53 protein-coding genes (2 of these 53 only partly in view) are annotated in these 57,671 nt (G+C 54.9%); 32 read left to right on the top strand and 21 right to left on the bottom strand.

Features of this window, described 5'->3' with window-relative positions:
- The 4 genes from HUF19_RS17325 to argE form a co-directional block, all read right to left on the bottom strand.
- Positions 1 to 628, bottom strand: the 5' portion of a protein-coding gene (locus tag HUF19_RS17325) for a bile acid:sodium symporter family protein (protein ID WP_260997760.1). It extends 248 nt beyond the left edge of the window; 628 of the gene's 876 nt are visible here — the first part of the coding sequence; the start codon lies at positions 626 to 628; its stop codon lies beyond the left edge, outside the window.
- Between the two features lie 205 nt (positions 629 to 833).
- Positions 834 to 1,601 carry a spermidine synthase gene (locus HUF19_RS17320; protein WP_260997759.1) on the bottom strand — a complete coding sequence of 256 codons (768 nt, stop codon included), beginning with the start codon at positions 1,599 to 1,601 and terminating at the stop codon, positions 834 to 836.
- A gap of 13 nt (positions 1,602 to 1,614) precedes the next feature.
- Entirely contained in the window at positions 1,615 to 2,919 is a 1,305-nt protein-coding gene (gene argA / locus HUF19_RS17315; RefSeq protein WP_260997758.1) for an amino-acid N-acetyltransferase, read from the bottom strand.
- A gap of 62 nt (positions 2,920 to 2,981) precedes the next feature.
- Positions 2,982 to 4,130: an acetylornithine deacetylase gene (gene argE, locus HUF19_RS17310; RefSeq protein WP_260997757.1), complete on the bottom strand. Its 1,149-nt coding sequence runs from the start codon at positions 4,128 to 4,130 to the stop codon at positions 2,982 to 2,984.
- Between the two features lie 74 nt (positions 4,131 to 4,204).
- Between argE and HUF19_RS17305 the strand changes: the two genes are divergently transcribed.
- The 3 genes from HUF19_RS17305 (at position 4,205) to HUF19_RS17295 (ending at position 8,003) form a co-directional block, all read left to right on the top strand.
- Positions 4,205 to 5,611, top strand: a complete 1,407-nt coding sequence (locus tag HUF19_RS17305) for a CYTH domain-containing protein (protein WP_260997756.1) — start codon at positions 4,205 to 4,207, stop codon at positions 5,609 to 5,611.
- A gap of 41 nt (positions 5,612 to 5,652) precedes the next feature.
- Positions 5,653 to 7,425, top strand: a complete 1,773-nt coding sequence (tfpB, locus tag HUF19_RS17300; protein ID WP_260997755.1) for a type IV pilus assembly ATPase TfpB — start codon at positions 5,653 to 5,655, stop codon at positions 7,423 to 7,425.
- 80 nt (positions 7,426 to 7,505) lie between these two features.
- On the top strand, positions 7,506 to 8,003 hold the full coding sequence (locus HUF19_RS17295; protein WP_260997754.1) for a 3'-5' exonuclease: 498 nt from the start codon (positions 7,506 to 7,508) through the stop codon (positions 8,001 to 8,003).
- Between the two features lie 83 nt (positions 8,004 to 8,086).
- Here HUF19_RS17295 and lpxL read toward each other — a convergent pair whose 3' ends face one another.
- The 3 genes from lpxL to hldE are packed head-to-tail and all read right to left on the bottom strand — an operon-like array spanning position 8,087 to position 11,404.
- Positions 8,087 to 9,016 (bottom strand): LpxL/LpxP family Kdo(2)-lipid IV(A) lauroyl/palmitoleoyl acyltransferase, encoded by a 930-nt coding sequence (gene lpxL / locus HUF19_RS17290; protein WP_260997753.1) that lies wholly within the window; start codon positions 9,014 to 9,016, stop codon positions 8,087 to 8,089.
- Positions 9,009 to 9,977, bottom strand: a complete 969-nt coding sequence (gene rfaD, locus HUF19_RS17285; RefSeq protein ID WP_145467729.1) for an ADP-glyceromanno-heptose 6-epimerase — start codon at positions 9,975 to 9,977, stop codon at positions 9,009 to 9,011. Before rfaD ends, lpxL begins: the two co-directional genes overlap by 8 nt.
- Complete coding sequence (gene hldE, locus HUF19_RS17280) at positions 9,974 to 11,404, bottom strand: bifunctional D-glycero-beta-D-manno-heptose-7-phosphate kinase/D-glycero-beta-D-manno-heptose 1-phosphate adenylyltransferase HldE (protein WP_230331032.1); 1,431 nt, start codon at positions 11,402 to 11,404, stop codon at positions 9,974 to 9,976. The genes rfaD and hldE overlap by 4 nt, the downstream gene beginning before the upstream one ends.
- Before the next feature lie 189 nt (positions 11,405 to 11,593).
- Here hldE and waaA point away from each other — a divergent pair, with 189 nt between their 5' ends.
- Positions 11,594 to 12,862 (top strand): lipid IV(A) 3-deoxy-D-manno-octulosonic acid transferase, encoded by a 1,269-nt coding sequence (gene waaA / locus HUF19_RS17275; protein WP_260997752.1) that lies wholly within the window; start codon positions 11,594 to 11,596, stop codon positions 12,860 to 12,862.
- Positions 12,863 to 12,930: 68 nt separating this feature from the next.
- On the opposite strand, the gene HUF19_RS17270 is transcribed toward waaA, so the two are convergent.
- Complete coding sequence (locus HUF19_RS17270) at positions 12,931 to 14,262, bottom strand: TolC family outer membrane protein (protein ID WP_260997751.1); 1,332 nt, start codon at positions 14,260 to 14,262, stop codon at positions 12,931 to 12,933.
- Positions 14,263 to 14,438: 176 nt separating this feature from the next.
- Here HUF19_RS17270 and nudF point away from each other — a divergent pair, with 176 nt between their 5' ends.
- The 9 genes from nudF (at position 14,439) to HUF19_RS17225 (ending at position 23,149) form a co-directional block, all read left to right on the top strand.
- Complete coding sequence (gene nudF / locus HUF19_RS17265) at positions 14,439 to 15,056, top strand: ADP-ribose diphosphatase (RefSeq protein WP_230331035.1); 618 nt, start codon at positions 14,439 to 14,441, stop codon at positions 15,054 to 15,056.
- Positions 15,057 to 15,175: 119 nt separating this feature from the next.
- The gene (locus HUF19_RS17260) at positions 15,176 to 15,646 is read left to right on the top strand and encodes a DUF1249 domain-containing protein (RefSeq protein ID WP_260997750.1); all 471 of its coding nucleotides are present in this window, start codon (positions 15,176 to 15,178) and stop codon (positions 15,644 to 15,646) included.
- Positions 15,647 to 15,735: 89 nt separating this feature from the next.
- A complete protein-coding gene (gene cpdA / locus HUF19_RS17255) occupies positions 15,736 to 16,542 on the top strand; it encodes a 3',5'-cyclic-AMP phosphodiesterase (RefSeq protein ID WP_260997749.1) in 807 nt (268 codons plus the stop codon).
- Entirely contained in the window at positions 16,543 to 17,142 is a 600-nt protein-coding gene (locus HUF19_RS17250; protein ID WP_260997748.1) for a YqiA/YcfP family alpha/beta fold hydrolase, read from the top strand.
- 89 nt (positions 17,143 to 17,231) lie between these two features.
- Complete coding sequence (gene parE / locus HUF19_RS17245; protein ID WP_260997747.1) at positions 17,232 to 19,121, top strand: DNA topoisomerase IV subunit B; 1,890 nt, start codon at positions 17,232 to 17,234, stop codon at positions 19,119 to 19,121.
- A gap of 63 nt (positions 19,122 to 19,184) precedes the next feature.
- On the top strand, positions 19,185 to 21,995 hold the full coding sequence (locus tag HUF19_RS17240; protein WP_260997746.1) for an EAL domain-containing protein: 2,811 nt from the start codon (positions 19,185 to 19,187) through the stop codon (positions 21,993 to 21,995).
- Between the two features lie 102 nt (positions 21,996 to 22,097).
- Positions 22,098 to 22,508: a hypothetical protein gene (locus tag HUF19_RS17235; RefSeq protein WP_230331040.1), complete on the top strand. Its 411-nt coding sequence runs from the start codon at positions 22,098 to 22,100 to the stop codon at positions 22,506 to 22,508.
- Positions 22,509 to 22,528: 20 nt separating this feature from the next.
- Positions 22,529 to 22,834 (top strand): hypothetical protein, encoded by a 306-nt coding sequence (locus HUF19_RS17230; RefSeq protein WP_145467749.1) that lies wholly within the window; start codon positions 22,529 to 22,531, stop codon positions 22,832 to 22,834.
- 6 nt (positions 22,835 to 22,840) lie between these two features.
- Complete coding sequence (locus tag HUF19_RS17225) at positions 22,841 to 23,149, top strand: hypothetical protein (protein ID WP_260997745.1); 309 nt, start codon at positions 22,841 to 22,843, stop codon at positions 23,147 to 23,149.
- 63 nt (positions 23,150 to 23,212) lie between these two features.
- Here the strand turns inward: HUF19_RS17225 and HUF19_RS17220 are convergent, their stop codons facing one another.
- Positions 23,213 to 24,076 (bottom strand): pirin family protein, encoded by an 864-nt coding sequence (locus HUF19_RS17220; RefSeq protein WP_260997744.1) that lies wholly within the window; start codon positions 24,074 to 24,076, stop codon positions 23,213 to 23,215.
- Positions 24,077 to 24,279: 203 nt separating this feature from the next.
- Here HUF19_RS17220 and parC point away from each other — a divergent pair, with 203 nt between their 5' ends.
- From parC to HUF19_RS17180, 8 genes are all read left to right on the top strand, one after another.
- Positions 24,280 to 26,541 carry a DNA topoisomerase IV subunit A gene (parC, locus tag HUF19_RS17215; RefSeq protein WP_260997743.1) on the top strand — a complete coding sequence of 754 codons (2,262 nt, stop codon included), beginning with the start codon at positions 24,280 to 24,282 and terminating at the stop codon, positions 26,539 to 26,541.
- A gap of 167 nt (positions 26,542 to 26,708) precedes the next feature.
- Positions 26,709 to 27,563 (top strand): polyamine aminopropyltransferase, encoded by an 855-nt coding sequence (gene speE / locus HUF19_RS17210; RefSeq protein WP_260997742.1) that lies wholly within the window; start codon positions 26,709 to 26,711, stop codon positions 27,561 to 27,563.
- Between the two features lie 137 nt (positions 27,564 to 27,700).
- Positions 27,701 to 30,484 carry a class I adenylate cyclase gene (locus tag HUF19_RS17205; RefSeq protein WP_260997741.1) on the top strand — a complete coding sequence of 928 codons (2,784 nt, stop codon included), beginning with the start codon at positions 27,701 to 27,703 and terminating at the stop codon, positions 30,482 to 30,484.
- Positions 30,485 to 30,562: 78 nt separating this feature from the next.
- Positions 30,563 to 30,694 carry an LPS translocon maturation chaperone LptM gene (lptM, locus tag HUF19_RS17200; RefSeq protein WP_260999518.1) on the top strand — a complete coding sequence of 44 codons (132 nt, stop codon included), beginning with the start codon at positions 30,563 to 30,565 and terminating at the stop codon, positions 30,692 to 30,694.
- A gap of 8 nt (positions 30,695 to 30,702) precedes the next feature.
- Positions 30,703 to 31,956 carry a diaminopimelate decarboxylase gene (gene lysA / locus HUF19_RS17195; RefSeq protein WP_145467762.1) on the top strand — a complete coding sequence of 418 codons (1,254 nt, stop codon included), beginning with the start codon at positions 30,703 to 30,705 and terminating at the stop codon, positions 31,954 to 31,956.
- 12 nt (positions 31,957 to 31,968) lie between these two features.
- Positions 31,969 to 32,799, top strand: coding sequence for a diaminopimelate epimerase (gene dapF, locus HUF19_RS17190; RefSeq protein WP_225691132.1), 831 nt, complete (start codon positions 31,969 to 31,971; stop codon positions 32,797 to 32,799).
- Positions 32,800 to 32,810: 11 nt separating this feature from the next.
- A complete protein-coding gene (locus HUF19_RS17185; protein ID WP_260997740.1) occupies positions 32,811 to 33,482 on the top strand; it encodes a DUF484 family protein in 672 nt (223 codons plus the stop codon).
- A 2-nt stretch (positions 33,483 to 33,484) separates the two neighbouring features.
- On the top strand, positions 33,485 to 34,201 hold the full coding sequence (locus HUF19_RS17180; RefSeq protein WP_260997739.1) for an HAD family hydrolase: 717 nt from the start codon (positions 33,485 to 33,487) through the stop codon (positions 34,199 to 34,201).
- Here the strand turns inward: HUF19_RS17180 and HUF19_RS17175 are convergent.
- The 3 genes from HUF19_RS17175 to HUF19_RS17165 all read right to left on the bottom strand — a co-directional run bounded on the left by HUF19_RS17175 (position 34,140) and on the right by HUF19_RS17165 (position 35,994).
- A complete protein-coding gene (locus HUF19_RS17175; protein ID WP_260997738.1) occupies positions 34,140 to 34,820 on the bottom strand; it encodes a DUF3047 domain-containing protein in 681 nt (226 codons plus the stop codon). The two genes, HUF19_RS17180 and HUF19_RS17175, sit on opposite strands and share 62 nt — an antisense overlap.
- A gap of 173 nt (positions 34,821 to 34,993) precedes the next feature.
- On the bottom strand, positions 34,994 to 35,302 hold the full coding sequence (locus HUF19_RS17170) for a hypothetical protein (protein WP_260997737.1): 309 nt from the start codon (positions 35,300 to 35,302) through the stop codon (positions 34,994 to 34,996).
- A 290-nt stretch (positions 35,303 to 35,592) separates the two neighbouring features.
- Positions 35,593 to 35,994 (bottom strand): c-type cytochrome, encoded by a 402-nt coding sequence (locus HUF19_RS17165; RefSeq protein WP_260997736.1) that lies wholly within the window; start codon positions 35,992 to 35,994, stop codon positions 35,593 to 35,595.
- 278 nt (positions 35,995 to 36,272) lie between these two features.
- Here HUF19_RS17165 and HUF19_RS17160 point away from each other — a divergent pair, with 278 nt between their 5' ends.
- The gene (locus HUF19_RS17160) at positions 36,273 to 37,382 is read left to right on the top strand and encodes a transglycosylase SLT domain-containing protein (protein WP_260997735.1); all 1,110 of its coding nucleotides are present in this window, start codon (positions 36,273 to 36,275) and stop codon (positions 37,380 to 37,382) included.
- On the opposite strand, the gene HUF19_RS17155 is transcribed toward HUF19_RS17160, so the two are convergent.
- Complete coding sequence (locus HUF19_RS17155) at positions 37,351 to 38,151, bottom strand: substrate-binding periplasmic protein (RefSeq protein ID WP_260997734.1); 801 nt, start codon at positions 38,149 to 38,151, stop codon at positions 37,351 to 37,353. The two genes, HUF19_RS17160 and HUF19_RS17155, sit on opposite strands and share 32 nt — an antisense overlap.
- Before the next feature lie 104 nt (positions 38,152 to 38,255).
- On the opposite strand from HUF19_RS17155, the gene HUF19_RS17150 reads away from it, so the two are divergent.
- From HUF19_RS17150 to HUF19_RS17120, 7 genes are all read left to right on the top strand, one after another.
- Positions 38,256 to 39,491: a DEAD/DEAH box helicase gene (locus HUF19_RS17150; protein ID WP_260997733.1), complete on the top strand. Its 1,236-nt coding sequence runs from the start codon at positions 38,256 to 38,258 to the stop codon at positions 39,489 to 39,491.
- A 91-nt stretch (positions 39,492 to 39,582) separates the two neighbouring features.
- Positions 39,583 to 39,780, top strand: coding sequence for a YnbE family lipoprotein (locus HUF19_RS17145; protein WP_260997732.1), 198 nt, complete (start codon positions 39,583 to 39,585; stop codon positions 39,778 to 39,780).
- A 28-nt stretch (positions 39,781 to 39,808) separates the two neighbouring features.
- Positions 39,809 to 40,129: a YdbL family probable chaperone protein gene (locus HUF19_RS17140; protein ID WP_260997731.1), complete on the top strand. Its 321-nt coding sequence runs from the start codon at positions 39,809 to 39,811 to the stop codon at positions 40,127 to 40,129.
- Positions 40,130 to 40,174: 45 nt separating this feature from the next.
- Positions 40,175 to 40,771: a LemA family protein gene (locus HUF19_RS17135; protein ID WP_260997730.1), complete on the top strand. Its 597-nt coding sequence runs from the start codon at positions 40,175 to 40,177 to the stop codon at positions 40,769 to 40,771.
- Positions 40,772 to 40,828: 57 nt separating this feature from the next.
- Positions 40,829 to 42,817: a M48 family metallopeptidase gene (locus HUF19_RS17130; protein ID WP_260997729.1), complete on the top strand. Its 1,989-nt coding sequence runs from the start codon at positions 40,829 to 40,831 to the stop codon at positions 42,815 to 42,817.
- Positions 42,818 to 43,335: 518 nt separating this feature from the next.
- Positions 43,336 to 43,965 carry a TetR/AcrR family transcriptional regulator gene (locus HUF19_RS17125; RefSeq protein ID WP_260997728.1) on the top strand — a complete coding sequence of 210 codons (630 nt, stop codon included), beginning with the start codon at positions 43,336 to 43,338 and terminating at the stop codon, positions 43,963 to 43,965.
- 130 nt (positions 43,966 to 44,095) lie between these two features.
- Positions 44,096 to 45,862, top strand: a complete 1,767-nt coding sequence (locus HUF19_RS17120; protein WP_260997727.1) for an SLC13 family permease — start codon at positions 44,096 to 44,098, stop codon at positions 45,860 to 45,862.
- Between the two features lie 69 nt (positions 45,863 to 45,931).
- Here HUF19_RS17120 and HUF19_RS17115 read toward each other — a convergent pair whose 3' ends face one another.
- Complete coding sequence (locus tag HUF19_RS17115; protein WP_260997726.1) at positions 45,932 to 47,749, bottom strand: hemopexin repeat-containing protein; 1,818 nt, start codon at positions 47,747 to 47,749, stop codon at positions 45,932 to 45,934.
- A gap of 210 nt (positions 47,750 to 47,959) precedes the next feature.
- Between HUF19_RS17115 and HUF19_RS17110 the strand changes: the two genes are divergently transcribed.
- Positions 47,960 to 48,673, top strand: a complete 714-nt coding sequence (locus HUF19_RS17110) for a TetR/AcrR family transcriptional regulator (protein ID WP_260997725.1) — start codon at positions 47,960 to 47,962, stop codon at positions 48,671 to 48,673.
- The gene (locus HUF19_RS17105; protein ID WP_260997724.1) at positions 48,657 to 50,381 is read left to right on the top strand and encodes an acyl-CoA dehydrogenase family protein; all 1,725 of its coding nucleotides are present in this window, start codon (positions 48,657 to 48,659) and stop codon (positions 50,379 to 50,381) included. Before HUF19_RS17110 ends, HUF19_RS17105 begins: the two co-directional genes overlap by 17 nt.
- Before the next feature lie 19 nt (positions 50,382 to 50,400).
- Here the strand turns inward: HUF19_RS17105 and HUF19_RS17100 are convergent, their stop codons facing one another.
- From HUF19_RS17100 to HUF19_RS17085, 4 genes are all read right to left on the bottom strand, one after another.
- Positions 50,401 to 51,138, bottom strand: a complete 738-nt coding sequence (locus HUF19_RS17100; RefSeq protein ID WP_260997723.1) for a lipase secretion chaperone — start codon at positions 51,136 to 51,138, stop codon at positions 50,401 to 50,403.
- Between the two features lie 235 nt (positions 51,139 to 51,373).
- Positions 51,374 to 52,342, bottom strand: a complete 969-nt coding sequence (locus HUF19_RS17095; protein ID WP_260997722.1) for a lipase family alpha/beta hydrolase — start codon at positions 52,340 to 52,342, stop codon at positions 51,374 to 51,376.
- Positions 52,343 to 52,557: 215 nt separating this feature from the next.
- Complete coding sequence (locus tag HUF19_RS17090; RefSeq protein WP_260997721.1) at positions 52,558 to 53,016, bottom strand: hypothetical protein; 459 nt, start codon at positions 53,014 to 53,016, stop codon at positions 52,558 to 52,560.
- A gap of 78 nt (positions 53,017 to 53,094) precedes the next feature.
- Entirely contained in the window at positions 53,095 to 53,952 is an 858-nt protein-coding gene (locus HUF19_RS17085) for a S1/P1 nuclease (RefSeq protein ID WP_260997720.1), read from the bottom strand.
- 157 nt (positions 53,953 to 54,109) lie between these two features.
- Here HUF19_RS17085 and HUF19_RS17080 point away from each other — a divergent pair, with 157 nt between their 5' ends.
- Entirely contained in the window at positions 54,110 to 54,514 is a 405-nt protein-coding gene (locus HUF19_RS17080) for an MAPEG family protein (RefSeq protein WP_260997719.1), read from the top strand.
- A 92-nt stretch (positions 54,515 to 54,606) separates the two neighbouring features.
- Here the strand turns inward: HUF19_RS17080 and HUF19_RS17075 are convergent, their stop codons facing one another.
- From HUF19_RS17075 to ubiB, 3 genes are all read right to left on the bottom strand, one after another.
- On the bottom strand, positions 54,607 to 55,464 hold the full coding sequence (locus HUF19_RS17075; RefSeq protein WP_260997718.1) for a YDG/SRA domain-containing protein: 858 nt from the start codon (positions 55,462 to 55,464) through the stop codon (positions 54,607 to 54,609).
- Positions 55,465 to 55,488: 24 nt separating this feature from the next.
- On the bottom strand, positions 55,489 to 55,980 hold the full coding sequence (locus tag HUF19_RS17070; protein ID WP_260997717.1) for a DUF4145 domain-containing protein: 492 nt from the start codon (positions 55,978 to 55,980) through the stop codon (positions 55,489 to 55,491).
- Between the two features lie 1,518 nt (positions 55,981 to 57,498).
- Positions 57,499 to 57,671, bottom strand: the end of a protein-coding gene (gene ubiB / locus HUF19_RS17065; RefSeq protein ID WP_260997716.1) for a ubiquinone biosynthesis regulatory protein kinase UbiB. The gene runs 1,480 nt beyond the window's last position; only the last 173 of its 1,653 coding nucleotides appear in the window; the start codon falls outside the window, past its right edge; it ends in the stop codon at positions 57,499 to 57,501.

Below are 57,671 nucleotides of genomic sequence, written 5' to 3'. Positions count from 1 at the left end.
TGTTCAGCAGCAATGCAGCCGGTCCGGCCTGCAGGGTAAAGCCAATCAGCTTATCGCCGAGGTTAATACAGATAGAGACGATCACCGCAATCAGCACAATCACAGAGAAGCGAGTGATCAGTGGCTCCATACGGCGCGCGAAGTGCTGCCATTTTGCGCGGATCGCCATACCAATCACCACCGGAATCACGGTGATAATCATCAGCTTGATCCAGGTGCTGACAATCGGCAGCTCAAAGTGTGAGCCGGCATCGCTGTAATGGTTAATGGCCCAGACGCCGAGTAACGGAATGCTGAACGGTGTAATAAAACCAATCACCGCGGTCAGTGATACCGACAGGCCAACATCGGCCCGGGCGAGAAAACTGTACAGATTGGAGGTGGTACCACCGGGGCAAAGGGCAAGAATAAACAGACCGATAGCCATTTCACCATGCAGACCGGTAATGGCGATGACCGCCATTGCGATCAGTGGCAGCAATAACATCTGACAGAAAGCACCGATCAGAAAGCCCCTTGGCTGGCGGAATACACGGCGGAAATCTTCCGGAGTGAGGCCGAGACCAACGCCGACCATAATTAAAATCAGGGCGACCGGCAGGCCGATCTGAATTAGTGACTGCAACATACTGAGTACTCTTGTTGTTATTCTGGCTGTTATTTATTGGCGGTTGTTATTCTGCTGATCAGACGTGGGCAGTCAGGGGGCTGCTCCATGCTGATCTTGTCATCAGCACGCTACCCTATGGCTGCAGCTGCGGCAACGGCTGTTCGTGTCACTAAACCGGGAAGTTTGTAATTCTTTGTAGGCGCCAGTGCATGATGTGGCTGTATCAGCGGTGACGATAAAAGCCTTTCACCACATTCCACAGATTAAAACCGGCCAGCGGTGAGCGCTGCACGCAGCGTTCGCGGGCCGTTTTTTTATCGGCAATTTCTGCGTATTTACTGGCCCAGAGAATCCAGTTGCCATCGGTGGTGGTGCTTTGCAGTAATTGCGGGAAGCGCTGTTTTAACTGCGCCAGACAGTCGGTCTGTTCGCGGTGTTCTTTCCATAAATTCAGTACCAGCCAGCCGTGGGCCGATAAATGGCGTTCGCATAAATCGAGAAAGTCGCTCTGCAATACCAAAGGATCAAGGCCATCGGCCAGATACAGATCGCAGATTAATAAATCGCACTGTCCCTGCTCGCTGTTGCGTAAAAATTCGGCGGCATCGCTGACATGGGTGCTCAGACGCTTATCACGGGGCAGAGCAAAATACTGCTGCGCGATCTGAAACACCGCCTGCCGGATATCCACCGCCTGAATTGTCGCCTGCGGCAGCCAGTGGAACAGTGTGCTGGCCAGAGTACCGCCGCCGGTTCCCAGCAGCGTGATATTCGCCGGTGGTGTCGAGGCGTCGGATTGCATCAGCACGGCGACCATGGCACGGGCATATTCGTGCTGTAACTGCAGTGGCGCACTTTTCAGCTGGCAGCTTTGTTCGTCGGCGGTGCCAAAACTTAAATAGCGTTTATTGCCGTCGTCGAACACCAGAATGGGGCCGAATTCATCGTAACGCCGATGAATTTCGCGCCCCAGGTGAGAGAGTGAAATCACGGTTGCTTATTGCTCACAAGGATTTGAAAAATACCTTGGAATTACGCTGGAAGTTATACAGCTTCTGCCGTTCCTGCGGTAATTCGCTGACGGCACCGGCAACAAAACCATTTTCGATAAACCAGTGGGCGGTACGTGTGGTTAACACAAATAATTGTTTGTACTGACGCCGCTGGGCTTCCTGCTCAATCTGTTCGAGCAGACGCTGACCGCGATTGGTACCGCGATAATCGGCATGCACCGCCACGCAGGCCAGCTCGGCTTTGTCGTCGGAGTAAGGATAGAGCGCCGCACAGGCGGTGATCATGCCGTCGCGTTCAATCACATAAAAACGCTGAATTTCGTTTTCCAGTAATTCCCGTGAACGGCGCACCAGAATGCCCTGCTCTTCCAGCGGACGCAGTAATTCAAGAATACCAACCACATCGTCGCTTCTGGCATTACGCAGCTGATCGTAGGCGTATTGCGTGACCATGGTGCCACGCCCTTCGCGTGAGAATAATTCCTGCAGCAGGGCACCGTCGTCGGCGTAACTCAGCAGGTGTACCCGTGGCACGCCCTGACGCACGCTTTTTATCGCCGCTTCGGCATGGCAGCGCACTTCGCCTTTCCAGGCCTGCAGACGCGGTTCAAGATCCATACAGGTTAATTCTTTAATCAGCTCGCCGTCGTCATCCAGCAATCCGGATTGCTCGCCCATAATAATTAATTTATCGGCGCGCAGTGCCACGGCGGTGTGCTGTGCTACGTCTTCAACCGTGAGGTTAAACATTTCGCCCGACGGCGAGTAACCGGCCGATGACAGCAGCACGACGTTACGCTGTGCCAGTAATTCGCTGATGGCCTGATGTTCAATGCGCCGCACTTCGCCGGTGTGCTGATAATCAACACCGTCAATCACGCCCAGTGGTTTGGCGGTGACGAAATTACCGCTGACCACGCGGATGCGTGCGCCGTGCATCGGCGAGTTGGGCAGGCCGATGGACAGACGTGATTCGACATCGGCCTTTACCATGCCGACCGCCGCTTTTACTGCATCCAGTGCTTCGCCATCGGTGATGCGTAAATCGTTGTGAAAACGGCTCTGGATATCCAGCTTGCTTAATACCGCATCAATCTGTGGTCGCGCGCCATGCACCAGTACCAGGCGTACGCCAAGGCTGGTCAGCAGGGCGATGTCCTGCACCACATGATTGAAATTGTCGTGCGCAATGGCATCGCCTTCGAACATGATGACGAAGGTTTTACCGCGGTGCGCATTAATGTACGGCGATGATTGACGGAACCATTGCACGTAAGCGGTGGTATCTGGATTCACTCGGCTTTTTCACTCCTGAAACAGGTTTTTAATGTTGGCGTTGATTTAAGCATGAGCCGCGCTCAGACAGAAGGGTGCAGACAGAAGCGCTCAATCAGGCCGCGTAATAATTCCACACAGGGTTCAATCTGATCCTGCGCCAGATATTCATCCACCTGATGCGCCTGATCGATATTACCCGGCCCTAGCACAATGGTGTCGATGCCCAGTTCCTGTAAGAAAGGTGCTTCAGTGGCGTAATTAACCGCTGCACTGGTATGGCCGGTTAAGCGTTCGGCGGCCTGAACCAGTGGGCTGGTGGCGGCGGTTTCAAACGAATTCACGCCGGGAAATAACGGCTCGAAAGAAAACTCGACGCGGTTCTGCTCGGCAATGGGGTTTAACCGCTGGCGGATTTCTTCGCGCAGATCGTCGTTGCTCATACCCGGCAGGGTGCGCAAATCGAACGCCAGTTCACAGCTGCCACAGATACGGTTGGGGTTATCGCCACCGTGAATACAGCCAAGGTTGAGCGTCGGTACCTGCACGGCAAAATGCGCGTTCTGATAACGGCCGGCCAGATCGCGGCGCAGATTCATTAATTCATTCATCACCGGCACCATGGCATCGAGGGCGTTGGTGCCCAGATCCGGGTTGGATGAATGCCCGGCTTTACCGGTTAAGCGCACGCTCTCCATCATGATGCCTTTGTGCATACGGATGGGTTTTAAGCTGGTGGGTTCACCGACCACCGCATAGCGCGCTTTCGGCTTACCCTGCTGCGCCAGCGCGCGCGCGCCGCACATGGAGCTTTCTTCATCGGCGGTGGCGAGAATAATCAGCGGCTGTTTAAAGTCGCTGGCCTGATAGTGCTTAAGGGCTTCGAGAACCAGAGCGAAGAAGCCTTTCATATCGCAGGTGCCGAGCCCGTAAAAACGGCCGTCACGCTCAGTCAGGGTAAAAGGGTCGGACTGCCAGCGTTCCGGATTACAGGGCACGGTATCGGTATGACCGCTGAGCACCAGGCCACCATCACCACGCCCCAAGGTGGCAATCAGGTTGGCTTTACCGGGGAAGCCCTCAAGCGGCAGGATTTCGCAGGCAAAGCCCAGCTCACTGAACCATTGGGCGAGGGTGTTGATCACCGGCAGATTGCTTTCATCGTATTCCGGCAACACCGAGCTGATGCTGTTGTGAGCAATAAGAGTGGTAAGACGGCTGATCAGATCCATAACTGGCCCTTTGCGGTTCGCATATTGATGTATTCCGGCTTGCTTATCGTCAGGCGCCTCATGACAATAGCGCCATGACTAAAGAAACCGAACTCAAGCTCCGTATCAGCCCGCAATCTTTGCCTGCGCTGACTCAATTCCTGAACACTCAGGCCCGGCCTCTGAGCCATTCTACGCTGAAAAACTGGTACCTCGATACGCCCGCAGCGGCGTTATCGTCGGCCCGTGCGGCTTTGCGTATCCGCCAGCACGGCGATGGCTACGAACAGACGCTTAAAACCCGTGGCCAGAGCCAGGCTGGCATACATCAGCGTGGTGAATGGAACTGGCCATTAACCTCCCCACAGCTCGACAGTACCCTACTGCAGAGGGCCGAAGTGGCTGAGCACTGGCCAGCCAGCATCAATGTTGCTGAACTGGGCGAAATCTTCACCACCCATTTTGAACGCCAGGCCTGGCTGTGGCAGCTGGATGGCTGTGAAGCCGAAGTGGTGCTGGATCAGGGTGAGGTGAGCAGCGGGCGCAAGACCCTGCCGTTGTGCGAAGTCGAGCTGGAATTAAAACAGGGCGATGCCGCCGGTTTGTGGGCAATTGCCCTGCAGCTGGCTGAACAGGCGCCACTCTGGCTGAGTGATATCAGCAAGGCTGAACGTGGCTACCGTCTGGCGCGCCTAAGTCAGCCCTGGGCACAGACGCCGGACGTCAGCGCCGCAGACGATATGGCCGAAGCTCTGCCGCAGTGGCTGAGCTATGAATTCTTACACCTGCAGCGTGCGCTGGAGCATTGTCTGTGGGACAGCAATATCCACGCAGCGCTGGATGCCTGGACCCACTGGCAGGCGCTGCGTGCCCTGCCGCAGCTGGCGGGTAAAGTGATCCGCCGTAATCAGACCCGCGCCCTGCGCGATGCGCTGGACCAGCTGCAACAGCCATTGCAGCAACTGGCGGCTACGGCCCAGCTGCTCAGCTATCTGCGCTCTGCCGATGAAGAAAGTGACGTACACGAAGAACTAAATAGCCTGCAGGCGGTCTGGATGCAGCGCCTGCAACAGCTGCGTGATGACGCCGGGCTCGCCAGCGCGCTGACACAGGCAGCGGCGGCGTTGTATGCGTTGCCGCCGTTAAAAGAAGGCAGCGAGCAGGCCGGTCACTGGCTGCGTCATTTACTGCGTCAGCATCAGCCATTGCTGGAACAGCTTAAGCGACAGCGGCCACAGTCGACCGAGCAGTGGCGTGGTATGGCACACGAGCTGGCTCTGCTGTGCATGGCCTGTGATTATGGCCGTGCCTTGCCGCAGGTAAATGCGCCCGGCGAAACAGTGTGGCGCGCGCTGTCTGATATGCTTAACGCAGAAACTTTGTTACAAAGACCCTGGCCCCTGCCGCCGCTGAACCCGGCTGCCGGTGCTGAGCAGCGCACAGCTGATGACTACAGCGGCTGGGCAGAAGAGCATCTGCAGCATCTGGCCAGACAACTCTGAGGCGGCTGCGCAGAGAACATACACGGATTGGGGAATGACACATGCAGGCTCAGGCGGAACGCCAACTCTCATTACCATCGCTGATTGAAGATCTGCGCCGCGACCAGCTGCTCAACGACGAAGATCATCAGCTGGCACTGAGCATCCGCCGTAAACCGGAAGAGAAAAGCCTGCACGTCCTCACCCTGCTGGCTAAACAGAATTTCGCTGACGCCCGCCATAAAGGCCGGGTGTTGAATGAGCATCTGCTGATCGACTGGCTGGCTGAGCGCCATAAAATGGAAGCCGTACAGATTGATCCGCTGGAAGTGGATGTGTCGGCGGTGACGGATGTGATGTCTTACGCCTTTGCTGAGCGTCACCGTATTCTGGCGGTGAAAGTCAGCACCGATACCGTGGTGGTCGCCTGTGCCGAGCCGGAAGTGGACAGCTGGATTGCCGACGTTGAACACGTGACCCGTCGTCAGGTGAAACGTGTGCTGGCCGCGCCCAGTGATATCGAACGTTACCGCGTAGAGTTCTATCAGCTGGCTAACTCGGTCAACCGTGCCCGCCAGAGCCATAAAGGCGCCAGCGTGGTGCAGAATCTGGAGTCCATGCTGGAGCTGGGCAAAGCCCGCGCGCCGGATGCCAACGACGAGCACATCGTCAATATCGTTGACTGGTTACTGCAGTACGCTTTCGATCAGCGCGCCAGTGATATTCACCTCGAGCCACGGCGCGAAGTCGGCCATGTGCGCTTCCGAATCGACGGCGTGCTGCACAATGTTTATGAACTGCCGGCGCAGGTTGCGATGGCAGTGGTGGCGCGGATCAAATCGCTGGGGCGGATGAACATCGCCGAAAAGCGCAAACCCCAGGACAGCCGCTTAAAAACCAAAACCCCGTCCGGTCAGGAAGTGGAGCTGCGTTTGTCGACGCTGCCGACCGCCTTTGGTGAAAAACTGGTGATGCGGGTATTTGATCCGCAGGTGCTGGTACGCAGTTTCTCTGAGCTGGGTTTCAGCAAAGAAGACAACCGCCGCTGGGCGGAAATGACGCGCAACAACCACGGCATCATTTTTGTTACCGGGCCGACCGGTTCCGGTAAAACCACCACGCTGTATTCCACCCTGAAACAGCTGGCGACCCCGGAAGTGAACGTGTCCACCATCGAAGATCCGATCGAAATGGTGGAGCCGGCGTTTAACCAGATGCAGGTACACCCCGGCATCGACCTGACCTTCGCCAGTGGCGTACGCGCCTTACTCCGTCAGGACCCTGACATCATCATGGTCGGTGAGGTGCGTGACCTCGAGACCGCCGAAATTGCTGTTCAGGCAGCATTAACTGGCCACCTTGTCTTATCCACTCTGCACACCAATGATGCGCCTTCGGCCTTTACCCGTTTAATGGAACTGGGATTGCCGGCCTATTTAATCCGCTCCAGCGTACTGGGCGTGATGGCGCAGCGTCTGGTGCGGACGTTATGCCCGCACTGCAAGGTGAAAGAAAAAGTCGATGAGCACGCCTGGAAACAGCTGACCGCTCCCTGGCTGGTGAAAACGCCCGAGCATGTGTACGCCGCCAAAGGATGCCTCGAATGCCGTGGCACCGGTTATATGGGGCGGATGGGGATTTATGAAGTGATGCCTATGACCGAGAATCTGGAAATGATGATCAACGACCAGATGGATCACATCAAACTGCGTCAGAGTGCGATGAAAGAAGGTATGCACAGTCTGCGCTTAAGCGGTGCACATAAGGTCGCCGCCGGTATGACCACCGTCGCAGAAGTGATGCGTGTGGCGCCTTTGTCGAAAATGCAGTCGTAAAGTGTCAGCCGCTGCGTAGAGAGCCAGCGCTGCAGCGACTAGAATGAATATTTAAATAAGAACAGTAAGGAAATGCCCTCGTGGATATCAGCGTACCCCCCATTATCGACCTTGAGGCCTCCGGTTTCGGACGGGGCAGCTATCCGATTGAGGTGGGCTTTGCGCTGGAAGATCGCATGGTACACAGCTTTCTGATCAAGCCGGCGCCGACCTGGCTGCACTGGAGTGTGGAGGCTGAGCTGATTCACGGTATCTCGCGCGAACAGCTGCAGGAAGAAGGCATGACCCCGCGCGAAGTGGCGCTGAAAATGAACGAAATCCTGCGCGGCAAAACCCTCTATTCCGATGCCTGGAGCTTTGACAGCTCGTGGATGGGACGTCTGTTCGACGAAGCCGAACTGGTGCAGCGTTTCCGTATTGAGACCATCAACAAACTGCTGACCGCAGAGCAGATGGAAGCCTGGCACGACACCAAAAAATCCCTCTGGCATACCATGAATATTGAGCGCCACCGTGCGGCTAATGATGTGCAGGTACTGCAGGAAACGTTTTTGCGGGTAACCGCCAGTACGGTCTGAGCCTGATTGCGAAAACGTATCAGCCGCCCATAAAAAAACGAGCCCCAGTGGCTCGTTTTTTATGTTCGCACGGCAATACAGAGTCATGCACGACGATACAGCATCCCTTTTTTCTCTTTCGCGTCCGGGCGCGTTTTAAAGCGCTGGTGCAGCCATAAATACTGGCTTGGATGCTGGCGCAGTTGCTCTTCAAGGAAAGCATTGGCCACACGGGCGTCGGTGCTGTCGTCTTCACCGGGAATCGGCAACGGATCATGAATGGTCATGGTGTAACCACGGTTATCGTCGTTGCGGAAATAGGTGATCGGCATCACCAGTGCGTTACCGGCTTTGGCGATACGTGAAGTTGCCGTAATGGTTGCTGCAGGTACGCCGAAGAAATCGACAAAGACACTGTTTTTACGGCCAAAATCCTGATCCTGCGCGTACCAGAGAATATCGCCCTGTTTCAGGGTGCGGATAAAACCGCGGATATCTTTACGGGTAAAGCAATGCTTATACAGACGGCCACGGTTCTGCTCCATCAGATAATTCATCACCAGATTATTCTGCGGCCGGTAACTGACGTTAAAGGTCAGTTTATTACTGAGCAGCGTACCCGCCAGATCAAGCATGGAGTAGTGCGCGCCGAGCAGCATAATGCCGCGTCCTTCGGCCTGAGCCGCCGCCACTTTTTCCAGGCCCACAAAGGTGGTTCTGTTGACCAGATAATCCGGTTTGCGGAACCAGGCAATCATGGTTTCCATGATGCCGATACCGTTGTCGATAAACACCTGACGTACCAGAGCACGCTGTTCCTGCGCAGATTTCTCCGGGAAACACAGACGGATATTGACCTCAACAATATTACGCCGGCTTCTGGCGGCTTTATGCAGCAGCAGTCCGAGGCCTTTGCCGATACGCAGCTGCACGGCAAACGGCAGGCGGGTAATGCATACCATCAGTCCGACCAGCAGCCAGACCGGCCAGTGTTGCGGTTTTAACAGGGCTTTAGGGAAATGCTGCTCAGCCATTTAACCAGTCCATATAGCTGAACACACCCTGTTCTACGGTCGCGAAATCAGCGCTGTAACCAGCCGCGCGCAGGGCGCTGATATCGGCTTCGGTAAAGCTCTGGTAGGCGCCTTTTAAATGATCCGGGAAAGGAACGTATTCTTTTCTGCCGTTGATTTGTTCTGCCGCCGGGCGCTCGCTGTGCCATTTAATAACGGCATCGGCGACGTCGTTAAAGCTCTGGCACTGGCCGGTACCCAGGTTGAAAATGCCACTCTTGTCCGGGTTGGCCCAGAACCACAGGTTCACCTTCACCACATCGCCGACAAAGACAAAATCGCGGCGCTGTTCACCATCACCATAACCGCCACTGCCGCCGAACAGTTTGCATACGCCATTGTCTTTCAGCTGGTTATTAAAGTGGAAGGCCACCGATGACATCGAGCCTTTGTGCTGTTCGCGCGGGCCGTAGACATTGAAATAACGGAAACCGACGACCTGGCTGGTCAGTGTGTGCTGAATGGAACGCACATACTGGTCGAACTGCCATTTGCTGTAGCCATAAACATTCAGCGGTTTTTCGTGGCTGCGTTCTTCTTTAAACACATCGCTGCCGCCGTAAACGGAAGCGCTGGAGGCGTACAAAAAGGCAATGCCTTTAGCCTGGCAGGCGTGCAGCAGCACTTTGGAATATTCGTAGTTATTTTCCATCATAAATTTGCCGTCCCACTCGGTGGTGGAGGAGCAGGCGCCTTCGTGGAAAATCACTTCGACGTTATCAAGGATGCCGTCGTTATTTTTTACCCGTTGCAGGAAATCGTCTTTATCCAGATAGTCGGCGATATCGCAGTCGCTGATGTTATAAAACTTTTTACCATCGCTCAGGTCATCGACCACGATAATGTCTTTACGGCCCTGTTCGTTCAGGGTTTTAACGATGTTGCTGCCAATAAAGCCGGCGCCGCCGGTTACGATAATCATGCTTCGGTCTCCTGAATTTTTTTCACAATCGCGGACGTTGAGCAGTTGTCTTTAAAGCTCAGAATAATTACGTCGCCGCCGTTGTTCTGTACACACTGACCACCGGCAATCTGCTCAATGGTGTAGTCGCCACCTTTCACCAGAATATCCGGCAGAATACGGCAGATTAAACGCTCCGGGGTATCTTCGGCGAAGGGCACAACCCAGTCGACACTTTCCAGTCCGGCCAGTACGGCCATACGGTGGTCAAGCGGATTAATCGGCCGGGTCGGGCCTTTTAAACGGCTGACGGATTCATCGGAATTCACCGCCACCAGTAAACGGTCGCCCAGCGCTTTGGCTTCTTTTAAATACTGCACATGGCCGGGGTGAATAATGTCAAAACAGCCGTTGGTCATCACCAGGGTTTCGCCACGGCTGCGGGCTTCCTCTACCAGTAATTGCAGGCTGTCTTCGTCGAAAATACCGGCGCCAAGACGGTTTTCGCTGCGCAGGTCGCGGCGTAATTCTTCCGTGGTGACCGTGGCGGTACCCAGTTTGCCGACCACGATACCGGCGGCGGTATTGGCCAGCACGGTGGCTTGTTCCAGCGGCTGGCCGGCGGCCAGTGCGGCGGCCAGTACGGAGATTACGGTATCGCCGGCACCGGTAACATCGTAAACCTCACGTGCCCGCGCCGGCAGGTGGAAAGGTTCCTGCCCGCGCTGGACCAGGGTCATGCCTTTTTCGCTGCGGGTCACCAGAATGGCCTGCAGGTCGTAATCACTGATCAGTTTCCGGGCCTTGGTAACCAGGGTGTCATCGTCTGCGGCAGGGCCAACCACGGCTTCAAACTCGCTCAGATTCGGCGTGATCAGGGTAGCGCCGCGGTAGCGCTCAAAATCGGTGCCTTTTGGATCAACCAGAACCGGTACAGAAATTTTCCGCGCGGCACTGATCAGATCCTGCGGATTGCTCAGCGCGCCTTTGCCGTAGTCGGACAAAATCACGACGTTGGCGGCGGCCAGACGCTGATTGAAGTCGGCGTACAGATTGCTGAGATCGGTAGCGTCGAAGGCTTCTTCAAAGTCGAGGCGGATCAGCTGCTGGTGGCGGCTCATAATCCGTAATTTGGTGATGGTCGGGTGACTCGGGTGTTCAAGGAAGCTGCAGTTCACATTGGCCAGTTCGAGCATGGCGGCCAGCGCTTTACCGTTTTCGTCGTTACCGGTAATGCCCAGCAGATCGACGCCAGCGCCTAAGGTGGCAATGTTCAGGGCAACGTTACCGGCACCACCGGCGCGGTTTTCCACGTCCTGAATCTTTACTACGGGAACCGGTGCCTCCGGCGAGATACGTGATGTCGGGCCCTGCCAGTAGCGGTCGAGCATTACATCGCCAAACACCAGTACGCGGGCCTGGTGAAAATCGGGAACGGTTACATCCATAGTGTTTTACACGTCTGCAGCTGTCAGAAAAATGAGCGGAGGAGTTTAACATAGAGCCCGGCAGCGGTGTGCTACTCCGTGCGCACGGTCGCGGCCGTGTTTTTATGTTTCAAATTGCGCCAGCCACTGCCGCATCATCAGCCTGTGGTATGATGCCGCGCTTTGATCCGGGTTAACGGCGGGAGTTCTGTGGCGCGTTTTTTTTATTCTCTGTTGTACGCTTTCTTACTGCCTGTACTGGTATTGCGTTTGTGGTGGCGTGGCCGGCTGAATCCGGGATATCGCCAGCGTCTGCGTGAGCGCTTCGGTATTCTGCCGCATCGTCCGCCGGCCAATGGGTTATGGATACATGCAGTATCGGTAGGCGAAACCCTGGCGGCGGCGCCTCTGGTTAAGTCCTTTCAGGTACGCCATCCGAATGTTCCGGTGATCGTCACCACCACAACCCCAACGGGGTCGGAGCAGGTGCAACGCCTGTTTGGTGCCGGTGTTTACCATATGTATCTGCCTTACGACCTGCCCTGGTTCTGGCGTAACTTTCTCAATGCCCTGCGTCCCGGTTTGCTGGTGGTGATGGAAACTGAACTCTGGCCTAACCTGCTGGCCTGCTGTGAGCAGCGGCGCATTCCGGTGATGCTGGCCAATGCCCGGCTGTCAGAAAAATCAGCCCGTGGTTATGAAAAATTTGCCGCACTGACCCAACCGATGCTGCAACGCCTGACTACAGTAGCGGTGCAGAATGCTGCCGATGGCCGGCGCTTTCTCGACCTCGGCCTGCCGCCAGAGCGGCTTGAGGTGACCGGCAGTGTGAAATTCGATATGGATGTGCCGCCAATGGTACAGGCACAGGGAGTGGCGTTGCGTGAGCAGTGGGGGGCTGAGCGTCCGGTGCTGGCGCTGGCTTCCAGCCATGCCGGTGAAGATGAGTTGCTGCTCGATCTGTATCCGCGACTGCTGGCGGCTTGTCCGCAGTTGTTGCTGTTGCTGATTCCGCGTCATCCGGAGCGCTTTGAAGTCGTAACCAATGCAGTACGCAGCCGTGGCTTGCGGGTGCAGCGCCGCAGCAGCGGCAGTGCCTCTGAGCAAACGCAGGTTTACGTGGCCGACACCATGGGCGAGATGCTGCAGTTGTTGGCCGCCGCCGATCTGGTGCTGGTTGGTGGCAGCCTGATTGCCCACGGCGGACACAATCCGATTGAACCGGCAGCGCTGGGTAAAGCCACCCTGATTGGCCCGCACCATATGAACTTCGCGGTGATCGTCGATAATCTGCAGAATGCCGGCGCGCTGGCACTGGTCAGCGATCAGGCGGATGAGTTGCTGGAGCAACTACAGAATTATCTGAGCGATGCCGACCTGCGCAGCCGTATGGGCGCTGCCGGACAGGCGGCAGTCGATGCCAACCGTGGTGCGGTGAAGCGCCTGACCGAACTCTGTGGGGCGCATCTGAAGCTGTAAGATGGCCCGATAAGCAGGCAATAAAAAACCCGCCGCGGCGGGTTTTTTATTATCCGTAATACGCGGAATTAAGCGCTGGCCAGCCAGCTGTTCAGCGTCTGGATATCGCCTTCGTTCAGGGTGCCGGCGTAGAACTTCAGGCTCAGCAGATTGATGATGTAATCGTAACGGGCGTTGGCGTAGTCACGCTGGGCGCTGAACAGGTTTTTCTGCGCGTTCAGTACTTCAACGATGTTACGGGTACCTACCTTGTAGCCGGTCTGAGTGGCTTCCAGAGCACTCTGGGCGGAGGTAATCGCCTGCTTACGGGCCTTGATATTCAGCGTATCGGTCTGCACCTGACGGAACAGGCTGCGGATATTCTGTTTAACATCGCGGCGTTGCTTTTCCAGCTGATAATCGGCGGCGGCGTAGTTCAGGGCAGATTGCTTGCTCTGACCGTAGAGCGAACCACCGGCCAGCAGCGGCATGGAGATCTTCACGCCGATGGCAGTAACAGTACTGTCGGTCGGATCATCACCAACAAAAGGCGCCTGATCGGCGTCGGTGTAGCTACCGAACAGACTGACGCTTGGCAGGTGGTTAGAGCGCGCGGCATTACGCTGCAGACGAACACCGTCTTTGCTCGCTTCGGCGATCAGGACACCGGCGTACTTATCCAGGCCAGACTGTACCCAGTCAGCGGCGTTCGCTGGCTGTGGCATTTCCATCGCAACATCGGCTTTCAGCGGCGATACATCTTCAAAGCGCTGGCCGGTAAGCTGCTCCAGAGCTTCGTAGCTGATATCCAGCGCCGCTTCCTGACCCAGCAGGTTTACGTAAGACAGATCGTAACCGGCCTGAGCTTCGTGAACGTCAGTGATGGCAATCAGGCCCACTTCAAAGCGTTGCTTGGTTTGTTCCAGAGAGCGTTTTACGGCTTTCTCTTCTGCCTGAGCGGTGGACAGGTTGTCCTGGGCACGCAGAACGTTGAAATACGCCTGAGCGGTGCGTAACAGCAGTTGCTGTTCCGCCAGTTGCAGCTGCAGACCGGCCGCATCATCGCCACTGACAGCGGCCTGATAGGTGTACCAGCTGTTCAGATTAAACAGGGTCTGGGAAGCGCTGACTTCCAGGCTGCTGAGGTCATAATCTTTATCGGTTTTGACATAGCCACCGTTCACCAGATCGATGGAATCGGCTTCTGAGCTGATGCTGGTCTGGCTGTAAGAAACCTGAGCCTGAGGCAGCAGGGCACCGCGGGCAATAGTAACGTTGTAGCTGTTGGCTTCACGGATCGCACGGGCAGCGGCGATTTCCGCGTCGTTGCTGGCCGCCTGCTGGTAGATGGTGCTAAGGTCCGCCGCATTTGCAGCGCCGGATGCTAACAGTGCAATCGTCAGAGAGAGCAGTTTTTTCATAGGGGTGCCTTTCGCAGCGGGTATGAATTCGTTTGGTCCGAAGGATTCTAACAGAAAAAATCGGTTAAAAATGATGCTGATTGTTCCATAAATAAGAACACAGCGTGCAATAGCTCTGTGTGCTGTTGCAGTACAAACAGGCAATATTCTTATTCAGTAATATAGGTAGGTCAAGTATGGCGCAAAAGCCATTGCAGTATGGCCGCGACGACGTTGAGATTGCAGCGCGTGACGTGGCCTTCAAAGGATTTTTCCGCATTGAGAAAATCCGCCTGCGTCACCGCATGTTTGCCGGCGGCTGGAGCGGTTATTTTGAGCGTGAACTGTTCGAGCGTGGCGAAGCTGTCTGTGTGCTGCTGTTTGATCCACAACGTGATTGTGTGGTGCTGACGGAACAGTTCCGTATTGGTGCGCTGGCCGATGAGCACTCGCCGTGGCTGCTGGAACTGGTCGCCGGTATGGTCGAGCCGGGTGAGAGCTATGCTGAGGTGGCGCAGCGTGAAACAGAAGAAGAGGCCGGCTGCAGCTTTAACGAGCTGTTACCCATCTGTAATTACTGGGTTTCGCCGGGTGGCACCAGTGAGCGGGTGCAGCTGTATTGCGCGCTGATCGACAGTGAAGGCGTCGGTGGTGTGCATGGTCTGGCGGATGAAAATGAAGATATCCGTCTGGCTGAAATGAGCACTGCTGAAGCTTATGCGGCGGTGGAAAGCGGCCGTATTAATAACGCTGCGACCATCATTGCCCTGCAGTGGCTGCATATACATCATCAGCAGCTGTTGCAGAAAAAGTAATAGTCAGGCGCCGTGTTAGCCTCATTTATTCTGATACTGGCGGCGCCTGAACGGATTCGCTAGGCTGCGCTGAGCTTGAACAAAGGTTCAGAAGATGGGCAGAGGAAAGGAGAAAGTGATTGCTTAAAAAACGCCAGCGTTATGTTCCCGATCTGCAGGAAATGGCGGCACTGTGTGAAGCCAACTACCTGCGCTTGCTCAAGCTTCTGACAGGTGCAGAAGTCGGGGAAGAACGCGTTTTCCAGCTCAGTAATGACCGCCACAGTGCGCGGGTTCGGCTGTGTGTGGATGAAGATCACCGTTACACCACCATGGTGTCGGTAATGCAGGAAGGCATCAGCCCTGAATGGTTACAGCCACTGTCGATGCAGGTGCGGCTGTATCACGATGCCAGTATGGCTGAGGTGCTCAGTTATCAGAATCAGCAGCGCTTCGATGGCCGCTATACTTACCCTAACCCGGCAATGCGTATGCCGGACGAAAAAGTACAATTGAATCGTTTTCTGGCGGAATGGCTTGATCACTGCTTAAAATACGGTCAGACCATTCAACCTGTCGTGCTTCCTGACCGTGTATTTCCTGTCAGGTGACAATTAATTGTGAACTTCGTTCCTGTTGATTTGCTCATTTGCCGATAAAGTTGGAAACTGACAAAAACAACTAGGGACAGGGGTGCAGTTTGTATTCACTGGATACGGAAGATACGCTGCGGCTGGTACAGATTACCGATACCCATCTGAATGGCCCCGAAGAGGGTCATCTGCTCGGTATGAAAACCCTGCACAGCATGCACTGTGTGCTTGATATCGTGCGTCAGGAACGTCCCGATATCGATACCATCATCGTCACCGGCGATCTGGCGCAGGACGGCAGTGTGCGTGCTTATCAGCATCTGCATAATGCCCTGCAACCCTTCGGCTGCCCGGTCTTCTGGTTTGAAGGCAACCATGATGTGCCGGCCAGCATGCAGGAAGTCGCCGAAGACACAGAACACCTGCAGCGCATCGTGCGCAACAAGCACTGGCAGCTGATTCTGCTGAACTCACAGGTTGAAGGGTCGGTGCATGGCCGTCTCGCGCCAGATCAGCTCGAACTGCTTGAGCGCGCCCTGAGCGAACGTCCCGATCTGCATTCTCTGGTCAGCTTTCATCATCACCCGTTGCCGATGGGCAGCCGCTGGATTGACCGCATCGGTGTAAAAAATGCCGATGAGGTGCTGGCCGTTATCCGCCGTCACAGCAATGTGCGCTGTGTGCTCTGGGGGCATGTGCATCAGGAAAGCGACCAGATGATTGATGGCGTGCGTTATATGTCGACGCCTTCAACCTGCGTACAGTTTACGCCGCAGTCCGAAGAGTTCTCGGTGGATACTCTGGCGCCCGGTTACCGCTGGCTGGATCTGCATGCCGATGGCTCAATCGATACCGGCGTCAGCCGTGTTGAGGGCATTGAATTTGAAATCGATTACTCGGTAAAAGGCTACTGATTGTATTCTTCCGCTATTGGCTGTCTGTATCTGCACGGCTTTCTCAGTTCCCCGCAATCCCTGAAAGCGCAGCAGTTAGTGCGCTTTTATGAGACCCACCTGACTGCGCAACAACTGTCTGTACCCGACCTGCCGTTTGCTCCGGCGGATGCCATTGAGGTTGCCCGCGCTGAGCTTAAGCGGCTGCAGCAGCGTTTTTCTCAGGTGTATATCATCGGCAGTTCACTGGGCGGGTTTTACGCTACCCATCTGGCCGAAACCGAAGGTGTACCGGCGGTGCTGGTGAATCCGGCAGTACGGCCGTTCGATCTGTTTGAACACTATCTGGGGCCAAACACCCATTACTACAGCGGCGAGGTGCATGAGCTGACCCATGAGCATATCGGGCAGTTGCGGGCGCTCGATTGTGCGCAGATTCAGCACCCTGAGCGACTGTTACTGCTGTTGCAGACCGGCGACGAAACCCTCGACTACCGTCTGGCGGCAGAGCTCTACCGCAACAGCCCGGCCTGGCTGGAAGGCGGTGGCAACCACAGTTTTGAGCACTTTATTGAACGCATGCCGATGCTGCTGGCTTTTGCCGCCCGTTTTCATTGCTGAATTATTAGAAGTGCCCCTCTGACTTCCCACTGCCTTCCCGTTATACTCCGCCGTTGATTATGGATTTCCGCTGGCAGCCAGAGGTTTGAATGTCTAAGCAATATACAGCGTCGTCGATTGAGGTTTTAAGCGGCCTGGACCCGGTACGCAAACGTCCGGGCATGTACACCGATACCACCCGTCCTAACCACCTGGCACAGGAAGTGATTGATAACTCGGTGGATGAGGCGCTGGCCGGCCATGCATCGATGATTGAAGTCACGCTGCACGGCGACGGTTCAATGACCGTTCTCGATGACGGCCGTGGTATGCCAACCGATATTCACCCTGAGCATGGCGTCTCCGGGGTTGAGCTGATTCTCAGCCAGCTGCATGCCGGTGGTAAGTTCTCCAATGACAACTATCAGTTCTCCGGCGGTCTGCACGGTGTGGGTGTGTCGGTGGTTAATGCCTTGTCGCAGGTGCTGGAAGTTACTATCTGGCGCGATGGCCAGGTACACCGCATCGGCTTCAAAGATGGCTACAAAGCCCTCGACCTGCAGGTGGTGGAAACCTGTGCGAAGAAAAAGACCGGCACCAGCGTCCGTTTCCTGCCTGACCCTAAGTATTTCGATTCCCCGCGTTTTTCGGTGCCACGGTTAAAACACGTGCTGCGCGCCAAAGCGGTTTTGTGTCCGGGCCTGCGTATTAAATTCAACGCGCCAAATGCCGAAGACAGTGCCGAGTGGTATTACGAAGACGGCCTGAAAGATTATCTGAAAGTTCACAGCACCGGTTATGAAGTGCTGCCGGCCGAGCCTTTTGTCGGCTCTATGACCGGCACCACCGAAGGCGTTGACTGGGCGGTGCACTGGCAGCCGGAAGGCGGCGAGCTGCTGCAGGAAAGTTACGTCAACCTGATTCCCACCGCTCAGGGCGGCACCCACGTGAATGGTTTCCGTTCCGGTCTGCTGGATGCGCTGCGTGAGTTCTGTGAATTCCGTAACTTGCTGCCACGCGGTATCAAACTGACTCCGGACGATCTGTGGGAACGCTGCTCTTATGTGCTGTCAGCCAAACTGGCAGATCCGCAGTTTGCCGGCCAGACCAAAGAGCGTCTGTCGTCGCGTGAGGCATCGGCCTTTATCTCCGGCGTGGTGAAAGACGCTTTCGCGCTGTGGCTGAACGAGCATACCGGCGAAGCGGAACAGCTGGCGGAAATGGCAATTTACAGCGCTCAGACCCGTCTGCGTAAATCCAAGACCGTCGCCCGTAAGAAGATCACCCAGGGCCCGGCGCTGCCCGGCAAACTGGCCGACTGTACCGGTCAGGACGGCGAGCGTACCGAACTCTTTCTGGTGGAAGGGGACTCGGCCGGCGGTTCGGCCAAACAGGCCCGCGACCGTGAGTTTCAGGCCATCATGCCGCTGCGCGGTAAAATCCTGAACACCTGGGAAGTAGACTCCAACGAGATTCTGGCGTCGCAGGAGGTGCACGATATTGCCGTCGCACTGGGCATTGATCCGGGCTCGGATGATTTATCCGGCCTGCGTTATGGCAAGATCTGTATTCTCGCCGATGCCGACTCCGACGGCCTGCATATTGCTACTCTGTTGTGTGCGCTGTTTGTCCGCCACTTCCGCAAACTGGTGGCGGAAGGGCATGTGTATGTCGCTATGCCGCCGTTGTATCGTATCGATATTGGTAAAGACGTTTACTACGCCCTTGATGAAGGAGAGAAACAGGGCGTACTGGAACGTATCAAAGCGGAAAACAAACGCGGTAAAGTGAACGTACAGCGCTTTAAAGGTCTGGGTGAAATGAACCCGCTGCAGCTGCGCGAAACCACGATGGACCCGAACACCCGTCGACTGGTGCAACTGGGTCTGGAGCCGGGTGATGGCACCAACGAAATGATGGATATGTTACTGGCCAAAAAGCGTGCGGGTGACCGTAAGAGCTGGCTGGAACAGCGCGGCAACGAAGCCGAAATCGCCTGACGCCGACACTGCGGACAATGATGTCCCGGGTCTCAGGCATTGGTTAACAGAGGGGGCAAGACAATGATGATCTGCCGGCATCTGCTGTTGTTTATGCTGCTTCTGTTTCCTGCCATTGCTGCGGCGGCAGATGCCGCTGTCCCTTCTGCCCGGACTGCTCAGGTTCTGTTGCTGCTGTCGTACGAGCCTGTATTTCCTGCCGCTGATAACATCGTCAGCACAATGCGGCGTGAGCTGAATAACAACCCGCATAACGATATCACCCTGCATGTCGAATATATGGACTTAGACCTGCAGGCCGGCGATGCTTATCTCCATGCCTATGCGCAGCTTTTACGGGCCAAGCAACAGCAGGGGGAACGTTATGATCTGGTGGTTGCTGCCGGTGATGGCGCATTAAAGCTGCTGGTTACGGCAGGGCGGGAGGTTCTCGGCCAGGTGCCGGTGGTGTTTCTTGGTGTTAATGACAGTCAGCTGATCCGTAACGCCCAGAATCTGGGTGGGTTTACCGGTATTTATGATGCTCTGCCTGTCTATGAGTTTATGGCGCTGATGCGCTATCTCTACCCGGGCTTTGAGCAGCTGCATGTTATTAACGATGGTCTGCCACGCAGTGGCCAGCGGTTATTGCAGCTGCAACAGGCGGCAGACAGTCTGAAGCAAAAACTGGTAGTGCACTCACTGGCGACACTGAGCTGGCAGCAGCTGGCCGATGAGCTGGCCGGACTGGATGGCGAGCCTTTATTGCTGTTATCGGCTTATCAGGATGTTGAAAAAGCCATCAAACCGCTGCACAAGTCCAATCGGTTTCTGAGTGCTCATTCAGGTTCACCGCTCTGGTCATTATCTCCCTCCGGTATCGGTGATGGTCTGTTAGGTGGTGTGGTAACAGACTTACAACTGAGCACTGAACGGGCAGCGGCTATGGCTCTGCGTATTCTGGATGGAGAAAATCCGGATCGTATTATAATCGACTGGCATCCGGAAATTCTGACTCTGGTGGATGCAGAACAGGCGATAAGCATGGGCTTTGAAGCGGACGATTTTCCGCAAAAAACCATATTTATGAACCAGCCCCCCGGCTTCTGGCAGAGCTATCGTAATCTCTTTTTATTGCTGTTGTCGGTAACGGTATTCTTTACCTCAATCGGATTATTTATCTGGTCGGAAATCCGCCGGCGGAAGTTCAGTGATCAGCAACTGGATGAACGCACTGAACTGATCAAAAATATCCTCGACTCGATTCCGGACATTATTTTTTATAAAGACCGCAATGGCGTTTATGTTTTCTGCAATAAACAGTTTGTGAATCTGATGGGAAAAAATCCGGTTGGTTATACAGACTTTGATGTATTCGATCAGGAAACTGCCGAGTTCTTCCGTGCCAAAGATAAAGAAGCGGTCGCCCGGAAACATATGAATGTCAATGAAGAGTGGGTACATAGCGTGGATGGCAGTGTGATGCTGCTGGAAACCCAGAAAACCCCTATTTATGACAAACGCGGACGCTGTATTGGTGTGTTTGGTCTGAGCCGTGATATTACCGAACTGAAAAAAGCCCAGCAGAATCTGGAGCATATCGCCCACCATGATGTATTAACCGGTTTACCGAATCGTCTGTCGCTGAATAAAAAACTCGAATATGCACTGAATATGGCACGCCGCGGCGGAGAGTTACTGGCGGTTATTTTCCTCGACCTCGACCGCTTTAAAGATATTAACGACACCATAGGTCACGATATCGGTGACCTGCTGCTGAAAGACGTTGCCCATCGCCTGCATAACAATGTCCGTGATTCCGATATCTGTGCGCGCCTGGGTGGTGATGAGTTTGTTGTGATACTCAGCCGGATTGATGACGAAGAGCGTATACAGGAAAAGTGTGACCGGTTGCTGCAGGTTATCTCCCGGCCATACAGCCTGCAGGGTCATCTGCTCAGTGTGTTTGCCAGTGCCGGTATCAGTATTTATCCGCAGCACGGTAACAGTGTGGATGAGCTGATCCGCAATGCGGATGCTGCTTTGCATAAAGCCAAAGAGCTGGGACGTAACCGCAGCTGTTATTATCAGCGTGAGCTGACCGACAGTATTCACTCGCGCATGTCACTGGAGCAGGATTTACGCTCGGCGCTGGAACAGCACAGCTTTACTCTTTATTACCAGCCACAGTTCCGCGTAGGTGACAGCATTCCGAAAAGGGTAGAAGCCCTGTTGCGCTGGCCGCACCCGGTTCGCGGGCTTATTTCACCCCATGATTTTATTCCTCTGGCCGAAACCAGTGGCATGATCGTGGAGCTGGGTTATTGGGTATTACGCTCGGCCTGTCAGCAGTTTTTGTTCTGGCGTCAGCAGGGACTAAAGCTGGAAAAAATATCGGTCAATGTATCGCCGATTCAGATTAACTCCAGCTTTGCATCTACCGTAGCCGACATTCTTCAGCATCTGGATTTTGATCCGCGCTGGCTGGAGCTGGAAGTCACCGAAAGCCTGATGATGTCCGGCACGACCGAAGTGTCGCAACAAATCAGTGAATTACGGGCGATGGGTGTTGATTTTGCCATCGACGATTTCGGTACCGGCTATTCCTCATTGAGCAAAATTAAATCCATGCCGGTAACTGTATTAAAAATAGACCAGTCGTTTGTGCGCGATATCAACGACGATATCAACGATTACGAAATTGCCCGCGCTATTGTGCTTATGGCTAAAAGTCTGGGACTTATTGTTGTCGCCGAAGGTGTGGAAACCAAAGAGCAGGAAGGAACGCTGCATCGTCTTGGCTGTGAATGGGTTCAGGGCTATTACTATGCCATGCCAATGGACGGTGAAGAATTTTATCAGCGCTATTGCACAGAGGCTGTTCAGCCTGACTGATTTTAACAGCGACAAAATATCTGAAATTTTTCGTCATCATAGTTTTTTCTCTTTATAATCCGCGCCGGCAATAGTTCATTGCCATTTACTTAAGGAGCAAATATGCGTTGGACAGCACTACTGGTGCTTGCCCTGACGGCTGGCTGCGCGCGTCTGGATCATGTTCAGATCGGCAGTATTGATCAGTCTCAGGGTGAATTAGTACCCGTTTCCGTACGGTTGAGTGAAACCGGTTTTGATGCAACGGCCGCCGCCGAAATTGGCCGCGTTGCCAGTCGCGGCAGAACAGCTGAAAACTTTAAACAACTGCGCGATATTCTGGCGCTGATTAATATGGGCCCGCGTACCGGTAACCCGGTATTCGACGATGCCTATGCACAGCGACTGCAGGAATATCTGCTGGTGGAATGCCCGAGTGGCCGCCTGACCGGTATCCGCGCTATTCGTGAAGCAAAAACAGCAGGCCCGGTGTCGGGTGAAATCGTAGGTGTTGATGCTTACTGCATCCGCTGAGAAATAAGGAAATAAAGAATATGTTTAAACGTTTTATCACCCTGGCGGTATTGATGACGGCCCTGACTGGTTGTGTCAGCCTCAACTCTGTTTCCCTGACCCAGGTACCGGCCGAGCGCAGCAACGAAATCAGCGCGACTTCCAGCAGCTGGACTTTCCTTGGTATTGCCTTCAGCAACGACTTCGTTGATGAAGCCATTCTGGATCTGAAAAGCCAGTGTGCCGGCGGTAAGGTAGAAGGCATTCTGACCAAGTTTCAGCACACGGTATTTATCCCGGTTGTAATCCGCGAAGTGGTTGCCACTGGCTACTGCCACAAGGGGTAAGCAGGAATGAAAATCCGTATATTACTGCCACTGATGCTGCTGACCGGATGTACCCATTCGGTTCATATGCAGCACGTCAGCGACTTTGATGATGTGCCTGCTGCAGAAAAGCGCAGCGTGGTAACGGCTGAAACTGAACAGACCGTTGTGCTGGGATTTGTCTTTGATACTGACTATGTCGATCAGGCAAAACAGCAGTTGATGGCTCAGTGTAACGGCCGCCTGAGCGCGGTAACCACTCAGTATTCAACCAGCCACGGTTTTCTGCACTGGACCAATAAGATCCGCATGCAGGGATTGTGCAGCGAAGGCTGATGCAATAAAAAATCCCGGCCAACGCCGGGATTTCTTATTACTTTCTCGCGCAATTCTTCTGCGTTATTTCTTACCCGGCAACGGCGTATATTCACGCTCATCCCCGGGTACTTTAGCAAAACGCTGCGCCTGCCAGTCGGCTTCGGCCTGAGCGATGCGCTCGCGGCTGTAGGCAACAAAATTCCAGCGGATATAAGGCACCTGTTCATAGCGCTCGCCACCGAGCAGCACAAAACGGCTGTGGCTTTCGACCTGAATGCTTTCATCGCCGTCGAGCAGAATAAAATCACCGGCATTAAAACTCTGGCCGCTGATATTCAGCGAGCCGCTCTGAATATAAACCGCGCTTTCGTAGTTCGGGTGCGGCAGTGCAATCTGCTCACCGGCGGCGCTGATAATATCGATAAAAAACATCGGCGAGTGAGTGCGTACCGGCGAGGTCATGCCGTAGGCTTCCCCGGCAATCAGACGCATGATGGTTTTTTCCAGATAATAATGCGGCAGCTGCTCTTTTTTCACATGCTGGAATGATGGCTCGATTTCGGCTTTTTCCGGAGGCAGTGCCAGCCAGAACTGCAGACCATTCAGCTCGTGCTCACGCGAGCGTACCTCCAGCGTTTCGCGTTCTGAGTGCACAATGCCGCGACCGGCGGTCATCCAGTTTACTTCGCCGGGAAAGATTTCCTGCACATTGCCCAGGCTGTCGCGGTGCAGCATGCTGCCGCTGAACAGGTAACTCAGGGTCGACAGGCCGATATGCGGATGCGGGCGTACATTCACCCCTTCACCCGGTTTGAACAGCGCCGGCCCCATATGATCGAGGAAGATAAAGGGCCCGACCATTTTCTTCACCGCACTGGGCAGAATCCGGGTAACGCTGAAGCCGTCGAGGTCTTTTGTTTCACCATTGATCAGGCTGGCCATCATGAACTCCTTAGCTGCTGTTCAGATCGTTGATTGTCGGAGGTTAGTATATTTCTGCCGGTTGGAATGAAAATCACAAAAATAAGCCGGTATCGTTCTAATTTTTAGAATATTCTTCGCTGAACTGCCGCACAGATTGTTCTCTGTCGCCGGGTCGGTCACAATCGGCGGCATTCATTCCATCAGAACTCAGCCCTGCAGGACTTATGACGGATCAGATCAGTTACACCGATGATGGTGTCGAGCGCCAGTCGCTGAAGCAATACACCGAAAACGCTTACCTCAACTACTCCATGTACGTCATCCTCGACCGTGCGCTGCCGCACGTTGGTGATGGCCTCAAGCCGGTGCAGCGCCGCATCGTCTACGCCATGAGCGAGCTGGGGTTAAAGCATACCGCCAAATATAAGAAGTCGGCCCGTACCGTGGGTGACGTGCTGGGTAAATACCACCCGCACGGCGACAGCGCCTGTTATGAAGCCATGGTGCTGATGGCACAGCCGTTCTCTTACCGCTACCCGCTGGTCGATGGTCAGGGTAACTGGGGTGCGCCGGACGATCCGAAATCCTTCGCTGCCATGCGTTATACCGAAGCCAAACTGGCGCCTTACGCCGAAGTGCTGCTCAGCGAGCTGGGTCAGGGTACGGTGGAGTGGCAGCCGAACTTCGACGGCACTATGGACGAGCCCTGCACGCTGCCTGCGCGTCTGCCGAATATTCTGCTTAACGGCACCACCGGTATTGCCGTGGGTATGGCGACGGATATTCCGCCGCACAATATCCGCGAAGTGGCCAGCGCCTGTATTCACCTGCTGGATGATCCGGATGCCAGCATCGAAGCCCTGTGCGAACATGTAACCGCACCGGATTTCCCGACTGAGGCAGAAATCATCACGCCGCGTGAAGATCTGCGTAAGCTGTACCGCGATGGCCGTGGCAGCGTAAAAATGCGCGCGGTTTATACCATTGAAGATGGCGATATCGTTATTACCGCACTGCCGCATCAGGTCTCCGGTGCCAAGATTCTGGAGCAGATTGCCGCCCAGATGCAGGCGAAAAAACTGCCTCTGGTCACCGATCTGCGCGATGAGTCGGATCACGAAAACCCGACCCGCCTGGTGATTGTGCCCAAGTCGAACCGGGTCGATACCGATGCGGTGATGGCGCACCTGTTTGCCACCACCGATCTGGAAAAGAACTACCGCGTTAACATGAACGTGATTGGTCTGGACGGTCGCCCACAGGTGAAAAACCTGAAGCTGATGCTGAGCGAGTGGCTCAGCTACCGTACCGAAACCGTACGTCGCCGCCTGCAGTTCCGCCTCGACAAAGTACTGGCGCGTCTGCATATCCTCGAAGGTTTACTGGTCGCTTTCCTCAATATCGATGAAGTGATCGAAATCATTCGTCGTGAAGAAGAACCGAAAGCGGTGCTGATGCAGCGTTTTGGCATTTCCGATATTCAGGCCGAAGCCATCCTCGAATTAAAACTGCGTCATTTAGCCAAACTGGAAGAAATGAAAATTCGCGGTGAACAGGATGAGCTGGAAAAAGAGCGCGATTATCTGGAAAAAACCCTCGGCTCTGAGCGTCGTCTGAAAACCCTGATCAAGAAAGAAATCAGTGCCGATGCCGAACAATACGGCGACGAACGCCGCTCGCCGGTGGTGGTTCGTGGTGAAGCCCGCGCCTTCAGCGAAACCGAGCTGGTATCGGCCGAAGCTGTGACGGTTGTGCTGTCGCAGAAAGGTTGGGTACGTGCCGCCAAGGGCCATGACGTGGATGCTGAAAACCTGAGCTATAAAGCCGGTGACAGCTTCCTGGTCAGCGCCAAAGGTAAGTCGAATCAGAATGCGATTTTCCTCGATAGCAGCGGTCGCTCTTACAGCCTGCAGGCGCATACCCTGCCATCGGCGCGGGGGCAGGGCGAGCCTCTGACCGGTAAGCTCAATCCGCCGGCGGGCAGCAGCTTTATCTGCACCCTGATGGGCAAAGACGAAGAACAGTATCTGCTCAGCACCGATGCCGGTTACGGTTTCGTCGGCACCATTGCCGATATGCAGAGCAAAAACAAAGCCGGTAAAAATCTGATTACCGTGCCGGATAACGCCCGCATTCTGGCGCCAGCGAAGATCAGCGATCCGGAGAAATCCTGGATTGCGGCGGTCAGCAATGAAGGCCGTATGCTGGTGTTCCCGGCCGCCGATCTGCCACAGATGGCGCGCGGTAAGGGCAACAAGATGATCAGCATCAACAGCGCCAAAGCCGCGGCGCGCGAAGAGCTGATGGTCGGCGCGGTAGCCTTCAGTCAGGAAGACACGCTGCTGGTGTATGCCGGTAAGCGTCATCTGAAACTGAAGTTCGCCGATCTGGAGCACTACCTGGGTGAGCGTGGCCGTCGTGGTAATAAACTGCCGCGTGGCTTCCAGAATGTTGATCTGATGGAAGTGGTCAGCAAAGACGCATAACGCGCTTTTGCTGTGAACAGTGGTCAGGAAGCGCGGCTTCCTGACCACCTTCTTTCGTTCCTGCCAAACTTGCCGTCAAGCACTGACGTTCATTCTGCGGTCTGACTCCGGCACATCATTCCGTTATAATCCCGCCCGAACTTAAGCTCTGCATTACAGGAATCCCCATGTCTGCAAAAAACGTTGTTTCTGAAAGTCTGTACGACGGCTATGCCCAGTCCTTCTCCGTCAGCGAAGTGTTATTTGAGGTGAAAACCGAGCACCAGCATCTGCAGATTATTGATACGCCGTTTATGGGCCGGGTAATGCTGCTGGATGGTGTGGTGCAGACCACCGAGCGTGATGAATTTATTTACCACGAAATGATGGTACACGTGCCGCTGTTTGCCCATCCGGCACCCAAGCGTGTGCTGATTATCGGCGGCGGTGATGGCGGCATTCTGCGTGAAGTGCTGCGTCACAAGAACGTTGAACACGTGACTCAGGTGGAGATCGACGGCAGCGTGATCGACATGTGCAAAGAGTATTTCCCCAAGCATTCCAATGGTGCCTTCGACGACCCGCGCGCCAATATCGTGATTGCCGATGGCAAAGAGTTTGTGGCCCAGTGCCAGGATACCTTTGACGTTATCATCTCCGACTCCACCGACCCTATCGGTCCGGGCGAAGTGCTGTTCACCTCCGATTTCTACAAAGACGAAAAAACCTGCCTGAACGCCGGCGGCATTATGGTGGCGCAGAACGGTGTTCCCTTTATGCAGGGTCAGGAAGTCACCAATACTTTCCAGCGTCTGAGCAAGCTGTACAGCGATGCCAGCTTCTACGTGGCGCCAGTACCCACCTACATTGGTGGTGTGATGTCTCTGGCCTGGGCGACCGACAATGAAGCTCTGCGTAAGCAGAGCGTTGAGCAGATTGCTGAACGCGTTGCCGCTGCCGGTTTTGAAACCCGTTTCTACAATGCCGACGTACACGTTGCCGCTTTTGCGCTGCCGAACTATGTACGCGCCCTGATGAAATAAGCGCCGGTTTATATCGGCTTAATCCCGTCGGTTCTGCTTTCTGCGCTGACGGGATTTCCCTTCTTTTTCTGCCCTGTTCAGGGCGTTCTGTCCGCCCGCAAACGTCCCCGGCCTGAAATGCCATCTATACTCTGGGGATGACACCAGCCATCACCAGTCCGATCTCTCAGCAGCAGGTTCACCAGTGGCACAGCGCGTTTCTGCAACTCAATAAAGCGCGGCTTGAGTGTACCCGCAGCCTGATGACCAGCCGCCAGCAGATCGTGCTCGATGTGCTGCCACTGCTGCTGCATCTTAATCACCAGCAACTTCCCGGTTTCATTGACCATCAGGTGCCCTGTGGCATCGCCCATTACAACGCCAGCGCGCAGCAATTGCAGAGTCTGCAGAGCATTGCCCGTGGCGTGCAGCCGCCACGCGGGTTCAGCAACCGCCAGATCACCGGTTTGTATTTAATGGGCAGTGTCGGCTCGCTGGCGCAGGCGCGCTCCAGTGATCTGGATGTGTGGCTGTGCTACGACGAGAGCCTGAATAACGGCCAGCTGAGTGCGCTGGGAAAAAAGTGTGAACTGATTGAGCGCTGGGCAGAAAGCCAGAACGTTGAGCTGCATTTTTTCCTGATGAATCTGAGCGATTTCCGCCGTGGCCAGAGTCAGTCGGCGCAGGGCGAAGATTGCGGCAGTACCCAGCACCTGCTGTTGCTGGATGAGTTTTACCGCAGTGCGTTGTGGTTAGCCGGTTGCCAGCCGCGCTGGTGGATTATTCCCAATGAAGAAGAGCGTAATGCCGAGGCTTTCTGGCAGGGGCTGGTCCATCATCATCGTGTGCATGCTGACCACTGGCTGGATTTTGGTGCCATCCCCAGCATTCCCCCAGCCGAGTTTGTCGGTGCCGGTTTATGGCAGCTGAACAAGGGGTTGAGTGACCCTTATAAATCGCTGCTTAAACTGCTGCTGACCCGCCACTATGCCAGCCAGTATCCGCGTATCCGCCCACTGTGCTGGGACCTGAAAGATCAGGTGCATCAGGGGCTGGTGGATGTCGAAAGTAACGATGCCTACCTGCTGATGCTGACCCGCCTGACTGCACAGCTGCAGAGCGAAGGCAGCGATGTGCGTATTCAGCTGGCACGGCGCGCGTTTTATTACAAAGCCAGACTCCCGATGTCGGAGCTGAGCAGCGCCCAGCAGAACAGCTGGCGTGCCGGAGTGATGCGCAAACTGTGCGCCGGCTGGGGCTGGAGCGAGCACGATTTTTACGAACTGGATCAGCGCCCGCAATGGTCGCCGGTGCGCATTGCCCGCGAGCGTAATGCGCTGATCAGCGAGATGCTCAGCAGCTATCGCTTTCTGGCCGGCTTCAGTCAGAAATACGCGCCGCGCCTGCATATCAGCAAAGGTGATCTGCAGGTGCTGGGTAACCGCTTATACGCTGCCTTCGATACCCGGCCGGGAAAAATAATCAGCATTAATCCCGGCATCAGTCCGTCGCTGGGGCAGGAGAAACTGTCGCTGAATCTGCGTAAGAATGTCTGGCAATTAATTCCCGGTCAGTTCCGCCGTAACGAGGCTGATCCCGGTGCTGCACCTGATCGTGAGCAGGTGCTGAAACAATCGCCCAGTCTGGTCGAGCTGCTGTGTTTCGCACGCTTTAATGAGCTGCTGCAGAGCCATACGCGGATTGCGCTCTATCCGCAGTACAACCCGCTCAGTACCTACGAGCTGAAAGAAGTGCTGCAGGTGATCCGTTCGCTGCAGCCTTACCAGCCGCAGGCCGAAGATTTCCGTCACCCGGCGCGGCCGCTGCAATGGCATTTAATGGTTAACGTCGGTGTCGATCCGCAGCATCAGCTGAGCCGCCGCGGTATGCAGAAAATCAGTAACCGCGACGATGCGCTGGGCTACAGTGCCGCGCGTGAAAACCTGATTCTGACCATCGATCTGGTCAGCATTAACAGCTGGGGCGAATGGCTGGTGGAACGCTTCAGCGGCGATGCCGCCATGCTGCAGTGTCTGCAGCATATGCTGCAGTACCTGCCGCAGGTGAAACAGTTTGGCTGGCCGGCGATGAATATTCAGTGCCACTGCGCCACCCGCTCCAGTGCCATTCGCATCCGTGTCGAGCAACTGCTGGATGATGTGCTCAATCATTTCAGCGAACAGCCGCGCTCGCCTTATCTGATTGAAGCCGCCGAAACTTACTACCTGCTGGAAAACAGCCGCGAGGGTGTACAGCTGCGCATTGCTGATTCCCCGATGAAACTGCTGGCGCTGCTGCAGCGGCCACTGACGCATTTTACGCCCTATATCCTCGACCGCGCGGCGCTGCATTCCAGCCCGTTGCGGCTGATCTTTGAGCAAAGCCGCAGTGGTTTATGGCAGCTGTTTTACTGGCGTAAAGACGGGCGCTTGTTCTTTTATTTTCTCGACGAAAAAGGCGCACTGCTGCATCAGCAATGGCCGGACACGGGCAACAGCAGCCAGTGGTTATTGCCGTTGGTGCGTTTTCTGCGTCAGCTTGATCAGCGCTGGCAGCAGCAGAGCGGGCGTACCCAGCCGCGCAAACTGATGCTGTTTGAATTGCGCCGTAAACCACAGAGCTATGAGTTTGAGATGGTGCGCCGGCGCTTGCCGGAGCTGGCGGAGCAGAGTGCCAGCATCGACCTGCGTGCGGTGCTGGATGCACAACAGCAGCCCACCCTGTACTGCAATAATCTGGAGTACAGTGCCTGGCAATTTGGTGGTGATCTCTACCGCGAGGTGGCGGCGGAGGTGCGTCGTCTGCGCAGCAGTCATGAAGCCTATCCTCTTTGCCTGAGCGATGTGGTGTTGCCTGACAGCCTGAGCATTATTGAGCATCTGCAGGTAAAACAACGCCTCGAAAACCGCCTGAATCAGGCGCTGGCCGATACCGGTTCCTGAGTTTTATCCGCTGTCTGCAGCCGCGACAGTCTGCGTGAATCCCCGTATAATGCCGCCAAATTCCGGAGATTCCCGATGATGCGTGCATGCCCTGTTGTTTTCATCTTACTGTCCCTGCTGCTGGCAGCCGGACTGTCTGCCTGTGGACAAAAAGGCCCGCTGTATCTGCCGGAGGATGCTCCTGCCACCGCAGATTCTATGGAAAAGTAATTCTCACCATGCCGATGTTTACCTATCAGAATGGCGTGCTGCACGCCGAACAGGTTTCTCTTGCCGCACTGGCCAGCCAGCACGGTACACCGCTGTACGTGTATTCCCGTACCGCTCTGGAACAACATTTCAACGCGTACACCAAAGCTCTGGGCGAATGGCCGCATCTGGTGTGCTACGCCGTTAAAGCCAACTCCAACCTGGCAGTACTGAACGTACTGGCGCAACAGGGTGCCGGTTTCGATATCGTCAGTCTGGGCGAACTGGAGCGTGTGCTGGCGGCAGGCGGAGACCCGAAAAAAGTGGTGTTCTCCGGTGTGGGCAAACAGGCTCATGAAATGGCGCGTGCGCTGGAAGTGGGCGTTTACTGCTTTAACGTCGAGTCCGAAGCCGAGCTGGAGCGTCTGAGTGCGGTAGCCACCGAGCGCGGTCAGGTGGCGCACGTTTCCCTGCGCGTTAACCCGGATGTCGATGCCCAGACCCACCCTTATATTTCTACCGGTCTGAAAGACAACAAGTTCGGCGTCGATATCAACGATGCGCCGCGCGTGTACGCCAAAGCGGCGAGCCTGCCGGGCCTTGAAGTGAAAGGTGTGGATTGCCATATCGGCAGTCAGCTGACCGAGATCCGCCCATTCCTCGATGCGCTGGATCGTCTGCTGGTGCTGATCGACACGCTGGCAGAGCAGGGCATCACCATCGAGCACCTCGATCTGGGTGGTGGTCTGGGCGTGCAGTACCGCGATGAAACGCCAGCCAGTGCCGAAGAATATATCGCCGCGGTTAAAGCCCGTCTGGGCGAGCGTCGCTTTAAACTGATTTTTGAGCCGGGCCGTTCTGTGGCGGCCAATGCCGGTGTATTCCTTACCCGTGTGGAATACCTGAAGCTGAACGACCACAAAAACTTTGCCATCATTGACGGTGCGATGAACGACCTGATCCGTCCGGCACTGTACAGCGCCTGGCAGGACATCAAACCTGTGGTCGAGAACAGCGATGCGCCGCTGCGTACTTACGATCTGGTGGGCCCGGTGTGTGAAACCGGTGACTTCCTCGGTAAGAACCGCGAGCTGGCACTGAGCGAAGGCGATCTGCTGGCGGTCATGTCGGCCGGTGCTTATGGTTTTGTTATGGCGTCCAACTACAACACCCGTGGCCGCGCCGCCGAGATTATGGTCGATGGTACTCAGGCCCATGTGGTGCGAGAGCGCGAAACCATTGCCAGCCTCTATGCTGGTGAATCTGTTCTGCCGGCCAACTGAGCGAATACAACTATGTGGTTAAAGTTCAGCAAAATGCACGGTCTGGGAAATGACTTTATGGTGATCGATCTGGTCACTCAGAGTGGTCATATCCGTCCGGACCGGGTGCGTGAACTGGCAGACCGGAATTTCGGTATCGGCTTCGATCAGCTGCTGATCGTTGAACAGCCTAGTAAGCCGGATGTGGATTTCCGCTACCGTATTTTTAACGCCGATGGCAGCGAAGTAGAAAACTGTGGCAACGGCGCGCGCTGTTTCGCCCGTTTTGTTTACGATCAGCACCTGACCGGCAAGCGTGATATCCGCGTTGAAACCGCCAGTGGCATTATGGAGCTGCACCTGACCGACGATCGTCAGGTGGTGGTCGATATGGGCAAGCCGGTACTCGAACCGGCGCAGATTCCGTTTATCGCCGATGGCTTTGCACCTGAATATCAGGTGAATATCGAAGGCATTGGTGAGGTGGCGCTGGGTGCCGTTTCTATGGGCAACCCGCATGCGGTACTGCGTGTTGAGGATATCGACACGGCGCCGGTTGAGCAGTGGGGACCACTGATCGAACCGCACCGTTTGTTCCCGCGCAAAGTGAATGTCGGCTTTATGCAGGTGGTGGACGAGCACCATATCCGCCTGCGCGTGTATGAACGCGGTGCGGGCGAAACTCTCGCCTGTGGCACCGGTGCCTGTGCGGCTGTGGTGTCCGGTCAGCTGCGTGGCTGGCTGAAGCCCGGTGTTACCGTGTCATTGCCCGGCGGTGATTTGTTTATAGAATGGGATGGTCAGTCGAGTGTACGCATGACTGGCCCGGCGGTGACGGTCTTCGAAGGCCGGATCAATATTTAGGAAGGACAGGAATGAGCCAGCAACCCCGCTTAACCGATGCCGATGTCGTGCAGTACCTGCAGGACCACCCGGACTTTTTTATCGGCAAAGACGACTTACTGGCCGATCTGCGTGTACCGCACAATGCCGGCGCGGCCACCAGTCTGGTTGAACGCCAGTTGTCGGTACACCGCCAGCGCAACGTAGAGCTGCGTCAGCGTCTGTCTGATCTGCTGGAAAACGCCCGCCGTAATGACCAGCTGTTTGAGAAAAGCCGTCGTCTGGTGCTGGCGCTGGTGGAAGCAGAAAACTGGCTGGCGGTGCAGGCGGCACTGGATGATTCCCTGCGCAAAGATTTTGGCGTGGATGCCTGGGCATTGCTGCACTTTACCGAGCGTAATCTTGATGCACCGCTGGTGGCGATCCGTAATGCCGACACCCAGCGTAATATTCATCGCTTATTCAAAGGCCATCGTGCCCTTTGCGGTCAGCTGGGTGCTGAAGATATTGCCCGTCTGTTGGGTCTGGATACCACCGACTCCCGTTCTGTGGCCGCGGCGCAGATCCGTGGTCAGGGCAATAACGGTGTACTGACCATTGCCAGTGCCGATCCGGGTTACTACCGCAGCTCGATGGACACCCTGTTCCTCGACTATATCGCCGACATTCTCGCCCTGCGTCTGCCACAGATTCCGGTGGCCTGAGTTTGGCATTACGTCTGCTGACCCTCGACCTCGACAATACCCTGTGGGAAACCGACCCGGTGATTGTCGCGGCCGAGCGTAAAACCCATGCCTGGATCAGTGAACACTGCCCGCAGGCGGCCTCTTTCTACAGCCTTGAAGCGCTGCGCGAGTACCGCAATCAGATTGCTGAGTGCTATCCGCAGCTGCGTTTTCAGGTTTCCAAACTGCGCGAAGAAGTGCTGCGCCGGGTATTTATGCAAAGCGGTGTGGAACGTGAACGCGCAGCGGCACTCGCAGCTGAAGCCTTTCAGGTGTTTTACCGCGCGCGCAGTGAGGTCACGCTGTTTGATGGTGCCGCAGAGGCATTGCAACAGCTGGCGGCTGAGTATCCGTTAATCGCGCTGACCAACGGCAACGCCGATCTTGAATTAATTGGTATTAACACTTTGTTCCGTGCGCATTTCAGCGCCGAGCAGCTGGGGGCACCGAAACCGCAGCCGGATTTATTTCAGGCGGCACTGCAGCATGCCGGCGTGAGTGCACAGGAGTGCATTCATATCGGTGATCATCAGGAACAGGATATTGTGGCGGCGGCGCGTTTGGGGATAAAAACGATCTGGGTGAATTTAAGCGATGCGGCCTGGGCAGAAGCAGAGGTTCAGCCCGATCAGGAAATTACTCATTTATCGCAATTGCCGGCTGCGGTTGCGGCGCTGGCTGAGCGGATGTCAGACTGATTTTTTCGATAAAAGCACCGGCAACAATATCCTGCTCCGGCATACCCAGTGCCACTTCCAGCTGCTCCAGCGGTGGCAGCGGTTCGTTATAAAGTTTCTGCCAGTCGGCACTCAGATCGGCGCTGACTTCTTCCCATCTCTCAGCTTTGCTGCCAAGGCCTGTGGCAACAATCAGGTATTCAAAATCCGATAAAGCTTCATGGCTTCCGGCTTCGCGGCTGTTGTCCCAGACGTAATGGATAATGCGCTCCGGCCAGTCATCGGTATCCTGCAGATAAACCGAAACCCTTACCAGCGGACCACTGTCGACAGAGCGGTCGACACTCCAGCGCCAGCTTAATTGCGGCTGTGTTGGCTGCTCTTTAACGCTGCGTTGTAACGCCAGATGCTCACGGCTTTCGAGACGCACCACATCACCGGCCATCACATCGTACTGGGCCTCCAGGCGGCAGTCGTCGCAGTCAACCGACCAGTTAGCCAGTTCTGCAGACGAGAACAGGGTTTCTGCCTGAGCTTTACTGGCATCGGTAAAGAGCCAGAAAAGGGTAACCACTAGCAGGGCAATGGCTGCGGGAATTGCATGCATACGACGCCGGGACTTCTTGGAATAAGTGAACATAATTCTGGCTTCCTGCCTGAAATTGGGTGGAGCATAACAGCTAAAAAAACGGAGGTGTGAGTAAAACGCGGTAAATAGTGGCCGGTCTGCACAATCTGGCCCGTAAGTGGCAGACCGGCTCCGTCAGTGGCTGACAGCGCCGGCCTAATGCCAGTGGCGGACAGGCGCTCCGTTCAGATCGGACGACTGCCGTAGCTGGATTGTGGTTTGCGTGGGGGATCGGCCATGACGTTATCGTCAACCTGCTGAATCTGACCACCGCGGGCGAGGAATGCCTCTATTTCGGCCGCCATGGATTCGCGCACTTTATTGCGTGCCGCCAGAGAGGAGTGTGCGCTGGCAGCCGCTGCGGCCAGATCTTCGTTATCGTTATTATCGGAATCCGAGTCAGAATCGTCGCTGCTGTCATCATCGGCAGACGCTTCCAGTTCGTCATCGTCTTCCATGTTTTCGTCCTGCATATCCAGTTCTTCTTCAGCCATGTTTTGATCTCCGCTACTGAGGGAAGTGAAGAGGAAAATTTATTTCGCATAACATATAGCCGAGGTTCAGATTTCCGCCAGAGGGAGCAAAAAATTTTTACGAAAAAAATCACGAAAAGCGCACATTTTGTGCAAATTCTGTGGTTTTCCGGAGGCGATGGATATGCGCTATGGCTGAATAACCGTTTATTAATGCTGCTGGCTGGCAGCTGTTAAACGCTGGTTTTTCATTGCCTGAAGGCAAAAAAAAAAGCCGCATCGTTGGATGCGGCTTTTTACGTTCTGACGTATTAACGTCCTGACATAAACTTGATCGCAGCCAGGATTTCGTCATCAGAACAGTTCATGCAATTGCCTTTAGGCGGCATGGCGTTCAGACCATTCAGGGCGTTTTTCAGTGTGGCATCCATTCCTTTCGCCAGACGGGCATCCCAGGCAGCAGTATCGCCAGTTTTTGGCGCGCCCAGTACACCCATACCGTGACAGGCGGTACAAGCGCTTTGATACACTTCTTTGCCAGAGCGAGGTTCTGCCGGAGCAACCGCCGCGCCACCACACTCAGCGCCAACGCATACCGTGCCAACCGGCTTGATGCGTTCAGCGATTTTGTCGTTCTGGGCGTCAGTTGCAGCGTGGGCTTGGGCCATCAGCAGAGTGGCAGCAGCCAGGATCAGTGCTTTCAGTTGTTTCACGGAAGAGTCCTCTTATAGGGCCTGTTACCAGCTAGGTAGCAGCACCTGGGGGTAATAAATTCTTCAGTCAAGGCGCGAACACTGTGGTTTCACGGCTTACCGTTATTGAAATCGCGGGGATTATAGCGGCATTTTGTAGGGGTTTAAATTAAAACTCCGATTGCCTGACGGAAAAACGATCCAGCGCAAAAAACGGTCATACTTCGTTTGCGCCGGCAGATGCACTACCCTGTAGTCGCTCTGCTGTGTCCCGCTTCAGGAAAGTTAAAGGAAAACCCATGAAACGCCGTGATCTGCTTGCCTTCAGTATGTCTCTTTGTACCGGTTTGCTGCTGCCTGTGGGCGTGCGTGCCGAGACAGGGTTTGAGCGCTATCAGCGCCTGCAGCGGGAAGGTGCGGCATCGATTCAGCAGGAATGGCTGCAGTACCGTCAGGCTTATCTGGCGGCCTACAAAGATTATCAGAACCGCCTTGGGCGGGTCTGGAGCCGCCCGGAGCTGTCCGACAAGAAGGTCTGGGTGGAATACGATAACCGCCTGCAGACCCGCCGTGTGGTGGACTTTGAGCACAACGAAGTCCGCCTGTCGTTTACCGGTGAAGACGCGGCCCGGCTGAGTGAAGCGCGCATCCGCGCCGAATTCGAAAAGGTGGTGCAGGCCAGTATCCGCCAGTCGTATCAGCAGGACCCGCTGCTCAACAAAGTGGCCGGCAGTCAGCCGCCGTCGAGTTCGCAGGGGGTCAGTGGTATCCGTCAGGAAGATATCGATGCCCTGCTGCGTCAGGCCAAACAGCAACAGCAGAACACCAGCAAAGGTAAGGTGATTACCGTCACCATTCCGCTGCAGGCCGGTGCATTACCGGCACGGGCACAGAATTTCCTGCCGCTGGTGCAGACGGCTTCTGCTAAATGGCAGGTATCTCCGGCTCTGGTCATGGCCATTATGCAGACCGAGTCGGCGTTTAACCCGATGGCGCAGAGCCATGTACCGGCCTTTGGTCTGATGCAGATTGTGCCGGGCAGTGCCGGGCGCGATGCGACGAAAAAGGTGTATGGCAAAGAGCGCCTGCTCACCGGTGCCGAGCTGTTTAAACCACAGACCAACATCGAGTTAGGCTGTGCGTATCTGCATATTCTCGACCGCCAGTATCTGAGTGCCATTACCGATCCGCAAAGCCGCCTTTATTGCGTGATTGCCGCATACAACACCGGGGCCGGTAACGTTGCCCGCGCTTTCAGTGGCAACACCTCGGTTAAAGAGGCGGCGCGGCGCATTAATGCCATGAGCCCGAAGCAGGTATACGCCCATTTGCGCACGCGGCTTAAATACGAAGAAACACGCAACTACGTGCAGAAGGTTACTGCGGCACTGGCGCAGTATCAGGGCTGACACTGACGCCTTCCGGGCGCAGATAAGCGTCGAGAATTTGCTGGTAGCGGCCACTGCTGCGCAGTTGTTGCAGGCCACGGTTAAAGTCATCACGCCATGATTGCCGGGCAAAGGCGATCTTGTAATGCGTGGGCGGGAACAGCATAAAAAACTGCACCTCCGCACTGACATCGATTTTCCTTTCCTGGCGGCGGTAGTAATTAAAGATATTGATATCCAGCACGATGGCATCGATGCGCCCGCTGAACAGCATGGCAACCTGAATGTTCTGCTGGGCTATTTCACGGTAGTCCTGATGGTGTGCCGCCATCGTCTGATAAGCCGCGGGCAGATAATGGCTGGCGTTCTGAAAAGCGAGCAAAGAATAATCCAGCAAATCACTGAAGGCCGTGATTGTCAGCCCACGTTCTGCCAGTGCCACCACGGTATTGCGGTATTCGATATGCTCATCCGAATAAAACGCGGCCAGACCCGCAGCTTCGGTAACCGTCATCGCAGCATCGGCATGGCCCAGCTTAAAACTGTCCGGAACCCGGGCAAAGGGCACATAAACCGGTAACAGCTGGTGTCCACCGAGGGCCAGCGCTTCGCGCACTATGTCCAGCTCCATTCCCCGGTTTTCTGTGGCGATCACATAAGGTGGCAGCGCCAGGCCGACCGCCATGCGGATGGTGTCGGCATGGCTGCGGAGCGTTACCGTTAGCAGCAGTGACAACAACAGCGACAGCACTAACGGCGGTAAAAGACGGATAAACAGGAAATGGGGCACAGGCTTTTCCGCTGAACAGGCATGTTCTGACTATAGCCGAGACAGGCCATAGCGCAGGGTTGCTCATGCTACAATGCGGGCTTTTCTGGCCTGAGAATTTCACCATGGCGTTCGCCGATCTGGGTATTACTGACCCGCTTCTTTCTACCCTTGCCGCTCTGGGTTATGCACAGCCAACGGCGGTGCAGCAGGGCGCGATTCCTGCGGTGCTGGCCGGGCGCGATGTGCTGGCCGGAGCGCAGACCGGTACCGGTAAAACCGCCGCCTTTCTGTTACCGCAGATCCAGCGTTTACTGGCACAGGAACCCGCAGCCGCTAAGCAGCCCCGCCTGCTGGTGATTGCCCCGACCCGTGAGCTGGCGCAGCAGGTAGCCGACAGCAGCGTGCGCTACAGTCAGGGCACGCGCCTGCGTACCGGTGTGGCCTATGGTGGCGTCAGCCTGAAGGTACAGATTGATGCGCTGGCTCAGGGGCTGGAGATTCTGGTGGCCACGCCAGGGCGGTTGCTGGATCTGCTGCGTCAGGAAGCACTGACGCTGGATGCGGTCAGCACGCTGGTGCTGGATGAAGCCGACCGTATGCTTGATCTGGGTTTCAGTGATGAAATCTTCGCCATTCTGCGCGCCCTGCCAAAAGAGCGGCAGACGCTGTTTTTCTCCGCCACTTTTCCCAAAACGGTAAAGGATCTGGCGTACGGTATGCTCAACGATCCGCTGCTGGTGGAAGTCACGCCACAGAACAGCACCGTCGATGCCATTCAGCAGACCCTGTATCAGTTGGATAAAGGCAAAAAAGCGGCGGCGCTGGCGTTTCTGATCGGCTCCGGCAACTGGCAGCAGGTGCTGGTGTTCGTGCGTACCAAACAAGGCGCCGATGCACTGGTAAAAGAACTGGCGCTGGACGGTATCAAAGCCGATGCCCTGCATGGCGATAAGAGTCAGGGCGCGCGTCAGCGGGCGCTGGACGACTTCCGCGAAGGTAAAATCCGCGCCTTAATTGCCACCGACGTAGCCGCGCGCGGTATCGATATCGTTGCCTTAAGCCATGTGGTGAACTTTGAACTGCCGTTTAATGCCGAAGATTACGTGCACCGTATCGGCCGTACCGGACGCGCAGGCAACGATGGTCATGCCATCAGTCTGGTGGCGCGGGACGAAGAAAATCTGCTCGCCGATATCGAAGCGCTGATCAAACGGCCGCTGCCGATGATCTGGCTGACCGGGTTTGAACCCAGCTTTGATGAAGGTCTGGAGCGACGCGGTAATCCGCGTAAGCAACGGGCCAAAGCCAAGGCAAAGGCCAAAGCGCAGGCGACTTACGGTATCCGCAAGAAGAAATAGCATGAACAATCACGGCCCGTCAGGCTTTGCATTGGCCTGACAGGCAGATAGAGTAACCGCTGAATCAGCTCCCTCACCAAGGATCGAGTGTATGAAAATAATCCTGCTGGCGAAAAACACGCTGCTGGCACTGTTGCTGCTGGCGCCCCTCAGTGCCTGCACGTTAAAAGTGGCAGCGCCGGAAAAACCCATCACCATTAATCTGAACGTGAAGATTGAACATGAAGTGCGGGTGAAGGTTGAGAAAGAACTGGAAAACCTGTTCGAAGAAGAAGACGGACTGTTCTGAGCCGAAACCGACGGAGAAGGAATTAGCTATGAAAAAAATCGCATTATTTACCGCCGCTTTGCTGGTATCGCTCAGCAGCTGGGCACTGGACCTCGATGGCGCCAAACAGATGGGGCTGGTCGGTGAACAGACCAACGGTTACTTAGGGCTGGTGGCCAGCGGTAACAGCGAAGCCGCCGCTCTGGTGGTGGAAATCAACCAGCAGCGCAAAGCCAAGTATCAGGAAATTGCTGCCAAGCAGAACACCACGCTGGCCAATATCGAAAAAATCGCCGGTGACAAACTGACGCAGAAAGCCGCCTCCGCAGGTCAGTACTATCAGAGTGCGACCGGCAGCTGGAACCGCTGAACGCAGCCCGCGCAGAAAACAACGGAAAACCTACAAGGAATATTTATGTCGACTTCAACCATCGTGATTCTGGTCGTATTGGCGCTGTTGGTGGTCTATGCCATCAATATCTACAACACCCTGGTGACGCTGAAAAACCGCTATGAAAATGGCTTCGCCCAGATCGAAGTACAACTGAAGCGCCGCTATGACCTGATCCCTAATCTGGTCGAAACCGCCAAAGCCTATCTGAAGCACGAAAGCGAAACTCTGGAAGCCGTTGTGACTGCCCGTAATGCCGCGGCGGCAGGTTTAAAAGCGGCAGCGGGTAACCCGGGTGCCGCCGATGCCATGAAACAGCTGGCCGGTGCCGAAGGTGCTCTGGCCGGAGCGCTGGGTCGTCTGAATGTGGTGATGGAAGCCTACCCGGATTTAAAAGCCAACCAGAACATGATGCAGGTGTCGGAAGAACTGACCAGCACCGAAAACAAAGTGACCTTTGCCCGTCAGGCATTTAACGATGCGGTAACCGCCTACAACACCTACCGTCAGTCATTCCCGCCAGTGGTTCTGGCCGCAAAATTCGGCCATCCGGCCAATGCCACACTGCTGGAATTTGAAGACAGCGCGCAGATTCAGAGCGCTCCTAAAGTCAGCTTCTGACATCGCTGAGCGGCTGCCACGTTGCTGGCAGTCGCGGCTTTCCATCCGGGATTCATCATGGATTTTTTCTCCCATCAGGATCAGGCGCGTAAGCGCAGCAAACAGCTGGTGCTGTTGTTTGCCGGTGCCGTGATCTGCCTGATTGTGCTGCTGAATATGCTGGTCAGCGCGTTGTTGTGGGTAACCGATACCCAGATTGTCGGCACCTACACCGATGTGACCGAACTGGCCTTTGACCCGTCAACCGGTCTGCCGCAGCAGCCCGGTCTGTTTGCTTATATGAATGTTGAGCAGTGGCTGCTGATTTCCGCCGGCGTGATCGCGGTGATCGTCGCCGCCAGTCTGGTGAAATGGCTGATGCTGCGCGGTGGCGGACGTAAAGTGGCGGAATCGCTGGGCGGACGCTTATTGCTGCCCAACAGCAAAGATTTCTACGAACGCCGCCTGCTGAATGTGGTGGAAGAAATGGCCATCGCTTCGGGTATGCCGGTGCCGCCGGTGTATGTGCTCGACGATGCCAGCATCAACGCCTTTGCCGCCGGTTATCAGCCTTCCGATGCGGTGATTGGCGTTACCCGCGGTTGTATGACACAGCTCAGCCGCGACCAGCTTCAGGGCGTACTGGCGCACGAGTTCAGCCATATTTTTAACGGTGATATGCGCCTGAACATCCGCCTGATGGCAGTACTGTTCGGCATTCTGTTTATCGGTCTGATCGGCCGCTTTCTGCTCGAATCATCCTCACGCAGCATGCGTTACCGCAGCCGTAACAGCAAAGACAACAGCGGCGCGGCCTTGCTTGGTCTGGGGCTGGGGCTGGTGGTGATCGGCTACAGCGGTGTCTTTTTCGGCAATCTGATTAAGGCCGCAGTATCGCGTCAGCGTGAATTTCTGGCCGATGCCTCGGCGGTGCAGTTTACCCGTAATCCGGACAGTATCGGCGGCGCGTTAAAAGTGATCGGCTATGGCGCCGGTTCCGAAATCAGCAGCCCCGAGCGGGAAGAAACCGCGCACCTGTTTTTTGGTCAGGCGCTGCCGTTCCGGGTGAGCTGGTTTGCCACCCATCCACCGCTGGAAGAACGTATCCGCCGGGTCGATCCGCGCTGGGATGGCCGTTATCTGCCGCCGCAGACCCGCGATGCCGCTGAGCACGAAGCCCCGGAAGTTGCCAGCCAGACTGCCGGCGCCGGTCTCAGTCAGGAAGCACTGGCCAGAGGCATTGCCGCAGGAATAGCGGGCGTCAGCATGGCCCACAGTGGCGCTGGTGCACAGCAGTCTGCTGCGCCTGAACCAACAGCCGCGGTCGCCGACAGCGCACAGAATCTGCCACGCCTGCAGGATGCTGCGCGCGATGCCTACAGCGCCCGCGCGCTGGTGTTTGCGCTGTTAATGGCAGAGCCTTCACGCTTTGTGCATGAGCAACAGCTGGATATGATCCGCACTCAGCAGGGTATGGATTTTTACCAGCAGACACTGCGTATTCTGCCGCTGCTGAAAGGACTGAACCCGGCCGAACGCCTGCCGCTGGTGGAGCTGTCGATGCCGGCACTGAAGCAACTGTCGGCCAGTCAGTATCAGGACTTCCGCCAGACATTGGTGCAACTGGCCAAAGCCGATGGCGAGATCGACATATTCGAATGGTGCCTGTACCGGCTGGTGCTGCAGTATCTGAATCCGCAGTTTGAACCGGTACAGCCCATCGCCGCCAAACACGCGAAAGCCGATGTGCTGAACAACGAGCTGGCCATTGTGCTGTCGACTCTGGCGCACTTCGGCCATGACACCGCCGAGGCTGCGGCTGAGGCCTTTAACGCTGCGGTCAGCGCCGCCGGGTTTAATGGTCTGGCACTGCAGCCGCGCAGCAACAGCTTAAAACCACTGAATCAGGCGCTGGCCAAACTGACCGAAGCCTACCCGCACATTAAAGGCCGGTTGGTGAAAGCCATGCAGGTGTGCATTAACAGCGATGGCCAGCAGCGTCCGATAGAGCTGGATCTGGTGCGTACTATGGCGGCTATTCTGGAAGTGCCGGTTGTTCTGAATTAGGGCCGGATTCGGCCCTCCTTTCTTGTTCCTGTCTCAGATTTCTCGTTCCTATCTTTTTCTCGTTCCTGCGCTCCGCGTGGGAATGTAACTGTGCCAGCAAGGACTACCACGCAGAGCGTGGGAGCCAGATGAGAGCGTTCTCGTTCCTATCTCAGATTTCTCGTTCCTACGCTCCGCGTGGGAATTTCTCGTTCCTGCGCTCCGCGTGGGAATGTAACTGTGCCAGCCCGGACTACCACGCAGAGCGTGGGAGCCAGATGAGGCTATTAGCTCCCGGCTGCAACAGCCCGTTCCAGCCAAACACGCCGATTGTCGGCTCTGAGCCCCGTTTTCCCCGTTCAGGCGATCAGCCCGCTTGTGGTACAATCGCACCTTCTTTGCCGGTTCCTTCCGGCTTCTAAACCCTCCTGCCGCAGACTGAGAGGGTGTCGATAAAACCATCCTGCATACCAAAACCGAATTCTCCGGGCAGCTTTGCCGCCGGGGTCTGTCTTTGTTTGTACTGTGTTCAGGAGCCGATGATGTTGCAACCGGGTTTAACCACCGCCCAGCGCCGTATCTACAACGCTGCACTGCAGTTGTTTGCCGAAAAGGGCGCAACTCAGGTTACGGTACGCGAGCTGGCGGATATTGCCGGCGTTGCCCGTGGCACGGTTTACAATCACGTTGATTCTATTCAGGGGCTGTTCGAAGAAGTGGCGGTGACTCTGGCAACAGATATGAACCAGCGTATTGTCAGCAGCTTCCGCCAGCAGAATGATCCTGCGGCCAAGCTGGCGACCGCGATCCGTCTGTATGTGCGCCGCGCCCACGAAGAACCGGCCTGGGGTAACTTTATCAGCCGTTTTGGCTTCAGCAGTGCGGCCTTGCGCCGTCTGGGTGCCGGTGCGCCGGTACAGGTGCTGATGGATGGTATTCAGTGTGGCCAGTACCGCATACGGGTCGATCAGCTGTCGGCGGTGGTGACTATGATCGCCAGCTCGGTGCTGGGCGCGATTTATCTGGTACGCGAAGGTCTGCGCACCTGGCGTGATGCCGGCAGCGACTGCGCCGAACTGGTGCTGCGCGCGCTTGGCCTGAGTGAAGAGCAGGCACGCGCGCTGGCGACCGCCGAGTTGCTGCCGCTGCCCGAGCCACGACTGGGCTGACGGCTGGCTTAGTGGCTGCAGCCCGGCAGGTTATCTTATGCAATTTAGTTACCTTTAAATTACTTAATATTCCTTCGGGTTCTGGTTACTCCGGTTAATATGCATCACCTTATGTTATCCGGAGCATGCCGTGGACTGGCAAGGCTGGTTTTCTCTCACACTGACCGCAGCGGTGCTGCTGACGCTTATTTTTACTTCGGTACGGCCGCATCTGGCGATGATGGCAGCGTTAACCCTGCTCAGCGTCAGCGGTGTATTAAGCAGTGGTGAGGCGCTGGCGGGTTTCAGTAACAGCGGTCTGATCACCGTGGCGGCCATGTTTGTGGTGGCGGCGGGTATTCATGCCTCCGGTGGTATCGACATTCTGGTCAACCGCTTACTCGGCCGGCCGCTGACCCTGCGTTCGGCGCTGCTGCGCATCTTTGCGCCGGTGATGCTGCTCAGTGGTTTTCTCAATAACACGCCGGTGGTGGCGACCATGATTCCGGCGATTAACAGCTGGTCGCAGAAGATTGGCATTAACGCTTCCAAGCTGATGATTCCGCTCAGCTACAGCGCCATTCTTGGCGGCACCCTGACCCTGATCGGCACCAGCACCAATCTGATTGTGAATGGTCAGTACCAGTCGCTGACCGGTGGTGAAGGCTTTTCGCTGTTTTCTATCACCGCCATTGGTCTGCCGGTCGCCATTATCGGCGGCCTGTTTATGTGGCTGTTTTTTCCGCGCATGTTACCGCAGCGCCGCAGTGGCGAAGGTTTTGAAAACCTGCGCGAATTTACCCTCGAAGTGTCGGTCGCCAGCGATGGTCCATTGGTTGGCAAAACCGTGCTGGAAGCCGGCCTGCGCGATCTCGAGCGGGTCTATCTGGTGGAGATTGAACGCGGCGCCACGGTGCTGACCGCAGTATCCTCCGAAGAGCGGCTGCAGGGCGGCGATCGTCTGGTGTTCGCCGGTGATACCCAGGCCATTTCAGAATTGCTGCGCATTAACGGCATTGTGCCTTCGGCCATGGCCGGTGAGCTGGCGCTGAGTCAGGCGCGGCCGGAGCGCTGCCTGGTTGAGGCGGTGGTGTCACCCCATTGTGCCGCCATTGGCCAGGCGATCCGCGATGCCCGTTTCCGTGACCGTTACGGTGCGGTGGTGCTGGCGGTAGCGCGTAACGGCGAGCGGATTCCGGGTAATCTGCGCGCCATTAAACTGCAGGCCGGTGATACCTTATTGCTGGAAGCGCGCCCGGCCTTTGTCAGTCGTCAGCGTTTTAATAAAGACTTTCTGTTAATTAACGATCTGGGCAAAGAAACCCCGCGCCATAACCGTGCCTGGTTGTCCTGGGGTATTCTGACGGTGGTTGTTCTGGCGGCGGGACTGGGCTGGATTTCGATGTTAAATGCGGCATTAATCGGCGCCGGTTTAATGCTGGCAACCGGCTGTTTAACGCTGGAGCAGGCCGAGCGCAGCGTCGATTTAACCGTGGTCATTACCATTGCCGCGTCTTTTGCCTTAGGCGCCGCGCTGCAGAAAACCGGTGTGGCCGCCTACCTGGCGGAAAATATTGTGCAGCTCAGTGATTACCGCCCGTGGCTGATGCTGATTCTTACCTATGTGGTGGTTTCCATTCTCACCGAGGTGATCACCAATAATGCCGCGGCGGTATTAATGCTGCCCATCGTGCTGGAAATGACCGATAAAGCCGGTGTCGCCCATGAGCCTTTTATTCTGGTGATTATGATGGCGGCCTCGGCCAGCTTCGCCACACCATTGGGCTATCAGACCAACCTGATGGTGTACGGCCCGGGCGGTTATAAATTCCGCGATTTTCTGCGCGTGGGTATTCCGATGAATATTCTGGTGGGCGCAGCAACGCTGACAATTCTGTTGCTGTTCTGGGATATTTAAATAATTCAGCATAAAAAACGGGCAGAAATTCTGCCCGTTTTTTATTGCCGTTAAATATTATTCTGAGTATTACGGATTCATCAGCCCCGGCCAGGTGCCGCCATTAACCTTCGCCGGATAGCCACTGTCGGCGCTGTCGCTGCTGATGGAGTAACGGATATAACGCTGGTTGCTGAGGAAGAAATACGCACGGCTGTCGCTCCATTTTACCGCGGCGGTAATATCCTGCGCATAAGCACCCAGTCCCGGCCAGTTGTTGTCATCGATATTTTTCGGATAACCGCTGTCTACCCGGTCATCGCCTAAGTCGTAACGCAGATAGGTACCGTTTTTCAGGAAAAAATACACCTTATCGCCAGTCCAGCGCAGCGCTGCGGTAATTTGCGTGGCGTGCGCGCCCAGTCCCGGCCAGCTGTTGTCATCGATATTTTTCGGATAACCGGCATCGGCCTGATCGCTGCTGTTGTTGTAACGGATATAACGGCCATCGGATAAAAAATAATAACTGCGGCTGCTGTCTTTGCTGAAGGCGGCGGTAATTAAACCGGCATAATCACCCAGACCCGGCCAGCTGCTGTTATTGGTATCGGCCGGGTAGCCACTGTCAGACTGGTCGGCGGTTTTGTTATAGCGCACATAGCGGCTGTCATCGCGGAAAAAATAGGCGCGGCTCAGGCTCCAGTCGACGGCAGCATCAATATCCACTTTATTCAGACGCAGTGACACCGGGGTGTTGTTCTGCACCAGTGTGTAATCGACGATGCCGCGCACATCGGCGTTATCGGCAAAGCCACGCTGCAGGGCATCAACCTGGGTCAGCGCTGTGCCGTTACGGAAAATTTCCACTTCAGCGCTGCTGTCGGCATACCAACTGAAATCGTTACTGCCACCGCCGGGTAATAGTTTACGCACACCTTCGGCAGCGACTAATGGCAGGCCATCCAGTTGCCAGCTGATTTGTGGCTCCACACCTAAATAGCGCAGTACCGTCGGGGCAATACTGGTTTGTGCCGGATTACCATAAATAGCGGAAAAATCGCCGTTGCTGATATCGCTGGTGTACTGGCTGAATTCGCTGTTCAGGGTTTTATTGCTGGCAATAAAAATGGTTTTTTCCTGACGGGTCTGGCTGCCGTGGTTGCAACCCAGTACCGGTTCACGACCGTGGTCGGTGGTAACCAGTACCAGCCAATCGCTGCTGCTTTGCTCAACAGCATCCAAAAGCTGACCGAGTTGCGCATCCACACCGCGCAACGCGGTATCGTAAGCCGGGCCAAAACAGCTGCTGTGGCCTGCGTGATCCGGCTCGTCCAGATGCAGGAAAACCAGATCGAAATCCTGCGCAATTAATTCGATGCCTTTACTGGTAACGGCGCTGTCGCTCAGGCCATTCAGGGTGATGTCGTTGCCGCTGACTTCATTGCGGAAATAGGTGGTATTGGGCGTGCCCCAGTTCATGACACTGGCGATCTTCGCTTGCGGGCGGGCATCGCGCAGACGTTTAAACAGTGAAGGAAACTCCGGGTTTGCCAGATCAGAATCGTTGGCGGTGATCTGATGTTTGTTCGCCCATACGCCGGTCAGAATGGTCGACCAGCCCGGCCCGCTGGAGGTTTTCTGCTGGCTGGCTTCGCCATCAACACCGCCGGTATAGGCTTTACGCACCTGCAGGCGGTTGAAGTTGGGCGTGCTGATCTGCTGCAGTTCTTCCAGTTGTACGCCGTCGATACCCAGCAGCAGTACCCGTGGCGCGCTGCCGCTTGCCGGTGGCAGTTGCGGATCAGTGACGACGGGTGGTTTGCTGGCGGCCAGGGCGGCGCTGCCGGTGCTGATGCAGATTACGGCGGTAAGCAGCCGGCTGAGTCTTTGATTGCCTCGGTTAAACATAGTGGTCTCCTTCATTGTTGTTGGTTTTTGGACTAGACCAATATTGGTGTCTGGCATGACATCGGCGTGAACAAGCGATGAAGCTTCTGTGGCAGCCCGGTACAGCCAATACAGGCTCAGCGGCTGTACAAAAATCGCCCTTGATCAAACAAGTGAATAGTGATTCACTTGTTTGATTCAAACTCACAAGGCGAACCCGGAACCGGCGTTATGGCTTACCGCGAAACCGAACACACCCGTGCCCGTAAGGCGAACACCCGCCAGCGCCTGCTGCATGCGGCGCGCGATTTAGTTGCTGAACAGGGCTTTGCTGCAGCGACGGCGGCGGCGGTGGCGGAGCGCTCCGGTGTCGCGGCGGGTACGATTTACCGCCATTTCCCGAATAAACCGGAGCTGGTGGCGGAAGTCTTCCGCTATGCCACCGAACACGAAGTGGCGCAGGTGGCTGCGGCCAGCGAGAGCCGTAATGTGGCCGATGCTTATGCCCTGCGTCTGGCGCGGGCGGTGGCGGTGTTTGCCCGGCGTGCGTTGCAGGGACCGCAGCTGGCCTATGCCTTAATTGCCGAACCGGTTGATCCACGCGTGGAGCAGGAGCGTCTGCGCTATCGCATGGCCTATGCCGATATTTTTGAAGACCTGATCCGCGACGGCATCGCCAGTGGTGAATTTACCGCGCAGGACGCCGCCATCAGTGCTGCGGCTCTGGTCGGTCTGTTAAGCGAAGCGCTAATCGGCCCTTTGTTTCCCGGTCAGGCAAAAACGACCAGCGTGAACGAATTACCTGTGGCGGCAACCCGTGCCGCTATGACCCATAACGAACAACAACAATTAATTCAGCAGCTTTGCGCGCTCAGTCTGCGCGCACTGGGCAGTGCTGAAGCCAATGCTCTTGCCGAGGAAATCAGTTATGAACCAGATCGTTAATCCACAAATTACCGATGCCGTAACCAGTGCCGCTAACGCCAGCACAGAATATCAGCAACATAAGTCCCAGGCAGAAACCCATCCGGTTTTTAACCAGCCAACCGCTCTGGAAAATTTTAATACCTACACCAGTGATATTGCGCTGCAGTATTGGGTAAAGGCATTTGGTGGTGATTGGGCCGCCGATAAGCTGAGCGCTTATGGTGAGCGTTGTGGTGGCGATTTAATTGAGGCGGGTTTTCAGGCCAACGAAAATAAACCGAAGTTTTATCCCCATGACCGCTTCGGTAATCGTGTGGATCTGGCTAAGTTTCATCCGGCGTATCATCAGTTAATGCGCACCGCCATTGAAGCCGGAGTGCACTCCCTGCCGTGGACGAATCCGCAGGCCGGTGCGCATATTGCCCGTGCCGGTATGGAGTATATGCACAACCAGGCCGATGCCGGTTCCGGTTGCCCGCTGACCATGACCTTTGCGGTTATTCCGGCGTTGCGTCACAGCCCGGAAATTGCCAAAGAATGGGCGCCGAAAATTCTGGCACCGGTATATGACGAGCGCAACGTTCCCTATTTTGAAAAGCAGGGTCTGACCATCGGCATGGCGATGACGGAAAAGCAGGGCGGCTCCGATGTACGTGCCAACACTACCCGTGCTTATCCGCTGAATGGTAACGGCGGTAATGGCGGTGAGTACGAAATTGTTGGCCATAAGTGGTTCTGCTCGGCGCCGATGTGCGATGCCTTTTTAGTGCTGGCCCATACCGACAGCGGTTTATCCTGCTTTTTATTACCTCGCTGGCGTCCGGATGGCAGTAAAAACCAGGTGTATGTGCAGCGCTTAAAAGACAAGCTGGGCAATATTTCCAACGCCTCTTCTGAAGTGGAATTCCGCGGTGCTTTTGCCTGGATGATTGGTGATGAAGGCCGCGGTGTACGCACTATTATTGAGATGGTTTCCATGACCCGCTTTGACTGCATGGTGGGTTCGGCATCGCTGATGCGTGCCGCGCTGGCACAGGCTATTCATCACACCGCCGGCCGTTCTGCTTTTGGTAATAATCTGCATGAACAGCCATTAATGCAGAACGTACTGGCGGACCTGGCACTGGAAAGCGAAGCGGCGCTGGCAATGACCATGCGCGTAGGTTATGCACTGGATCATCTGGACGATGAGCACGAAAATTTATTTGCCCGTTTAGCAACGGCAGTGGGGAAATACTGGATCTGCAAACGTGCTCCGCATTTTGCTTATGAAGCAATGGAGTGCATTGGCGGCGTTGGTTATGTCGAAGATAATATTCTGCCGCGGGTTTACCGTGAAGCGCCGGTGAATGCGATCTGGGAAGGCTCGGGCAACGTACAGTGTCTGGATGTGTTGCGTGCCATGAGCAAAGAACCAGTGGTGGTGGATGCCTTCTTTAATGAGCTGAAAAAAGCCATGGGGCAGTACCCGGCTTATGACCAGTTTTTACTGGCATTAAAAGAAGAGTTTGCTGATGTATCAACGCTTGAATATCGCTCGCGCACCGTGGTCGATAAGCTCGCCGTTGCTCTGCAGGCCAGTGTGCTGATTCAGAAAGGAGAGGCGAATATTGCCGATGCTTTTGTACGATCACGCATTGCCCGTAACGGTGCCTTTAACTATGGCACGCTGGAAACCGGCATCGATTGCTACAGCATTATGAAGCGCGCGCAGCCGCAGTTATAAGCTTCGGGTCTGCGGGCTGTTACAGCAGCCCGCTGAGTGCTTTAACGCGCAAGTGTTGTTCTGGCGGAAAGGCCTGCTGCAATTGCAGGTCTATTTGTTTCTGTTCTTCATCGGCGCTTAATTGCAGCTGTTTTATTGTCTGCACCTGCTGCTGAAATGCGGTTAACTGTTGTTGCCACTGATTGCGCTGCTGATCCAGTGCGGCCAGTTGTACCGCCTGCTGTTCTCCGGCAATGGCGGCGCGTTGTGCAAAGCGCTGGGCCGGATCATATGTGTTTTGTTCAATGGCCAGTAATTGCTGTGTTTTTGCATTTTCCTGCTGGTACTGACGCGTAGCCCACGATTGCTGATAGCCGGCGTTTAATAATGTCTGCTCAGTGCCGTTGGCTGCCGAAGCATCTTGTTGTTCCTTGTGCTGCAACTGTTGCAGCGCCAGCGCATCCTGCTCACGGTCAAAGGCAAATAATGCTGCCGCAACGGCATGGCCGAATATCTGATCCTGCAGGGCAATACGGCTGTCAAAATAATACTGCAGGCGCTGGTAGGTTGATGCATCTTCTGCGGCTGCAGGCAGTAATGCCAGCTGCTCGCGGTAGCTGAGATATTGCTGCCAGATATGTTCCGCCTGTGCCAGCGGCTGGCCGCTTAATTGCCTGGCAAGGGCTGCACGTACCTGAGTATCAATCCAGAGATTATCGCGTTCACCCAGCGTGCTGAGATAATAATCGAATAAATCACGCAGGCTGCTGTGTACCACCAGTTGCTGCTGTTGTGCACTGAGAGTTACACCGTGTTCCGTGCCCGACAGAGACGCCGGGAGTGCATCCTTGTCAGGTGGCTGCTCCGTACCGTCTTTTGCCGCTTTTTTTGTATCGTCTGCTTCGTGTGTGGCTGGGGCTGGAGTTGTGCTGCTTTCTGTCAGGCTGTCAGGCGCGAGCAGAAAGCAAGCCAGTGCAAACAGCAGCACTGGCACAAGTATGGTAAGTGGAATATTAAAGACCGGCATTCTTTAGTCGATTAGCATGGCTGCGGTAAATACTGAGTGGATCCGTTGCGGTTAAACCGCGCAAGCCCAGTACCTGATTAATCAGGTCGGCATGGTTCAGCGGATAATTGTCACGCAGCACTTTACCAAAGTGGTTGCTGCAACGACCAGTAATACCATCATTACCTGCGCTGCCGAACAGTAAGCCGGTGGTGGCAAACAAATAATCCAGCGGGTCGAGGATATTGGTCAGGTTGGCATCGCCACCCCAGGAATACAGGCGGATGTTGTTACCATTAATATTGACCTGCTGAGGACCTTCTCCGCAGTGTGTCTGTGGCAGACCGGCGGGAAAATTCTGATTAAACGCCGCAGCGCCTGCGCTGGTAAATTCAGTGGTTAATGAGCGCACATCGCCTGCCGGAACATCATCACCAGAGAGTAAATCGATCAGACTGCCAGCGGCGTTGCCCACCACTTCAAACAGGTTACCCAGCAACGTGTCATCGGCAAAAACACCATTCAGTAAATCGGCAATCGGCGCTCCCTGATGGGGTGAACCAACGGTGGTAACCGAGGCCACCAGATCCGGACGTACCGACATTACATAACGCGCAGTCAGACCACCCTGGCTGTGAGCAATCAGATTGAATTTTTCAATTCCCGGATGCAGCACCTTCAGGGTTTCCATTTCATGAATCAGCTGCTCGCCACGGTCGATGGAATTATTAAAGGCATTAATATGGGCGACATAAACCTTGGCGCCGCCTTCCTGTAATTTCGTACCAATTTTGTACCAATAATCAACACCGGCAATATTGTCGAAAGCCAGAATGCCCTGCACCAGCATGATCGGGTGACGGGTCTGGGTATAACCGGATGTATTGCCGGAAGAAGACATGGCAGAAGCCATGAATGGGCTCAGCATTAATGCACAGCACAGCAGCAGTTGACGGACAGAACGTACGCGCAGCATGGAAGATCCTTTTTATTATTTTGTGCGCAGTATATCGGTGGGGCTTTGGTGGGCGTACCACAATCAGGGCCAGTTCGGCCTGAAAGGAGCAGGGCAGGAAAAATACGCGGAAAGCAGGAGAACGTCAGGTAGGGGCAGAAAGACAGTGGCGGTATCAGGCAAATGTAATAACACAGAAAAGCAAATGCCCGGAGCTGGCTCCGGGCGAAGCAGAATTACTCTGCAGTTGCCGCAGTTTCTTCTGTTTGCATGTTGTCTGGCTGAGTGTCTTCGGCCTGAACTTCATCAGCTGTTAACTCACCGGCATCAGATTCATCTGCGCTGACTGCCGCAGTGTTTTCAGCAGCAGGGGTTTCAGTCGTAGGGGTTTCAGTCGCCGCTACCGTTGTTTCACATTCCCAACCCCAGCCGCGCTGCTTTTCGACAAACTCAGCGGCTTTCTGCTCGCAGTAGCCACCTTCGGTCTGTGCGCTCCACAGCACCTGAGAGCCGCTGTCTTTGGTGTAGTGTACCTCGCACGGGATAGTGCCTTCGCCGGTGTATTTAACTTCAATAATCCGGGTCAGGTTGCCGTGGCTGCATACGGTGCGGTCGCCACTGCTGGCCTGAGCAGCAGGAGCCAGAGCTGCAGCGATTACCGGCAGCAGAGCAGAGATATAAATTGCAGGTTTCATCGTAATATCCTTATTTATGCAGAGTGTGTTTGCGGAACCGTTGTCCGGAAGCCACTAAAAACCCTCTGCATAAATCTGTCAATTATCCATTGGCGGTTTTGTGGAGAGTGCACTCTTCTGGCCGGAAAGGGTAACCCCGTTCAGGGCTTCTGCCAGACGTACCGCCGCCTGCTGCAACCGCTGCTGTAACTGCGGACGGAACTGGCGGATATAGGCATCATCAATTACCACCGGCTTTTGCGCTGCCTGCTGATAATGGCGATAAATTTCGCGTGTGATGGTGAACGACTCATTGGCAAAGGCGAGTGGCTGGCCAGCTGACCAGTCGCTGAGCTGCTGTGCGGAAATTTGCTTTAATGCCAGCGCGCTTTGTTTTTTATAAGAGAATTTTCCGAGCAGATCACCATCCCACAACTGATGCAGGTTGGTTTTATCGCCCTTGAAACGCACAGCGGCTTTATTGCCACCACGGTCATCGGCAAAGCTGACATGCATTGGCTGATGCACATCCGCCATAAAATGCGCGAGAAAAAACAGCGCCTGCCAGTCGTCTTTACTTTTACTCAGGCGTTGCCGCATATCGGTAATGGCCTGCACCACACAGCCCTTATCACCACAATCATCGGCGCGGACTGACGTCGCCGTACGCGGCACATTAATATAATGCCAGGGTTTGGTATGGCGGAATTTGCGCTCGTCGCGCACTTCATCGGCCCATGAACAGGCATGGGCGAAGCTCTTCTCCCCCCCGGCTTTTACCTGTTGGTCAATCCAGTGGCGGGTTTCAGGCGTGACCAGCTGATACGCCATTTCGCATACCTGTGCATGGCCGGAAAATTCAAAAGCGTGTGCATGATTGCTGGCTAAAGCCGGCCCCAGTAAGAGCAGAACCAGCGGCAGCCGCAAAAGAATAGGAAAGACAGATTTAACCAACACCGAAAACTCCTGCCGGCGCTTGCAGAGACTGATCGCCGGGAATGATTGCCGTAACTGATTGCAGCAGGTTAGCATGAGCCACAGCTTTGCCCAATGCAGCAAGGCTTAAGAGTTCTGACAACAATAAATAATGGCCACAAAGAACCGGGGTATACCGATGTTATTGATCAGTGGTTTTTACATTGCTCTGACCGCTTTACTGCTGCTGGCACTGGCTTATATGGTCGTGCGCCTTCGCCTGAAACATAAAATCGGCCTGCTCGACGGTGGCGAAAAAACCATCGCCGTCGCTATGCGTGCCCAGGCCAATGCGCTGGAAACCGCATTACCGGTTTTACTGTTGCTGATGGTGGCCGAACTGAATGGCGCCTACGCCGCCTTCCTGCATGTATGTGGCATCGGCTTTCTGCTGTCGCGGGTTTTGCACGCCTGGGGATTTAATCAGGCCTCTGGCGGAATGCACTTCGGCCGTTACTACGGCACCCTGCTGACCTGGATTGTATTGCTGGCGCTGATCGTGCGGGTGCTGTGGTTGTCGGTAGGTGGGATGTTGGGGGGATGAGGCTCCACTTAGGAGCAATGTTGGTTGGTGTTAAACCTGGAGCTTGCGACAAGAACACCAACCGTAGTTCATTGTCACGCTAGAGCGGCTTGTTATGCATTTTTAAGGTAATGCTCTCGATGGTATTTAATAAACTCTATATTAATGAGATGTTTTTTTACGACTCTAAGTTTACCCTCAATACCAATGAGCTCTAATTTGTCACTTATAGCAAAGCCGCCATTGTCAAACATAACATGGTGGTTAGGACATAAACACAATAGATTACTTTCTATATCTGGCCCGTTATGTGGTTCCCCTAAAGGTTTTATATGGGCTGCTTCTGCATAAAAACCTGCGCTAGTTTCTATCGCTATTCCACATACTTGGCATTTATAATCATGCCAAGATTTCACGTTTTTAGCTTTTTGATAGTTTCTTACAATGCGATTAACTGTCGATGACTTTCTACCTGGTGCATCATACTCACCAGTTGGCTCTTTAACTATGTAATCAGTAGTAGGTAAAGACTCCTGAGCAATTAACCTGTACCTCCAAACTTTATAACCAGACTTTCCTGTTTCATACCAATAGCTTTCAACATTATATAGTCCTGCATAGCGGTAACCTTTTGTGGGGCTTAATTCATGTTTATGTTTATGCCCACGGGTAACTCGGACTGGAAGGTTTTCTATTTTACTTTTTGCTAGAGCTAGATTTACACCATCTAGCTCTTGATCTGAAATTTGTTTACCATTTTTTTGGCCGCCAGCACCTGTATAAATGATAACGCTACCAAAATCTTCGTCATCCTCATACCCACCAGAAAGTACTATAGAGTCAGCTCCTTCGTTTTTACCGCCACTTATTCCAGCAACCAAAGGAGGATGAATATTAGCTTTAGCTAAAGATTCTCTACTATCAAAGAGATCGCCTGGACTAACTCCATCTATTTCACCGAAAGTGCGCATCTAGATCCTTATGTGCATAATGCCTCAATCAGCCGACGCTTTAGCGGTTGGCTGCATTGAATTTTTAGATTTTTCGTCAGCTTTCTGTTTGGCAACGCCAATGATGCTTTCTAAGTGTTTTTGCCTTTCATGCTTAGCGACATACCAATCTTTAATTAATATTTCTATGAGGCCTATAAGAAGCTGCGCTTCTGCAGGCTCAACATCAATAATTAAGTTGATGTCCTTTTCCATGTGTGCGCCAATATTGCCAATGCTTCTGACCGAGTCGATTGCCTGCCATGTAATCGGATCTACTTTGTCCTGAATAGAATTAATCTCGTCTACCAGGCGACCTTTTTTGCAACCCCAAAAGTCTCGGATGATTCCCTGAAGGCACCGTCTAGACAACGTTGCCGATGCCTTTGGGCTTAGATCTCTTATTAAGCAAGCCTCTTCGTAATTATCGATAACTGCTTGCGGTATATAGGTTGGAAATTGCTTCGCCAATGAACTCGGCTTCATTGACCAGTTCATTAAGATTTCATTTTGGATTACATGGCCATATCCATTGTTGTAAGAATTGTGAAGAGATCCTGTGATCGTATATTCTCTGCAGTCTTCATTAGGGCACGTTATTACCTCAGTTAGAATTCCTAGCGATCCATCTTTATTATCATGATTAAAAAAATGAACTTCAGACGTAAAGTTCGAATCTGTTATTGTCGCATCCCTATTACAGTAAGGGCATGACCAACTAAATTTTATCGGCATGTGCCTTTCCCTCTTTGAAATCTAACGGTTTATTCGTAGGCATGCTCATTTACACGCCTAAGCCATTATTCAGATTTCCAACCTAACCCATTGTCCGGGCCGTAAAAATCATCGTTATTTTATTTCTTGTCAGGATATAAACGCGCATGCGTGCTTTTACCCAGTGCTTTACCAGTCGTCAGATCGTTCAATTGACTCTTGCATTCCGGGCACGCTGCCGCCCGTTCCTGTAAGCACAAGGCAGGAATGACGTGGTGTTATATCCGGAATGGTAAGCGGGAGGACGGTCGTTGGGCGTGTGTCCTTACGATATGCTGCATCCCTGCTTTGGTTCGAGAATACTGAAGATTGGGGATGGGTTCAATAATTGATAAAACTGGTTACAAGTCTGAGCACAATTACTTCCAGAACCAACAACGCGGCAGGCACTACTACGCAGAGCGTAGTAGCGAGCCGAGCCCACGCAGCGGCCACAAAACAAGCCAGCCATCGCGGCTGAAAGCCGCTCCCACCGGTAGTAGCGAGCTGTTTCGGGGGAACGGAATCTTCTGATTCAGTCGTGGATAAGATCCACTCCTACAGTGCTGTGCCTGATTTAATATGCGGCGTTGCGTCTGAATTAACGCGGCATTTGTACGGCGCCAGTCAACCAAGTGATTCTGCGGCCTTCAGAGCAAAACCCTGCCCCGGAGCGATGCATTTGGATAGATGTTTTACATAGTCGATCCGGGGCGGGCTAAATGGCAGGAGCCATTTCAACAGCCGTAGGCTGGCCCGAAGGGTGAAGGGCATGGATGCCCGTAATCATTGTTTTGCGTGCCGCATAATCGCTGCAGTTGGCTGAACAGCGCCGGACAGCCGCAAGAGAGGATCGGAAGGAGATACCTCTCCTTGCATAGGGGCGCAGGGGGCGGAGCCCCCGCAAAGGCTTCAACTTAACTGCAAAAGCCAGCCCGCGCAGCGGCTGCAGCTCAGAGCACAACCATTTGCAGTACCGACATCGCGGCAGGCACTACCACGCAGAGCGTAGTAGCGAGTTGTAAGCGGCGGGCAACCCTTCGACACGCTCGTGCCTCGCTACTCAGGGCGAACGGCTGCAAAACAAGCCAGCCATCGCGGCTGAAAGCCGCTCCCACCGGTAGCTGCTCCCACAACATCATTTGAGGGTAAACAGAATCTTCTGATTCAGTCGTGGATAAGATCCACTCCTACAAGTATCTGCCTCATAGCCAGTACCTGAATAAACCCGCCGGTTTATACCAGACACACCAACCATCGCCCTCAGGCGCGCACGATCAACAGCAACATACCAGCACCCGCCAGACTCAGCCCCACCACTTCCGGTAATCCGAGGGCAAAGGCCTGCCACCAGGTAAATAAACCACTGCCAATGGCGAGGGTTGCCAGCGCCTGCTGGCGCTTCTGTACTTTTTGCGCGGCCAGCTCCTGACGCA

The organism is Thalassolituus hydrocarboniclasticus (assembly GCF_025345565.1).
Taxonomy (GTDB): domain Bacteria; phylum Pseudomonadota; class Gammaproteobacteria; order Pseudomonadales; family Oceanobacteraceae; genus Venatoribacter; species Venatoribacter hydrocarboniclasticus.
This window is presented reverse-complemented; position numbering and strand designations above follow the sequence as displayed.

Excerpts from the sequence above, each read along its gene's own strand:
- HUF19_RS17240 (WP_260997746.1), top strand. The coding sequence starts at position 19,185 with ATGATGATCTGCCGGCATCTGCTGTTGTTTATGCTGCTTCTGTTTCCT.
- HUF19_RS17110 (WP_260997725.1), top strand. The coding sequence starts at position 47,960 with ATGGCTTACCGCGAAACCGAACACACCCGTGCCCGTAAGGCGAACACC.
- HUF19_RS17305 (WP_260997756.1), top strand. The coding sequence starts at position 4,205 with ATGACTAAAGAAACCGAACTCAAGCTCCGTATCAGCCCGCAATCTTTG.
- HUF19_RS17075 (WP_260997718.1), bottom strand. The coding sequence starts at position 55,464 with ATGCGCACTTTCGGTGAAATAGATGGAGTTAGTCCAGGCGATCTCTTT.
- HUF19_RS17115 (WP_260997726.1), bottom strand. The coding sequence starts at position 47,749 with ATGTTTAACCGAGGCAATCAAAGACTCAGCCGGCTGCTTACCGCCGTA.
- HUF19_RS17160 (WP_260997735.1), top strand. The coding sequence starts at position 36,273 with ATGAAACGCCGTGATCTGCTTGCCTTCAGTATGTCTCTTTGTACCGGT.
- HUF19_RS17130 (WP_260997729.1), top strand. The coding sequence starts at position 40,829 with ATGGATTTTTTCTCCCATCAGGATCAGGCGCGTAAGCGCAGCAAACAG.
- HUF19_RS17080 (WP_260997719.1), top strand. The coding sequence starts at position 54,110 with ATGTTATTGATCAGTGGTTTTTACATTGCTCTGACCGCTTTACTGCTG.
- HUF19_RS17070 (WP_260997717.1), bottom strand. The coding sequence starts at position 55,980 with ATGAACTGGTCAATGAAGCCGAGTTCATTGGCGAAGCAATTTCCAACC.
- lptM (WP_260999518.1), top strand. The coding sequence starts at position 30,563 with ATGCGTGCATGCCCTGTTGTTTTCATCTTACTGTCCCTGCTGCTGGCA.
- HUF19_RS17175 (WP_260997738.1), bottom strand. The coding sequence starts at position 34,820 with ATGTTCACTTATTCCAAGAAGTCCCGGCGTCGTATGCATGCAATTCCC.
- HUF19_RS17150 (WP_260997733.1), top strand. The coding sequence starts at position 38,256 with ATGGCGTTCGCCGATCTGGGTATTACTGACCCGCTTCTTTCTACCCTT.
- HUF19_RS17185 (WP_260997740.1), top strand. The coding sequence starts at position 32,811 with ATGAGCCAGCAACCCCGCTTAACCGATGCCGATGTCGTGCAGTACCTG.
- nudF (WP_230331035.1), top strand. The coding sequence starts at position 14,439 with ATGGCGCAAAAGCCATTGCAGTATGGCCGCGACGACGTTGAGATTGCA.
- HUF19_RS17125 (WP_260997728.1), top strand. The coding sequence starts at position 43,336 with ATGATGTTGCAACCGGGTTTAACCACCGCCCAGCGCCGTATCTACAAC.
- speE (WP_260997742.1), top strand. The coding sequence starts at position 26,709 with ATGTCTGCAAAAAACGTTGTTTCTGAAAGTCTGTACGACGGCTATGCC.
- HUF19_RS17220 (WP_260997744.1), bottom strand. The coding sequence starts at position 24,076 with ATGATGGCCAGCCTGATCAATGGTGAAACAAAAGACCTCGACGGCTTC.
- HUF19_RS17145 (WP_260997732.1), top strand. The coding sequence starts at position 39,583 with ATGAAAATAATCCTGCTGGCGAAAAACACGCTGCTGGCACTGTTGCTG.
- HUF19_RS17270 (WP_260997751.1), bottom strand. The coding sequence starts at position 14,262 with ATGAAAAAACTGCTCTCTCTGACGATTGCACTGTTAGCATCCGGCGCT.
- HUF19_RS17105 (WP_260997724.1), top strand. The coding sequence starts at position 48,657 with ATGAACCAGATCGTTAATCCACAAATTACCGATGCCGTAACCAGTGCC.
- HUF19_RS17225 (WP_260997745.1), top strand. The coding sequence starts at position 22,841 with ATGAAAATCCGTATATTACTGCCACTGATGCTGCTGACCGGATGTACC.
- hldE (WP_230331032.1), bottom strand. The coding sequence starts at position 11,404 with ATGGATGTAACCGTTCCCGATTTTCACCAGGCCCGCGTACTGGTGTTT.
- HUF19_RS17135 (WP_260997730.1), top strand. The coding sequence starts at position 40,175 with ATGTCGACTTCAACCATCGTGATTCTGGTCGTATTGGCGCTGTTGGTG.
- rfaD (WP_145467729.1), bottom strand. The coding sequence starts at position 9,977 with ATGATTATCGTAACCGGCGGCGCCGGCTTTATTGGCAGCAACATCGTT.
- parC (WP_260997743.1), top strand. The coding sequence starts at position 24,280 with ATGACGGATCAGATCAGTTACACCGATGATGGTGTCGAGCGCCAGTCG.
- HUF19_RS17090 (WP_260997721.1), bottom strand. The coding sequence starts at position 53,016 with ATGAAACCTGCAATTTATATCTCTGCTCTGCTGCCGGTAATCGCTGCA.
- HUF19_RS17170 (WP_260997737.1), bottom strand. The coding sequence starts at position 35,302 with ATGGCTGAAGAAGAACTGGATATGCAGGACGAAAACATGGAAGACGAT.
- lpxL (WP_260997753.1), bottom strand. The coding sequence starts at position 9,016 with ATGGCTGAGCAGCATTTCCCTAAAGCCCTGTTAAAACCGCAACACTGG.
- dapF (WP_225691132.1), top strand. The coding sequence starts at position 31,969 with ATGTGGTTAAAGTTCAGCAAAATGCACGGTCTGGGAAATGACTTTATG.
- HUF19_RS17205 (WP_260997741.1), top strand. The coding sequence starts at position 27,701 with ATGACACCAGCCATCACCAGTCCGATCTCTCAGCAGCAGGTTCACCAG.
- HUF19_RS17235 (WP_230331040.1), top strand. The coding sequence starts at position 22,098 with ATGCGTTGGACAGCACTACTGGTGCTTGCCCTGACGGCTGGCTGCGCG.
- HUF19_RS17230 (WP_145467749.1), top strand. The coding sequence starts at position 22,529 with ATGTTTAAACGTTTTATCACCCTGGCGGTATTGATGACGGCCCTGACT.
- lysA (WP_145467762.1), top strand. The coding sequence starts at position 30,703 with ATGCCGATGTTTACCTATCAGAATGGCGTGCTGCACGCCGAACAGGTT.
- argE (WP_260997757.1), bottom strand. The coding sequence starts at position 4,130 with ATGGATCTGATCAGCCGTCTTACCACTCTTATTGCTCACAACAGCATC.
- tfpB (WP_260997755.1), top strand. The coding sequence starts at position 5,653 with ATGCAGGCTCAGGCGGAACGCCAACTCTCATTACCATCGCTGATTGAA.
- HUF19_RS17140 (WP_260997731.1), top strand. The coding sequence starts at position 39,809 with ATGAAAAAAATCGCATTATTTACCGCCGCTTTGCTGGTATCGCTCAGC.
- HUF19_RS17095 (WP_260997722.1), bottom strand. The coding sequence starts at position 52,342 with ATGCTGCGCGTACGTTCTGTCCGTCAACTGCTGCTGTGCTGTGCATTA.
- parE (WP_260997747.1), top strand. The coding sequence starts at position 17,232 with ATGTCTAAGCAATATACAGCGTCGTCGATTGAGGTTTTAAGCGGCCTG.